The following is a 42,998-nucleotide window of genomic DNA, read 5'->3' as shown; positions in this document are numbered from 1 at the left end:
TGAGAGGCTAGGATTTTTGTCCCAGCCTCTGGAATATAGATAAAGTTATCTTAAAAACTTTCCTTAGGTGAGCACGGACGTCAGCGAACTTCTATGAAGTTCCATGACTAATTATTGAGCCTAAGGTCTCAATAATTCCGAGTGCTAGAAACAATAGTGTTTCTAGCACTTTTCTCACGGCGGAAAGTTTCAATATATTCTTGATTCATTTTAAAAATGAAATCTCAGTTTTATATCTTTGCAGAATCATTTAACTCATTCTTCTAAAAATTATTTTATCTATTTATGTCGCCTCGCCGATTGAAGTGAAAGACCTCAAAATACTGAATGGCGCGATAGATTAAAAAGATAGTCAAGATGATGGACACCAGCCAAATGGTCTCTAACCCATAAAACTGGATCAAATAGGTCGAAAAAATGGCCCCAAAGACGAAACTCCCGATCAAGCAGGTCATAAAGATGGCTTCCCAGAGGAATTTCTTCTCCTTTTCTCTGACAAAATTCCCATAAGCCACCATGGTTTTCTTGAGATTTCCCGTCATGAAGGAATGATTATAGGCGTAGCCATCCACTTCTCCAAAAGAAGTCGCAACGATTCCTAAACTCAAGCCAAAAAAAGGCACGATGAAGACATTTTTTACCGATGCTGGCAAAAATCCTGTCACCAAGGTTGTGAGGATAAAGGGTACCAAGGTACTGAGACGCCAGACTGAATTGTCAATCAAGCGACGCAAAACCGTCATCAAAAAGATTCCCAGCATAAAGGCCAACATGGTCGCTAACTTTACTTCTACATCTGAGATCTGCTGGCCAATCAAACCAACCGATAGAAAGACCACATTTCCCGTCTGGCCTGCCGCCAAGGTCCCACCCCGACAAATAAAAGTATAAGCATCTGAAAAACCAGCACACATGGTCAATAAACAAGCGAACGCCTTGGTCCGCGAATGAAACTCCCTTTTCATTTCCACTCTCCCTAGGAAAAAGAGGGAGTGGTACAGAATGTTAAAAACCATTTCTCGTACCACCCCCGCAACATTGATGGAGAACTCTTTCGAGCTTTTAGACGAATGACGAGTCTCACCAACTACTGCGACATTCCGTAATTCCAACTATTGTTATTGGATTGGAGATCGATTTCCCTCTTTCTCCCTATTTTTATTTTCCCTCACGCGCTTCGTTGAGGATTTTTTCAATCTTGGTTGTGATCAAGTCAATCGCAACTGTGTTGGTCACGCCCTCAGGAATGATCACGTCCGCATAACGCTTGGTTGGCTCGATGAACTGGTGATACATCGGTTTTACTACACCAAGGTATTGCTCAATGACACTATCCAGACTCCGGCCACGCTCCTCCATATCGCGCTTGATCCGGCGAATAATCCGCACATCATCATCCGTATCAACGAAAATCTTGATGTCCATCAAGTCCCGAAGACGCTTGTCTTCAAGAACTAAGATTCCTTCCACGATGAAAACATCTTGTGGTTCCTGACGATAGGTCTTGCTGCTGCGCGTATGTTCCGCATAGTCATAAGTTGGGATATCCACCGGACGACCCTCCAAGAGTTCATTGATCTGCGCAATCATCAAGTCCGTATCAAAGGCAAAAGGATGGTCATAGTTGGTCTTGATCCGCTCCTCAAAGGTCAAATGACTCTGGTCCTTGTAATAAGAATCATGCTCAATCATGGCAATCTTTTCATTCGGGAAATTAGCCAAAATGGCACGAGACACACTGGTCTTTCCACCACCAGAACCACCAGTAACACCAATAATAATAGGTCTATTTTGCATTTTCTACTCCATTACCTGTAGTCGCCTGAGATATAATAGACATCTCAGACACATCTTATCCATTTTACCATATTTTTGCCTAGACATGAATAGTTTTTCAGTCAGAAATTTGGAAACAAAAACTTTAAGCAAGATCAGCCTGCTAACTCATGACAGAAAAAGAAAGTTCAGCTTAAAATGAAGGTGAACAATAGAATTCCGCGGTCATTAATAGGGCTTTGCCCTAGTTCATATGAAAGTGCCGGAATTTTTAAAAAAAACTCGTACATCCACCAAAAATACGACAAAGAAAAAGCGCTAGGACTGAGGCAACAGTTCTAACACCAAAAATTTTTAAAAATTACAATTACAGTATAGCACAAGATGAGTTTTTTGTTGCACTATATTTTACAATTTTTCAAATAAAAAGTCACCGAATTTAGTGACTTCATTAGGAGATTATGATGAAAAAAGTTTTAGGATTTCATTAAATGAAGGTTACTCAATGAAAATCGAAATCAAACTAGGCAGAGCGACGCAAACATAACTAAAGTTAGGTAAGTCGAATTTAACGAAGTATGGTGAGATTTTCGAAGAGTAATAAGAGATCTTCATTTAATGATGACAAGATACATGAACAGACTTAAAGTTAGCTAAGATTTTAAATCCACTACTAACAATTTTCTTTAACAGCTGTTTGACCTGCAATCCGTCCAAAAGTAAAGATATCCGTAAGCGAATTTCCTCCTAGGCGGTTACCTGCGTGAAGTCCTCCTGCAACTTCTCCGGCAGCATACAAACCAGGAATAATCTGACCTTTTTCATTCAAAACATGTGTTGAAGTATCAATCTTGAGACCACCCATTGTATGGTGAACAGCTGGTTTTCTTGGTGTTGCGTAGAACGGTGCGACCTCACACTTGAGATCAAAACTACCCTTGTTAAATTCAGGGTCAAATCCCGCATCCACATAAGAATTGTACTTTTTGATTGTATCTGCTAAAACCTGTGGATCCATGCCAATCTGAACAGCCAACTCTTCTATCGTATCTGCACGGTATAGAGTGCCTGCTTTGACTTGGGCATCGATTTTTTCTTGGCTAGTATTATAGGCTGTTGCCTTGATGCGATCATCTGCAATCAAGTAGAACAAGCCTCCATTATCAATCGCTGCTTGAGATAGCTTGTCTCGGCTACCGTACTCATCTACAAATCGCTTCCCTTCAGTATTTACCATGATGAAATTAGCTGGAGGAACTTGAAGTCCTGAGAAGAGAGCACCTGTCACTGGATCAGATACCGGCATCATTTGACTAAAGCCCATCCCCACTAGATCTGCACCTACACTTTGACCTAAGAGGATTCCATCCCCTGTTACAGCTGGTGTATTAGAGGTAGCAATATCATCCGCAATTTCGGTCCAGTAGGTATTGTATTTTTGTAGCATCTTAGTATTGGCACCAAATCCTCCAGAAGCTAAAACAACAGCATCTGCATGAACGAGGATGGTTTGACCGTTTCGGCCTTCTGCTCTAACACCCTTGACAGTCCCTTCTTCTACAAGCAATTCTTTAACTGGAGAGTCCGTCAAGATCTTGCCTCCATTTTCTAGAACATATTTTTGTAGAACCGAGATAAAGGCATAACCCATGGGTTGAACCGGCTTATGACCACGACGCCAAAGAGCTCCAACTGGCATTGTGACTTCACTACGAACAAATTCAACACCGATGTCTTCCAACCAGCGAACAGACTCAAGGGCTCGTTCGGTCAATACAGAAACTAAATCATATTGACCATGAATTTCATGTCCTTGTAAATCTTTTCGTTTTCCACCGATATAGGTTTGGATACGGTAAAGTAAGGTAGAATCAAACAAATAGCTTGGATCCTGCAAATACTGCTCAACCTCAACTTTCAAGGCTCTAAAGTCTTCTAAATATTCTGGGTCAATCGTTGATTCATCTATCGCAATCAATTCTTGAAGAGTGTTTGCCTCACCTGGATGAGCTTCGAAGGTCCCTTGCCATGCTGGATCTGGTGCATTCATTGGACCACCCGCACGAACAGTATTTCCTCCAATTGCTGGGAATTTCTCTACAACAATTGGCTTCTTACCAGCTTGTAGGACTGTAGCAGCTGCAGCTAAACCGGCTCCTCCACCTCCGACAATGACAACGTCGGCCTGATAAGTTTTATCTTCTTTATCTAGGGCAGATGGTGCTTTGGAACGTTTCCGTAAAACATCTGGATTTGCACCGGCTTGTTTGACCGCACGTGCAACTCCGTCCAAGACACCATTTGAAGTTACAGAAGCACCTGACACCGCATCAACATTTAAAGTTTGTCCCTCAATGATTTCTGCTGGAATACGAGTGAAAACAACATCTGCGATTCCTGAAGATTCTCCAGAAGAATCAATTTCAATTTTTTCAATACGGTCCTCAGAAACTGTGACGTCCATTGGCAATTTACCATTATGTCCTTCAGTTGTAACGTGATAAGTTCCTGGCTCAAATCGAATTTCTTCAGGAAGATTTAGTTGGTTTGCAACAGATACAAAGCGAAGGAAATGATAGAAACAACTATCTAAGAAATCGACGGTTCGTTCATCAACCAAATCCCCATTTGCATCAAATGCTCGATGAGCTCGGCCAAGTAAGAATTCACTTCCTGGCATAACTGTTGCATTTACACCAGGTGCATCCAAAATCTGACGAAGATGAAGTTGGGCACGTGAAGAACCTTGAACATCATAAGAAGCCCCTACAATCATGGTTGGTTTTCCATCTAGTGGATGGATGTTAAAAGACAACCACTCGATCAAGCTATTCAAACTTGATGGAATCGTATGATTGTGTTCAGGTGTCGAAATAATCACACCGTCTGCTTCCGAAATCGCTTGGTTAAACTTCTGAATAACAGGTGTATCTGTTTGATCATCGGTTTCATTGAACATCGGTACATCGGTAATTTCTAAAATCTCAATATCCGCTTTGGTTGCAAAATGTCTTTGCATAAATTGCAACAAACTACGGTTATAAGATTGTTTGGCATTGGTACCAACAATAGCTACTAATTTCATGGATTGTACTCCTTTCTTGAGACGCTTATGCTTTCAACCATTCTTCCCAGATGAATGATTTCTTACGGTTTGTATCTTCTGGTTTGACCAATGCTTTTGTTAGTTCAACAAAATTTTGGAACTCTGAAAAATGTTCTTCCAACTCTGCAACTTTTTCAGGATTGTTCAAATGATTGTCATCATCCAATACTTGTTCAGAATGACCTAGGAGAAATTCTGTCCCTGGCATCACTCTTGCTTTCAGTTCAGGTGCATCAAGAATCTGACGCAAGTGCGCTTGGGCTCTAGATGTTCCAAGCAATCCAAGAGAAGCTCCGACAATCATCGTTGGTTTGTTAATCAAAGCGCGACTAGTGTAAGCAATCCATTCCAAGGCTGAAGACAGGGGTGCCGGTATGGTGTGGTCATACTCAGGTGTTGAGATAATCACACCATCTGCAGCAAGGATTTTTTCTGAAAAAGCTTGAACTTCGGCAGGTGCTAGCTTGTCCTCAGGTTCGTTAAATGCTGGCAATTGTTTGATTTCCAATACCTCAATGTCAGCTTTATCTGAAAAATGTTTTTGCATAAATTTTAAGAGTTTCCGATTGGTTGAGCGGTCAGAATTTGTTCCAACGATAGCAACTAGTTTCATCTTGCTACCCCCTTTATTTGTTTGATTTCATATCTTTAATATCATTATACAACTTTGACCTATCTTGTAAATCAACAGCCCTAAAAGATTGTGTTATTCTATCAGTTTATCTTAGTTTAGTATAGATTAGTGAAAAAATTAACAATATTTTTTGAGAAAGTATTGACCCTCATTTTTAACTATGTTATAGTCTTTGTGAAAATATGTATTAAGTTAATGGAGTTTTTTCTTATGAAAGAGACATTCAAACGTTGGCAAGTTTTAGCTGCATCAACTGCTATTCTCCTCTGTACAGGAGCTGTCTATTCTTTTTCCGTTTTCGCTGGGCCTCTAAGTTCTTCAACAGGCTGGTCAATGTCCGAAATCATGCTCGCATTTGCAATTAACTCAGCAATCGGACCGATCCCCATGATTCTCGGAGGTTATTTGGTAGACAAGGGATATGTAAAATGGACAATTGCCCTTGGGGCCCTTCTCTTTGCTAGCGGTTTTTACCTAACTGGATATGCTAGTTCACCAGCCATGCTTTATCTGACCTATGGGTTGATGGCAGGTCTCGGTCAAGGATTTGCCTATTCAGGAGCCCTCTCAAATTCACTTCGTCTCTTCCCTGATAAACGTGGCTTAGCTTCTGGGATTCTAACAGGAGGTATGGGGTTTGCTGCAGTTATCGCGTCACCAGTTGCAAGTAGTCTCATTCAAAAACAAGATGCCTTCTTTGCTTTTCGAACAATTGGGCTGGTCTATATTGTTGTTATTATCTGTGCAATTTTCTTCATCAAAGCAGCCCCAAGTGGTTACCAACCTACAGGTTGGAAAGCTCCAGCACAAACTAAACAAGGACCTGCTAATAAAAACTGGAAAGAAATGCTACAAAGTCCGCTATTTTACATTATTATCAGCATGTTCTTTGTCGGTGCTTTCTCTGGTTTAATGATTGCCTCTCAGGCATCCCCAATTGGTCAATCAATGTTTGGCCTTTCAGCTGGAACAGCAGCTCTCTATGTTTCTCTGTATTCAATCGCGAACTCTAGTGGTCGCTTTATCTGGGGATCACTCTCTGATAAAATTGGTCGTTCTCAGACTTTATTGATTATCTATTCAGTCATCGTATTGGCACTCTTCTCTTTAACAATTATCCCTGGACAACTGGGTTTCACTCTAGGAATCCTCGGACTTGGTATCTGCTTCGGTGGTGTTATGGGAGTCTTCCCTTCCATTGTCATGGAGAACTACGGACCTACAAATCAGGGGGTCAACTACGGCATCGTCTTTACAGGATATTCTTTAGCTGCATTTTTTGCACCTAAAGTTGCGGTTCAAATGGCAGCAGCCAACAATGGAAATTACAGTGCTGCATTCTACGTCGCTATCGCTTTAGCAGTTGTTGGGCTCCTTCTCAACCTTCTATATATGAAGAAGAAAGGCTAAAAAATAGAACTTCCTATATAAGGAAGTTTTTTTGATATAATAAAACTAGAAATAGTTTATCGGGAGGATTTATCATGGCTCAATATTCACGACATTTACGAGATAACCCATCTGATTTCCCCTACGATTTTGAAAAACAAATCTTATCTAAGCAATCAGCTGATACCATTTATCATTGGCATCCTGAACTTGAGATAATCTATGTCAAAAAAGGAACTGCTACCTTGTATATCAATTCTGAGCGCTTTGAAAGTCATGAAGGCGATATTTTTCTGATTCAGCCAACATCTCCTCATGCTATCTACGCTATTGAAAATCAAGAACAAATTTCTACAGTTTTTCGCATCCATCTAGATTTCCTAGGTAGGAATCAAATAGACAGTTTTAGCCAACGCTATATTCAACCAATATACTCTGGACATTTTTATCTCACTCCTCGGATTTCGCCAGACGATCATGCTTATGAACCAATTCGCGATTGTCTTTTTTCTCTCTTTTCTATCCTTGAAGAACAGAGTATTTACTACGACCTCCTATTAAAGTCTAAACTCTATGAATTTTTCTATCTTCTCTTTAAGTACAGGTATGTCAATCGACACTATACAGATGATACGTATCAAAAATATCAGAAATTAAAAGAAATGATTGGTTATCTTGAGCAACACTATGCAGAGCCCATTCAAATTGATCATCTTGCTACAACATTTGGATATAGCAAAAATCACTTTATGAATATATTCAAACAACACACTGGGACAAGCTGTATGGATTATCTCATACGAATGCGTTTAGAGAAGGCTTGTGAAAAGCTCGTTCAAACCAATCAAAGTGTTCAAGAAATAGCAAGCCAGGTCGGCTTTACTAACCTCTCAAACTTCAATCGACAATTCAAACAGCATTTTCACTTGACTCCTAGACAATATCGAAACCAACAACTCAAAAAAGAATCCTAACCATATCTCTCCTTAGAATCTTACTTGGGAAACTTTTCTTTCTCAAATAAAAAGGACCTTGCAGTCCTTTCAGACTGAATAAAAAGTCCATTTTGGACAATTTTCTTCAGTCTTTTTTAAAAATAGAGAAAGTAAAAACTCTTAAGAATAGCGCGATATCAGCATTCCTAAGAGTTTTCACTATATGGTACCCAACCTACAAAATGGCAATGTTTCTATTGCTGGTAGGATTTGTCTACGTTCTAAAAGGACCTTGCAGTCCTTTGATTAGTTCACTTTTTCTAATTTTGCGGCAAATTCATTACCACCACGTAAGACGAGTATGTTTTTTCCACCGTTGACAGGTACGAAACAATAATTTGAATTAGCTTGTATATAGACTTCCTTAGCGCTCTTCACTTGATAGCCTTCTGATTTCACCGCTTCTTGAATTACTTCAAATGTGTGTTCAATCTCTTCTTTAGAAGTCGTGTCTCCATCATACTTTTCTGAATCAGCTAGAGAATAGAATGCGTAAGCCTTGCTATCGTAATACTTATCACTAATAATTCCGTGATCTGAAATCTGAACAGTTGTATTATCTCCTTCTGTCACATTCTTCCACTTTCCAACCATGGCCTTTGGTGTTTCAACCTTGTGATAGACCAAATTTTCTTCAAAGTTTCCTTTGTATGACTTATAAGTTTTCAAGTCAAATAAATCATTTCTTAAAATAATATTGCTTCCGTCTTTTTGGAGCAAGTTATAGCGTGTGTTCCCGCCAGACTTAATAACAACTATTTCTGTCGTCTTCAGGTTAAATTTCTTATCGACATCCGCAAGTGAATGCAAGTCCGTCACATTTAACAAAGAAAGTGCTGTATTAAATTCTTTTTTCGCTTCATTGCCCTTGAGAACCTTTTTGATGGTCTCATCACCATTGACTCTTTGTTTCTTTCCACTTAGTTCATAAGTGACCGGACTTGAATCCGTATTTCTCAACCAAACGCCATCTACACTTGGTCCACCTGAAAAGAAAAAGAACCAAGCAAAAGCAATCACTGCGACAAGACCTACGACTGCTACCCCAATTTTTGTTTGTTTATTGAAAGAAAATGTCAATTTTTTCGGTCTTGGCACAGGTTGCAAGGTTTTCGCAGATGGTTGTGGTTGGACAAAAGCTGTCTGCTCTTGTGAAAGAGGCGCACTAGGTGCAACAGGTGCTTCCTGAGAAGGAGCCTGCGCTTCAGTTGCTGGAGCTGGTGCCTCAGTTGTTGGAGTCGGCGCTTCTTTTCGCTCTACGATAAACTCCCCTTTTTCACGCGCTTCTTGAAATTCTTGCATACTTGGCTTGCGACCATTGACCGCTTCAAAGTATTCAACCCAATCTTTTTGATTCATCATATCCCCCTTATTGATTCATTAAAAAAACTAATCATATTATACCACAAATCCATGGTTAATTTTGTGATTTTCAGAAAATAAAAGAAAAAATCCAAGTAGTTTTCCACTTGGACTTTCTTCCTTATTTCAAAACTTTTTGTGTTTTCGCGTAATTGGCTTCGACAGCTTCTTTTTCAGCCTTCCACCAGTCTTGGTGGTCTGTGTACCACTTGATGGTATCTTCCAAACCTGCTTCGAAGTTTGTGAATTGTGGTTCCCAACCCAATTCTTCACGCAATTTGGTTGAATCGATGGCGTAACGCAAATCGTGACCAGCACGGTCTGTTACACGGTCGTAGGCGTCTTTTGGTTGACCCATTTTTTCAAGGATGAGCTCAAGCACTTCCTTGTTGTTCTTTTCACCGTCAGCACCGATCAGGTAAGTTTCACCGATACGGCCTTTAGTGAGGATAGCCCAAACACCAGTTGAGTGGTCGTTGGTATGGATCCAGTCACGAACGTTCTTCCCTTCACCGTAAAGTTTTGGCTTGATGCCAGACAAGATATTGGTGATTTGACGTGGGATGAATTTTTCGATGTGTTGGTATGGCCCGTAGTTGTTTGAACAGTTTGAAATCGTTGCTTTGACACCAAATGAACGTACCCAAGCTTTCACAATCAAGTCTGAAGCAGCCTTGGTTGATGAATAAGGTGATGATGGGTTGTATTTGGTTTCAGCAGTGAATTTTTCACCAGGACCTTCCCCATGTCCAGGAAGATCTTGGCGTAATGGAAGGTCTCCATACACTTCGTCTGTTGACACGTGGTGGAAACGAATATCGTATTTACGAGCCGCTTCCAAAAGTGTATAAGTTCCAACAAAGTTTGTGTAGATAAATGGAGATGGATCTTTGAGGGAATTGTCATTGTGGCTTTCAGCCGCATAGTGAACAATAGCATCAGCCTTGGCGGCCAATTTGTCAACTAATTCAGCATCAGCGATGTCTCCCACCACCAACTCAACACGATCTCCAAGGATTTCTTCGATATTGGCACGGTTTCCAGCATAAGTAAGTTTATCAAAGACAGTCACATGCACGTCTGGATGGTTGTTGTAGACATAGTGTACGAAGTTTGAACCGATGAAACCAGCGCCACCGGTTACGATGATGTTTTTGTATTCAGTCATTTTTTCTCCAAATAATTTTTAGTTTTGATTGTTCCTTTAGCTAGTGAGGGACGCCAGCAACCTTTCGGTTTCATGGCTAAATCCGAAGCCAAAGTCTCCGGATTTCCTTACAAGATTCCCTGAGGGAATCTTGTTTTCACTAGGACAGGAACAATCTTATAACGCTCCTTGCAGTCGCGATACTGCTATGCAAGGTTCATTCTTACAAATCTTCTGCTTTTAGGGGTTTAACATCTTTGAGCAATGGGTGATTTTTGTCTGCTTCTGAGACTTCTGCTTCTTCCAAGTTTTCCCATTGGATGTCTAGGCTTGGGTCTGCGTAGTTGACAAAAGCATATTTTGGTTTGAGTTCCAGTGCCCAGTAATCATTGACTAAGTATGTATAAGCAACTTTGTCTGTCAAAACTTGGAACCCATTGGCTACACCACGAGGGACGAAGATGCCTTTTGAAGCATCGATCACGGTTTGGTAGGTGTTCCCAAAGGTCTCACCTTCACGAAGGTCTACCCAAGTTCCAAGAACCTTTCCTTCATCTGCTACAGAGATGTACTTGTCCCAAGGCTCTGCATGCAAGCCACGCAAAACATTCTTACGAGAGAATGAAATATTGTTTTGCAACTTGCCTTCTGCAAAGAAGCTTTCAGGGAATCCAAGGGGAAGCATTTTCTCTTTTTGGAAGTTTTCTTTAAACCAACCACGGTTATCCCCGCGCACTGGAATATCAAACTCCATCAAGCCTGGGATGGCTTCAATTTTGCGGGCTGCTAATTCTTTATCAAAAAATTGTTCCGTCATTATGCTTCTCCAATCAAACGGAGCAAGTATTGTCCGTATTCGTTTTTCTTCAATGATTGCGCTAATTCATGGACTTGTTCTTTGTTGATATAACCCATGCGATAGGCAATTTCCTCAAGGTTAGCCACTTGGACATTTTGCAAGCGTTGAACAGTTTCGATATATTGAGATGCTTGCAAGAGACTTTCGTGAGTTCCAGTATCCAACCAGGCAAAGCCACGGCCCATGAGCTCAACAGAGAGATCTCCACGCTCCAAATAAGCCCTGTTAACATCGGTGATTTCAAGCTCTCCACGAGGGCTTGGTTTGATGTTTTTGGCAATTTCTACCACATCATTGTCATAGAAGTAAAGCCCGGTCACTGCAAAGTTCGATTTTGGATGTTCTGGTTTTTCCTCGATAGAGATAGCATTCATATCCGCGTCAAACTCTACCACCCCAAAGCGTTCTGGATCTTTGACTTGGTAACCAAAGACAGTCGCTCCTTTTTCTTTCGCTTCTGCCCGTTGCAACATCTTGGTTAAGCCATTTCCATGGAAGATATTGTCCCCAAGGATGAGGGCAACATGATCGTCACCGATAAAGTCTTCTCCAATGATAAAGGCTTGCGCCAAGCCATCTGGACTTGGTTGCTCTGCATAAGAGAGAGAAATTCCTAGCTCAGAGCCATCTCCAAGAAGCTCTTCAAAACGAGGAAGGTCTTGAGGAGTCGAGATGATCAGGATTTCTTTGATCCCTGCCAACATAAGGGTTGACAGCGGATAGTAGATCATTGGTTTGTCATAAATGGGCATCAACTGTTTAGAAGCCGCACGTGTCAATGGATACAAGCGAGTTCCTGAGCCCCCTGCTAAAATAATACCTTTCATAATGTTAGGCCTTTCTACGTAGTCATTACTCTTATTTTATCATGTTTATATAAAAAAGTCACCTTGCATCTATGATACAAGGTGATGTTCCTTATCCCAAAGCGACGTCTAGGATCATCATAATGACAAAGCCAACCATGAGGCCCAGGGTCGCTACGTCTGTATTGCCATTGGTCTGTGAATCTGGAATCAACTCTTCGACCACCACGAAGATCATCGCACCTGCCGCAAAAGAAAGGGCGTAAGGCAAGATGGCCGTCATGGATAAGACCGCTACTGCCCCTAGCAGAGCTCCGATGGGCTCAACGATGGCCGACATGGATCCCAAATAAAAGGCATTGAGTCGGGATTTGCCATCCGTCCGGATTGGAATCGAAAGGGCCGCACCTTCTGGGATATTTTGCAAACCAATCCCGATAGCTAAGCCAACCGCCCCGATAAAGGCTTCTGGACTTGGATTGCTCGCCAGAGCCCCAAAAGCCACTCCGACTGCTAAGCCTTCTGGGAAATTATGGATAGTGATGGCGAGAAAGAGTAGGGTTGTTTTAGACAACTTCTTCTCCCGCGGCGTATGGATACTCTCAGCCTCTTAAATCTCCTTCGTCATATGAAGGTGAGGGACGATGGCGTCAATCAAGCGAAGGAAAAAACCTCCAGCTAAAAAACCGATCGCCGCTGGCAACCAAGCCAGGCTCCCATAAGAGGTTTCCGCATACTCAATCGAGGGTTGTAAGAGCGACCAAAAAGAAGCCGCGATCATAACCCCCGCCGCAAATCCCATCATGATGTCCAGTAATTTGCGACTAATATGCTTGAAGAAAAAGACGATGGCTGACCCGACAATGGTACAGCCCCATGTAAACAATCCTGCGAGAAAGGCCTGCAAGACCACGGATTGCGATTGAAACCAATTCATAATAACTCCCATTTTCTTGATGATTCAATTGTTCTATTCTACTATTTTTAGCCCAATTAAGGAAGATCTTTCGCAAAAAGAGAGTGAGACAGAAATCGGTCATTCGTTAGAATTCGATTTCGTCGTCCCACCTCCGCACAGTTGAGCAGGGCTGTAAAAGCTGATGAAATCAGCGTAGTAGAGCCTACTCAACCACTGCGTCTTGCTCGACAATCCAAAGAAAATTGAGAGGCTAGGACTTTTGTCCCAGCCTACTTCTTCATATATTGTTCAACTGGATAATCTGCCGGATCTAAGCGCAGGTTTCCTCCTACCACGAGTTGGGCTAGGTGCCACCCAATGAGGGGACCTGTTGTGAGGCCAGACGAACCAAGTCCACTAGCGACATAGAGGCCTGCTTGATCAGGAACAGCTCCCCAAAATGGTGAAAAGTCACTGGTGTAGGCACGGGTTCCCACGCGCTCCCCGATAACTTCGGCTTGAGCGAGTTCTGGATAGTAAGACAGGGCTTCTGTTTCCATCTGATTGAGCAGAACTTGATCCACTGTCAGGTCAAAGCCCATCTCATTTTCATGGGTAGCTCCCATACTGATTTTGCCCTGCTGAAAGGGAATGATATCCAGCTCTCCTTCAGGCATGACCACCGGATAATCATCAGTATCTACATCTAGCTGATAATCCCGCAGTTGCCCCTTTTGCGGACGGACATCAACTTGGTAGCCAAGCGACTCGAGGATTTGCCCCAACCAGGCTCCTGTTGCCAGGATGACTTGGTCATAGCATTCTCCTGCAATCTGATAGCCATCATCTGTGACTGAGAGAGTAACCTCTTCCTTGATCACTCTTGCCTCACTTGCCTGAAGAAGGGTTTCTGTCAGAAGAGCTCCTTCTACATGGGCTCCACCTGAGGCATAAAGGAGCTTCTCAAAGCCTTGTAGATCAGGAAATTGCCGGGCTACTTCTTCCTTGGTTAAGATTGCCAAATCTCCAATCAAGGGAGATTCTTCCCGACGACTCAGCGCCAACTGATAGAGTTCGTCTAATTTATCCTCCTTTTTCTTGAGGAGATAGACACCGGTCTGCTGGTAAAAATCTGTTTTAATTCCGTCCTTGGCCAGGTCTTCTACCAATTCTTGGTAAAAATCAGCTCCCAGACGAGCCAGGCGATACCAGTCCTTGTTTCGCCGTTTGGAAAACCAAGGGCTAATAATGCCTGCTGCCGCCGTAGTCGCTTGGCCGACTCCATGGTCATAGACGGTCACATCCACTTGTGCTTCTTTGGATAAATAATAGGCTGCAGTGGATCCCACGATCCCTGCACCAATAATGGCAACTTTCATCATGACCCCTTAGATATGGCAAAAAGGATTGGTGCTGGCTTGACTGCCAATCACTTCAATCTCCCACGCTTCTTCAGCTTTCCACTGATTGAGCTTTTCTACTAATTTTGACACAAAGAGAACCTCGATATGGTGTCCTGGATCCAAGGCCAAGAGCCCATCGCTCAGCATGTCCTGAGCCGTGTGGTAGTAGATATCTCCTGTGATATAAACATCTGCTCCCTTGGCGAGAGCATCCTTGTAAAAGGACTGACCACTTCCTCCACAGATGGCGACGCGCTCAATGACCCGTTCCAAATCCGCCTGATCATAACTGACTAGGCGCAAAGCATCTAAGCCAAAGGTTTCTTTGACCTTGTCAGCCAACTGACCAAAGGTTTGAGTAGCTACCCGACCGATGCGACCAATTCCCAGCCCTTCCCCTGTCATACTGAGGGGCTCTGTATCTTCAATTTCCAAGAGCTGGCAAAACCAATCGTTGAGCCCATCTGGGACAATGTCAATATTAGTATGGCTGACGTAGACAGCGATATCATGCTTGATCAAATCGATATAGATCTGATTTTGAGCCCGATCGGCTACCAAATCCTTGATGGGACGGAAAATCGGTGCGTGCTTGACGATGATCAAGTCTACCCCATGGGCGATAGCTTCTGCCACTGTCTGCTCGCGGATATCTAAGGCCACCATGACCTTGTGGATGTCTTTTTGTAGCGTGCCGACCTGTAGCCCACGGACATCTCCCTCCATGGAAAGTTCCTGAGGACAGTAGGCTTCATAGTGTTTGATGACTTCACTAGCTAACATGTAGAACCTCCTTGATATGAGCGATGCGCTCTTCTAACGATGCTCTGGCAGATTGATTCTCAACTGGGACCTGCTCCAAGGCAAAGGCTAATTTCTCCACTTCCTTGGACCACTTTTGGACAAAGGCTGGAGCTTGTTCCCGCATCAAATGGGGACCAAAGCGTAGTTCCTTGGCTGTCAACTCTTGAGAACCCTGTTCCACCACAAGGATCTCATAGAACTTCTCATTTTCTTCCAAGATCGCTTCATCGACAATGCAGAAATCATGGTCGACTAACCAAGCCCGCAGTTCATCCTCTCGATTATTGGGTTGCAGGACCAAGCGAGAGACACCAGCTAATTTCTCAAGACCTGCTGCTAGGATATCCCCAATCAAGCGTCCTCCCATTCCAGCAATGGTAATACAGGAAATGCCATCCGAGGGTTCAAAGGCAGCCAATCCATTGGCTAGGCGGACTTCAATCTTGTCCTCTAAGCCATTATCCGCAACATTTTGAAGGGCAGACTGATAAGGCCCCTCAACCACTTCACCAGCGATAGCAACCTCAATCTTGCCTTCTTGTAAGAGGGCGATTGGGAGATAAGCATGGTCACTCCCCACGTCCAACAGACGCGCTCCAGCTGGGACGAAGCTAGCCACCAAGTCCAAGCGATTTGATAATTTTGTAAATTCCATGTGCTACTTTCTAAACTTTTATTCCACCCTTTAGTATACCATGTTTGCACCATTAAAAAAAGGCGCGACGGCGCCTTATCAAATTGTTGCTAAATTGTTCTAGCTAGCTATATAAGTCGAGAAATCTCTTATTTTTGGAGCCAAAAAAATACGTATTGAGTTTTCTGCAGTGAGAAAAGTGCATGAAACTTTTTGTTTCATGCACTCGGGAGTTTTGAAACTTTAGGTTCAAAACTAAGTCATGGAACTTCTACGAAGTTCGCTGACATCCGGACTCACCTAAAGAAAATCTCAATACAATTGAATTATCTATGCTTAGACTTTAGTAAATTTCCTTATATTCCACTTCCAAGCCACGTTTCACTGCTGGGCGATTGGCAATTTTCTCTGTCCAAGCCTGCAAATGCTTGTATTCCTTCACATTTAGGAAAATCCCTGCACGGTCCCAAACCTTGTCTTGGGCTAGACGACCATACCAAGACCAGATGGCAATATCTGCAATGCTATAATCATCCCCTGCGATATAAGGTTTAGTAGCCAGTTCCTTGTCCAGTAGGTCCAATTGACGTTTGGCTTCCATGGCAAAGCGGTTGATGGCATACTCGATTTTCTCCGGCGCATAGTGGAAGAAATGACCAAAACCTCCCCCTAAGAATGGTGCTGCACCCGTCTGCCAGAAGAGCCAGTTGAGCACTTCTGTCCGTTTAGCCAGATCAGTCGGGATTAATTGGCCAAATTTCTCTGCTAGATACAGGAGGATATTCGCCGATTCAAAGACACGAATGGCTTTATCGCCTGATTGATCCAACATGGCTGGAATTTTCGAGTTTGGATTGATGGCTACAAAGTCACTACCAAACTGATCTCCCTCACCAATCTTGATCCGATAAGCGTCATAGCCTGCATCCACTCCCAGCTCTTTGAGTTCTTCAAGCATAATGGTAGCCTTGATCCCATTGGGTGTTGGAAGGGTATAGAGTTGGAAAGGTTGATCCCCTTTTGGAAGAGTTTGTTCAAAGCGGGCACCTGCTGTTGGTTGGTTCAAGCCACCCCAGGCTCCTCCCATTTGACTTGGTGCTTCCCATACTTCTGGTAATTGATAGTCTGACATCTTTCTTCTCCTTTATTTCGCTACTCCTAGCATATCAAATATTGGGCTCCCTTTCAAAGATCTGCTACGTGAACGCTACTTGACTTTTTTTGTCAAAATGATAGTATAGAAAAAATACAATTTTAAGGAGAAAACCATGTCCACGATCGATTTTCATAGTTTGGCAAAGATAGAACTTCACTGTCACTTAGACGGTTCCTTGTCGCTTCCGATCATTCGCCAGCTGGCAGCCATGGCCAATATTGACCTACCTGCTAGTGATGAGGAGCTCAAGCACCATGTCACTGCGCCTGCCCACTGTGAGAATCTTTTGGACTATTTGGAAGCCTTTGACTACATTCGACCCCTTCTTCAAACCAAGAAAGCCTTGACGCTTGCTGCTTACGATGTGGCCAAGCAAGCTGCTCTAGAAAACGTCGTCTACATCGAAGTCCGCTTCGCACCAGAATTGTCCATGGACCAAGGACTCACCGTCCCAGAAACCATCGATGCTGTCTGCGATGGTCTGCGCCAAGCCCAGAATGAATTTGGCATTGTTGCAAAAGCCTTGGTCTGTGGCATGCGCCAGTCAGATCAAGAAGTCACATCTCGCATTCTTGCAGAAGCCAACCAAGTTAGTGATCAGGATTTTGTTGGTTTTGACTTTGCCGGGGATGAGCACAACTACTCTCCAGAAGATATTCGACCTCTAATTGAGCAAGTCAAGAGTTACCATCGGCCCATGACGCTTCATGCAGGTGAGTGTCATTGCCCACACTTTGTTGCCCAATCGATTGCATTTGGTATCAAACGCAATGGCCACGTAACAGCTCTGTCTCATGAACCTACCTTACTCCAATCCTTTATTGAAAATGGGGTTACTGGTGAACTTTGCTTGACAAGTAACCTCCAAACCAAGGCTGCTGCCACTATGGAAGACTTTCCTTACCTCAAGATGAAAGAAGCTCAAGCCCATATCAGTATCAACACAGATAACCGAACCGTTTCTGATACAGATTTGACCAAGGAATATGAACTCTACCATCGCCACTTCCATACAACGCCAGCTGACTTTTACCAGCATAATATCGATGCCATCCAGGCTTCCTTTGCCAGTAAGGAAGAAAAGCAAGAACTCCTTAGCAAACTAGAAAAAGCCTACGCGGACTATCTATAAATGAAAAAACTAGCGCCTGATGAAAGGGCTAGTTTTCTGTTTTATTTCGATACGGATTCATACACGGCCATATCCTGTGGAGTCAATAAGCCAGTGTAAAAGCCATCAACATTGATCGCAGCATACTTAGTTAGGCTCTCATAGGTTTGAATGGTATGAACATAGACCCGTTTTCCAAGTTTATGTACCTGTTCGATAAACTTAGGAGTTAAGCGAGAATCGTCGATAGGGACGGTCACCGCCTCGATTTCCTTGTGCTTGGCGATAAAATCCAGCACTTCTTCTCCACTATCTGGTGAGGCGTAGAGCGTATAGATCACGTGCTTGAAAGGATAAATAGATTCGATTTCTCCGAACATCTCTTGATGATAAATTTGTGGAATCACACGATCCAATAGTTCTTTGTCTCGCTTGTTTGCTTCTGAAACAAGTTCTTTAAATTGTGTAATCCTATCTTCCTTAGAGATTTCCATCGATTTGATATCTGTCACCAACACCATATCTCGATTAATTATCATTTGATCAAACACATCCCCTATTAACATGGTCGTAAAGCGACTTGGTGTTTCTGGGGAACCATAACCCTGAAATTTCTTCCATTCCTTAGAAGAAGGTGCGACATCATCTTTGTTTCCAAAATGGTACCAATCATGAACTGCAGCTAATTTCTTGTCACTAGTCAAATTAAAATCCATTTCAAACAAGCGATGGCCGAGATTGTAATTTTGCCGTAAAGCCTCTAAGGAATTGGTATACTTCGTATTGTACTCCTTCTCCCGGACCGTCCCTCCAGCGTGGGCTATTAGTCTTGGAGAACCCCTTAGCCAATCTTTCTTATTAACCTTGGTGTACTGCACGAAACCATATTGGTTAGACAGCTGGCCATTGGTCAAACGTTCAAGTGTTTCCTTATCCACATAGGTTTTCTTCCAGAAAGTTGTCTCTTGATGGGCTTTAAAGCGATAATGATTTTTATCAAATACCTTTGTTTTTGCGTTCCACTGGATGTCAATGATTACATTGGCATCTTTTTTACGAAATCCTGTCTTCGTTTTGGTATAGCCAGCCTCTAGTAGAGTCTCTTCTACTGGGTACAGGCCCGATGTTAATAGGTTGGTCCGTACGTAGTAAAAGCTGATCATGCCAAACAATAAAAACAATCCGACCACTAACATAGTCGGATAGAGCCATCTAAATCGTCTGCGTCTGTTTTTATCTCCCCATTTCAATTGATCAATCGTCTCCTTTTAATCCTTCCACAAATCCATGGCCTTCAAGAAATCGTCTGAAACCGTTACATTGCGTGGGTTGGCTTGCTCGCGTTCTTGTAGTTTCGCCTCTACTTGGGCCAGGCTGTTGATGCCTTCACTGCGCCAGTTTCGCAAAATGGCTTGTATATATTTCCAGTGAGGCTTGCCGTTAAAGACAGCTTCTCGTAGGGCTGCCTTGATCACATCTGGATCTGTCTGATCCTCTCGCACGGTCTTGGTCAGGTCTTCAATCTCAAAAGGCGTCAAGAGTCGTCCCAGTTCTTGTTGGAAAGTTTCCACCAAGTCCTTGATGACATTTCCCTTAGCAGGCGCGCTTTGTGCCTTCCCTTGGGATTGGGCTTCTAAAATCTCATCCAAGCGCTCCAGGGCAATGGTCGCATCAAAGATGGCTTCAATCTCGCCATTGAGCTCAATGGTCCGGTACTGAAGGAGTCCCTTGGTGGTCAAATTGGACATAATCCGATTGACTTCTGTCACAGTTTTTCCTAGATGACTAGCAATCTGATTGGGAGTTAAGGCCTCGTGGCCGGTCGTATTTTGAAGGAAGAAAAACTGCCAAACCAAGTAATCATCTGCTTGGTCAAACAATTCATGATAATGAAAAAGCAAGGCACTTGGAAGAACCAAGTTGCCATACTTAAATGCTTGTGAATATGTCATAATTCCCCTTTATAGGTAACCATAAAATGAAATATCTTTTTCCAATTCTTCCAAGCGGTAAGGTGTTTCTTGATAAACCGCATAGTTGATCCAATTACTAAAGAAGGTCGTCGCAGCTAGATTCCAACGAATGCGAGGCTCTGTATTAGCGTCATCCCCATCAAAATAATTCTTAGGGACGTCTGGATCCAAGCCTGCCTTGACATCTCGGTGGTATTCTTTTGCCAGCGTGTCGCGATCATACTCCAGATGGCCAAAGCTATAGACCTCACGCATATCTGGACTGGCAATGATGGAAAGCCCAACTTCATTTCCTTGAGCGATCACTTGAAGATTGCTCTTTTCAAGGACTTCCTTCAAAGGAATATCTGTATAACGAGAATGAGGGGCAAGGAAGCGATCGTCAAAGCCTCTCATGAGCAGACTATCGGGACGCACCACTGCTTGATCATAGATACCCGATAGCTTGTCACAGAGCTCTACTTTTTGAATCCCGTAACGGTGGTACAGTCCAGCCTGCGCTCCCCAACAAAGGTGCAAGGTCGAAAAGACATGCCGTTTAGACCATTCAAAAACCTGGGTCAATTCTTCCCAGTAGTCTACTTCCTCAAAGTCCATCTTTTCGACAGGTGCTCCTGTCACAATCAAGCCGTCATAGTAATTATCCTTGATATCCTCAAAGGTCTTGTAGAAGCTCTCCAAATGCTCAGCCGCTGTATTCTTGGATTCATGGCTCGCCATGTAGAGGAAATCTACATTGATCTGCAAGGGCGTATTGGCAAGGAGCCGTAAGAGCTGGGTTTCTGTCGCAACCTTGGTCGGCATCAGATTAAGAATGAGAACATTCATCGGCCGAATATCCTGGTGAGTCGCCCGAACATCATCCATGACAAAAATATTTTCTGAACGAAGGATATCGACTGCTGGTAATTTTTTATCTAGAGTAATTGGCATAAAAAGCTCCCATCTTACAAGTTCTTAACTAACATTATATGATAGGAGCTTATAGTTTTCAATTATGGTTTTTCTGTAGCCAGTTATAGTATTAGACTATATTAGTAATGCATCAAGACTTTGTAGTCGTAATCGCCGATCGCTTCGCGACCTTTCAATTCATCCAACTCGATCAAGAAGGCACATCCTGCAACAACTCCACCGAGTTTTTCGATCATTTCGATGGTTGCTTTCACCGTACCACCAGTCGCCAAGAGGTCATCAACGATAAGGACGCGTTGACCTGGTTTGATGGCATCTGCGTGCATGCAGAGGGTATCGACACCATATTCTTTTTCGTAGTCAGCTGAGATGACTTCACGTGGCAATTTACCAGGCTTACGAACCGGCGCAAATCCAATTCCCAACTCAAAAGCGACCGGACATCCAACGATGAACCCACGCGCTTCAGGACCAACGATCATGTCAATTTTCTTATCCGTTGCGTATTGAACGATTTCACGAATCGCATAACTATAAGCATTGCCATCTGCCATCAAAGGGCTGATATCACGGAAGGTAATTCCTTCTTGCGGATAATTTTCAATGCTTGCAATGTAATCTTTTAAATTCATGGTTAACTTTCTTTCATAAAAAATTTTTTACATTTCATTATATCATGAATTCTACTAACTTGCATCATTTTTTGCCAAATCATTTTCCCAAATTCCCGCGTTAAAACCAAAAATCCCACATCCGAAAAATGATGTGGGATTGGAATTTGAAACATGCTTACTATTCTTCTACCAATTTATCGTACTCGATTTTCATATTTCCCAAGTTTTTCAGGGAATAACGGGAACTTCCATTCTTGAACCAGGTACCAAGGATGTATTGCTCGGCCACTTTCTTACTTTGCTTTTTCAACCACGCACGGTCTTTGCCGTAGTTGGCAAGTTTTTGTATAAAATCACTCCCTTCTACTTCTTTATCATCCGCATAAAGATAGACTTCTTCTTGAATCAATGCTCTTTTTTTAGAATTGTATTTGAACATCATACGAACCGATACATTTTCTCTTAACTGATATTTATACCTATAAACCCATTTCGAACTGTCTCGAAACATCATGACGGACAGGTCTTCCTGACCACCAACGATTTTATCTGAATAGGGTAGATTTGAAATCCCTCATCTTCTTTCTAGATACCATCATTTCCTATCGTTTCTGTAAAGGGCTTAAACATTACATAGCGTATCCATCCACCATTTTCAGAGTAAACAATCTCCTCCATGGGATTTTTTAGGCTCAGGTAGATTCCCAAACAATAAAGGCAAAAAAGTAGGATAGGAGTGAGCCATAGAAAATATTTTAGATGTCTTTTCATGAGGCCTGACCTGTCAGGTAGTCGTAGATTTCACGAACCGTTCCAAGGGCCATCAACTCCTGTTCTTTAACGGTTTGTTTGAGGTTTTGGTAGATGCTACTTTCTGCGATTTCGCGTTTTTCTGCTTCTTTATTAACCTTCATGATGCCATTTTCAATGGTCACGAAGCCCAGCTCTTGGAAGATCTGAATCATTTTGACCAAGAGGATCTGCTGGATATTGAGATAGGCCGCTAGGTCTTTGAGTTTGTAGCGGACATCGAATTCCGGGTACTGGTAGATGGTCTTATAGAGCTTGGCATACTGATCCCTGCTACCGTATCCTGTCAGATAGTAGGCTTTGGCGATCTCATTTTTAAAATAAACGGCCTGAAAATCATGCTCTTGGAAGATTTGTCGTAGTTGCTCTAAATCCTCAGGGATATTTCCAACTACAACAGAGGATGCCCCTGTCAGATCTGGCAGTTCTTTAGTAAAATCAAGAATGGGAACACCTGCGGGGAGGCTGGCATTTTTAGAGCGGATATTAAAGAGCTGCACACCATCCACACGCGCATCAACCAGCATGAGCTGGAGGGTCGTTTGACCATTCCATTGGTTGACCGACAACTGCACAGCTAGCTCTAGGTCTTGCGCCTGTGCAAACTCTGCCTCTAAGCTTCCCAAGCCAAAGGCAACCACCTCAAAGGTCGCATCTTCTTGAGAAATTTTGAGTTTCAAGTGGGTATTGCCGGCTCCCATCGAGCGCGCCCCTTCTACCTTGAAATTACGGACCAGAAAGACCGGCTTTTTATTGTCCATGCCAAAAGGACTCAAGCGATCAAAGCTTTTCAAGGTCTCAAGCGTTAGTTCTGTTAGATGCAGTTCCTCGTCGATGGCTAAGCTAGACTTGCTGCTGAGATCAATCTCTTGCTCTCTAATGTAACCCGTAAGAGCCTGAGACAAGGCAGGAAGTTGGTCTGCCTCGAGCGTCATTCCTGCTGCACCAGCATGTCCGCCAAAGGCGACAAAGAGCGACCGGTGAGGATCGAGGGCCTCAAAAATATTGACCGACTCAGGACTGCGAGCGCTCCCTTTAGCTCGTCCATCTTCGATGCTTAAAACAACAACTGGCTGATGAAGCTCTTCTAATAGACGGCCGGCGACAATGCCAAGCACACCTGGATTCCAGCCTTCTTTGGCCAAGACCTGAGCGGACAAGCTTGGATCGACCATAGTTTTTGCTTCATCGTAGATGCTTTGGACGATCTCTTTTCGTTCTTCATTCTTTTGATGAATCATGAGGGCAATCTCGTGCGCCTCTTCATCGTCAAATCCTGTCAGGAGTTCAATGGCCGGATTGGGATCATCGAGGCGGCCAAGGGCATTGAGACGAGGAGCAATCTGAAAACCAACCGTTTCTTCATTGACATCCTCCGGACGAATCCCTGCGATCTCTAAGAGTTCCTGCAAGCCCATGCGCTGGGTATGTTGGAGAACACCCAGACCGAATTTGACCAGGATCCGATTCTCATCTGTCAGGCTCACCATGTCAGCAATGGTCCCAATTGCTACCAGGTCTAAGAGATCGACTGGTACTTCCTCTAAGAGGGCACAGGCCAACTTAAAGGCCACACCACATCCTGCTAGATAATGGAAGGGATAATCCGCATCTGGATGCTCGGGATGAATGATCGCATATGCATCCGGTAAAACCTCCGGCATAGAGTGGTGGTCGGTCACGATGACATCGACTCCCATTGCTTGGGCCATGGCAATGGCTTGATTACCCGCCACACCATTGTCCACCGTAACAATCAGGGAAATGCCTTGCTGCTCGATAAAGTATTTATAGACACTCTCATTGGGACCGTAGCCGTCTGTGAAGCGGTTGGGTAGGTAGACTTGCACCTCTGCTCCCATCTGCTCCAAGGTTTCCTTCATAATGGAGGCTGAGGTCATCCCGTCCGCATCATAGTCTCCGTAGATGAGGATCTGCTCATAATCTTCGATGGCCCGTCGGATGCGCTCCACTGCCTTGTCCATATCATGGAGCAAATAAGGGTCGTGAAGTTTCTCTAACTTGGGCTCTAAAAAGTCTTCTAAATCCTCTTTGGTCTGAATGCCACGCTCATACAGCAAGGTTGCTACGGACGCTTCCAGGCCTGCTTTTTTGGCAAGGGCTAAAAAGGCGTCATCTGCACTTGGCGAAGCTAACTGCCAATCGTATTTTGAAGTGATCATCTAGCTTTTGGTCTCCTCTTTTTCTTATCTGAATATTATATCATGAAAGGCTAAAATGGCGGGAAATAAAAGGTCAGGTAATAGTTGGAATATTTGAAAATACAAAATATTTAAAAATAGTTGCTATCGTATTACTTAGCTCTATCCCTATTCCCCCTTTTGTCAGTCAAATAGATAAGGCTGGGGACAAAAGTCCTAGCCTCTCAATTATTTTTGGATTGTTGAGCAAGACGCAGTGGTTGAGTGGGCTCTACTATGCTGATTTCATCAGCTTTTACAGCCCTACTCAACTGTGCGGAGGTGGGACGACGAAATCGAATTCTAACGAATTACCGATTTCTGTCCCACTCTCTTATTTCATATAAATCATCCCTGTACAGGCTTGCTCTGAAAGTTCGACAAAGCCTAAGGATTGGTAAAAGGCTAAATTTTTCTCGCTACGTTCTGTGACGAGGAGCCGTTGATAGACAGTGGGGAAGGTCGCTAAAGCCTCTTCTAAGAGTTTCTTTCCGATGCCTTGACGCTGGTGATCTGGTTGCACCAAGAGGTCCTGCACCAAAAGAACCGAGTGGCCATCTCCTACCAAGCGAATGTAGGCAACGAGCTCTTTCTCATCATAGACGGCCAACTGCCAGAGACTGGCTTTGACAGCTTCTTCCAGCATAGCTGGGTTGTTGGTATAATTGGTCCAGCCGACTGAGCTATAGAGTGCGAGTAAGTCTGCTAACGCTGGAATTTCTTGTTTGTAATGTACCATCTTAACTCCTTTTTAAGGTATAGTGCTGGAAGAAGGCGATATCCCGGTAAGGCGGCTCTTGGCAAACGGCCAGCTCCATCTTAAGCATAGACTCTCGCCAGCCTTCTTGGCCCTTGAAGCGATTGTCCTGCAAGGCATAAAAGACTCGAATTCCCTGATAGTCCTGAACTTTGAGGGCTAGATCTTCTACTACTCTATCTAGATCATAGGCCTGTGCCAAACCCATGGAGTGAGTTTCCAAGTCCTGACCTGCTAAGAGATCAAGCGCCTTCTGAGGATCATTTTCAAAAACGACGGTCTGTAGGACGCGGCCAACCTCATTGTGCTTGACGATAGAGAGCAGGCCTCCTGGTTTCAAGAGACGAGTGAATGCCTTTAGAATCACCTTGCGATCCTCTACATACTCCAAGACATTGTGGCAGAGAATGACATCAAAGCTAGCATCCTCAAGACTTGCTAACTGATCCAGACTTCCGACCAGTTGCTGGTAGGGATGGTCCTGGGCCCGCAAGGCGACCATTTCTTCATTTGGTTCTACAGCAAGGACCTCATTGTCTTGCGCTAGGTGATTGGCTACAAGGCCAAAACCACTGCCAAAATCAAGGACTCGCTTGCCTTTGATGTCTTTTAATTGTGCAAAAAGGATATCATAATAGATCTGTCCCCAAGGTTGCCGGAGGTTTTCTAAATAGGCTTGAATATTCGCTGCCATCTATCTCCTCCTATTTGTAATTGAACATCTTGCAGGCTAGCTTGTCCGAGATGCGAGGGAAAAGGGTATAGAGCTTGTGGGTCAGGTTCAAAAGCCAAGGCAGATTGAGCTCACGTTTTGCTTTTCCAAAGTTTTTGACAATTTTCTTGGCTACAAAGTCCGGTTCCAAAATGTAGCGATCCACAGCTTTGACATAGCTTCCGTCTGGGTCTGCCTGATCAAAGAAAGTGGTCCGAATGGGGCCTGGATTGACCGTCGTCACATGGACACCAAAGGGCATGAGTTCTAACCGCAGGGCATTCGAGAAGCCAATGGCCGCAAACTTGGTGGCCGAATAAAGGCTGGATTTGGCAGTTGCGACGAGTCCCGCCATGCTGACGATGTTGACGATGTGCCCCTTGCCTGCTTCCTTCATGTGCGCACTCATCAAGCGTGAAAGCTGCATGAGGGCAAAGGTATTGACTTCAAACATAGCATGAATTTGCTCATTGGTAATCTGGTCAAACTCTTCAAAGATCCCATAGCCTGCATTGTTGACCAAGATATCGATCTGCCCGTAGCGCTGATAGAGCTCTTCTACCAAATCTTGGACAGCTGAGGAATCAGTGATATCGATCCCGATGCATTCAGCTTGAGGATGACTGGCATAGAGTTGTTCCAGTTTTTCTTGATTTCTACCTAGGAGAATCAGCCGGTCTTCAGGGAGGAGCTTGACCATTTCTTGGGCCAAGCCTCCACTTGCTCCTGTTATGAGAATGGTTCGCATCTTAGATCTCCACTTCTTCCAAATCTTTGACGACATAGACATTTTCAAAAATGCTGGACGCATCCTTGCGCAATTGGCTGATGTCTTTTGATAAGAAGCGGGCACTGATATGGTTGAGAAGAAGGCGCTTGGCTCCAGCTTCACGCGCTACTTCTGCCGCCTGCATATTTGTCGAGTGACCGTGTTTCTTAGCAATCTTCTCATCACCCTTGCCATAGGTAGACTCATGGACGAGGACATCCGCATTGACTCCAAGGCGGACGCTGGCATCAGTCTTTCTGGTATCTCCAAGGATCGTGATAATCTTACCAGGCCGAGGGGCTGAAATATAATCCGCTGCAATGATCTTAGTCCCATCTTCCAGGGTGACATCTTGTCCATTTTTGACCTGGCCAAAGAGCGGTCCAAATGGGACGCCCGCTGCCTTGAGCTTGTCTGCGTCGAGTGTCCCTTCCAAGTCCTTCTGCATGATCCGGTAACCCACACAGAAAATGGTGTGGTCCAAAGCTTCCGCATAAACCGTGAATTTATCGGTTTCTAAAATCTTACCCAGAGAATGTTCATCGAATTCATGAAAATGGATGCGGTAAGGCAGACGAGAGCCTGATACGCGAAGACTGGTCATGACAAAGGATTTGATGCCTGCTGGACCATAAATATCCAGATCTGTCTGCTCTTCATTGGCCTGGAAGGCCCGGCTAGAAAGGAAACCTGGCAAACCAAAAATATGGTCTCCGTGTAAGTGAGTGATAAAGATCTTGCTAACCTTTCGCGGACGAATGGTCGTTTCTAAAATTTGATTCTGTGTCGCTTCGCCACAATCAAAGAGCCAGACTTCATTGATCTCGTCCAGCAATTTGAGCGCCAAGCTCGATACATTACGGGCTTTTGAGGGTTGCCCAGCTCCCGTTCCTAAAAATTGAATGTCCATTGTCTACTTTCTATCTATATAAATCATGGCCGTCCTGTTTTCTGAACGGAAAGAAAGGTTGCCTGGGTAGGCTTGCGCTAGCTCGAGGAGTTCCTCTTGGTTATATCCTGACAGTTTCAAGCGTCCATCTTCCAAGGTCATCAAGTCAGTCAGGGCTGAGAGGACTTCTGTTTTGGTGACCACTTCTGGGCTAGCATCTTGCAAGCAGATCTTGCCATCTTTTTCAAAGACCAAGCAATGCGGAAAGATCTCTGCGATTTCAAATAAAATGGCGGGAGTGATAGCCTCTGCTGGATGTTCAGCAAAGACACAGGCTAGCTCTTCATTTACGTAAGCCAAGCCATAAGACTTCCCAGATAAGTTGAGGCGGATAAAAGGCTTCCGTTCGTCAAAGCTTTGCTGAACTGTGAATAAGTCAAATGCCCGGCTCAGGTCCAAGAAATAATCCATGGCCTCCTTGGGGCTCTTCTTTTGATAGAGCTCAGCAAAATAGGCGTTGATCACACTTGGGGGAGGCGTAATCACACGGAGACGCAATTCCTCAGGGATCGTGCTTAAAAGATTGGTCAGATAGACCCGATCGAGGCTGGTATAGCCTCCATATTTTATTGCTAAATCAACGTAATCCGTCATAAAATTCTTCCAACTTCCACTTATTTTTCTCTGCGATATAGCCCTGAATGACCTCGACGTCCTCTTCAAATTCGCGCTGGTCAATGATCGCAACTGTTTCTAGATCATGTGTCCGATAAGATTTTGAAAAGGGAACGCGAATGGTAAAGGGAACAAAGAGTTCTCTCAGTTTTTCTAGGAGCAAAGCCTGGAGATCTTCACGGGCTGTCTCAGAGCGCGCTGAAATCAAGCTAAAAGGTGTCTGGGTTGGTGTAAAGTCTGCTACTTTATCTGCTTTGTTGTAAAGCGTCAAGCGAGGGATCTCCAGCATATCCAGGTCCTTCATGATCGAAAGCACCGTCTTTTCATGCTCTTCATGATTGGGATCAGACGCATCGATGACATGGACCAGGAGGTCTACATTCTTACTTTCTTCCAGGGTCGACTTAAAGCTTGATACCAACTCTGTTGGTAGATCTTGGATAAAGCCAACCGTATCGGTCAGCGTCACTTGCAGATTGCCTGTTAGGTGGATGCTCTTGGTTGTGGCGTCCAAGGTCGCAAAGAGTTCATCGGCTTCATACTGACTCTTACTGGTCAACTGATTCATAATGGTCGACTTTCCTGCATTGGTATAGCCGATCAAACCAATCTTGAAAACAGGTGATTCCAAGCGTTTTTCACGAAGGGTTTCCCGGTTCTTTTCAACTGCCTTGAGCTGACGCTCGATATCTGTGATTTGATTGCGAACGCTCCGGCGATTCAACTCCAACTGACTTTCCCCTGGTCCACGAGAACCAATTCCCCCAGCCTGACGGCTGAGCATGATCCCTTGACCGACAAGGCGTGGCAAGAGGTATTTGAGCTGGGCCAAGTGCACCTGCAACTTGCCTTCATGACTCCTAGCCCGCATGGCAAAGATATCTAAAATCAACTGCATCCGGTCAATGACCTTGACCCCAAGGATTTCTTCTAAGTTGACATTTTGACGGGGGGTCAGGCGGTTATTGACCACTACCGTTGTAATCTCATCTGCTTCGACCATTTGTGCGATTTCTTCTAGTTTTCCTGAGCCGACAAAGGTCTTGGTGTCGTATTTCTCCCGTTTTTGTGTATAGGAGCCCCGGACATCTCCACCGGCTGTTTTAGCCAGACTTGCCAACTCCTCCATTGACATATCAAAATTGTCCATGCCTTGAAGTTCCACACCGACCAGAAGGATGCGTTCTTGTTTTTTTTCTGTTTCAATCATGCTGTAAAAACTCCTTTACATCTGCAAGAACCTGCTCCTTGAAGTGGGGGGCAGAAATGGCGTAGAAGGTCACTTCCATTCGATTTCGAAACCAGGTCAACTGCCGTTTGGCAAAGCGACGCGTATTGCGCTTGAGGATCTCACTGGCTTCCTCAAGGCTCTGCTCTCCCTTAAAGTAAGGAAAAAGTTCCTTGTAGCCAATGCCTTTAGCTGCCTGAACTTCCGGATGGTCATCATAGAGCCACCGAGCTTCATCCAGCAAGCCCTCCTCTAGCATGCGATCTACTCGGCGATTGATGCGATCATAGATCAAGGACCGTTCATCATCTAGACAGATGAGATAGGGTTCATAATCGGTCTCTTCGTTTGCTAAGTCCTGCCCAAAATGCGCAATTTCAAGAGCCCGCATGGCCCGACGGCGATTGAGCTGAGGAATCACAAGTCCTTGCTCCGCCACTCTTTGGTACAAGTCTTCATCCGACAGCAAGTCCAATTGAGCACGATAGACCAGAATCTCTTCATGAGGAACTTCACCACCTAGATGATAACCTTCGAGCAAACTTTGGATATAAAGACCCGTCCCACCTGCAATGATAGGAAGCTTGCCTCGAGCTGTGATATCCTCAATCGCAGTCTTAGCTTCTCTTACAAAATCAAAAGCCGAGTAAGACTCGGTCACCTCCCGCACATCGATCAAATGATGGGGAGCTGCGGCTTGCTCTTCTAGTGTCGCCTTGGCTGTTCCAATATCCAGCTTGCGATAGACTTGTTGACTATCGCCACTGATAATCTCACCATTGAGAGCTTGTGCTAAATCGATCGCAAGAGCTGTCTTTCCAACAGCAGTCGGTCCCACAATCACAATTATCTTGGTTTTCATCGTTTTTCCTTGCAAAATTCACGTTTTTTCGTTACCATATATTATAACATAAATATTTAAAGTTCAGAAAAGGAGAAATTCTCATGGCTAAAGGATTTGGTAAAGGTTTTGTTACTGGTGTTGCTGGTACAGTTGCTGCTGTCGCAGGTGCAGTTTACACATTCAAGAAGAAAGTAATCGAACCAGAAGAACAAAAAGCAGCTTTCATCGAAGAAAACCGCAAAAAAGCAGCACGTCGCCGTGTCTCACACTAATCATTCAAAAAGCTCCGGGAAACCGGAGCTTTTTTTGTATCTGTTAGTTGCTTTTACATTTTAATAAGTCAGTCGAAATATCCAATGAATTAGTCAAGTAATCCCACAATTCTCTATGTCATCATTTACATATTTTTCTTTCCGCAGTGACAAAAGTACCTGAAACAGGAGCTGTTTCAGGTACTCGGAATTATTGAGACCCTAGGCTCAATAATTAGCTATGGAACTTCGTAGAAGTTCGCTAGCGTCCGCCGTCACCTAAGGAAAGATAAAATATAAAGAATGAATTCACCGTTCTTTGATCATCTTCGTTGCGATCTCCAAGAGTTCGACTCCCATCTGAAAATGCTCGTCTAATAAATCATAGACGGCATCTTCGGACAAGACACCACATGGTAGATCTGCTGGAAAGTCAGCTTGATTGGACAAGTCCAAATCATCAAAATAGGCCTGACTACTATAATAATCGCGCAGTTGGATATAGCTTTCTTGATGCTCTCTTAGCTGATCCACTGCTTTTTTGGTTTCTTCCAAAGTTTTGGCATAGTCATTCAAATAACCTTCCATTCTTTGGATCCGTTCGATGTTTTCCTGTGCAATTGCCATGATTTACTCCACTTTCACCACTTCTAGATGGGGGCCACCTAGAAGCACGAGATATTTTTCTACTTGCTCTTTGCCATAAGAACGACGAAGAGCTTCTGCATAGAGATCGAGCTGATCCCGGTAGCGTTCGACCAATTGGCTAGGAACCTTGTAGTGATCCGTCTTATAATCAAAGAGCAGGATCCGGTCTTCTAGCACCACGTAACCATCCAAGATCCCCCGCACGACGAAGTCCTCACCACTGGCTGGATCTTTCTTCAGCATGGCAAAGGGAGCTTCGCGACGGACTCGAGAGGCTTCTTTTTGAAGCAAGGTCCCCAAAGGGGTCTCATAGAAAGCCAGGATGGCCTCTAGCTTGATGCGGGCTTTGACCGCTGGCTCTGCTTTAACTTGCTCCAAGGCTTGACGCAGCGTATCCAGCGTGATTTCTTCTTCAAGAGGCACGCGCTGCATGAGTTCATGGACAGCACTACCGACCTGGGCTCCTGTCACGGCTTTTTCTTGACCAAAAGTTGGAAGCTCAAAGTCAGGTGTCACAGTCTTTGCATCCATGATCTGGACGCCATTGGCATCCATGACCGGCTCGTAGAATTTCTTGATCTGACTAGGTGTACGGACACTTGGCAAATGAATGGCCGGAGCATAGAGCTGATTGAGCCGATCAACATTTTCCAAGATATCCAAGGCCCGACGAATATCCTCTGACTGACGGACATCCTTGAGCTGATCCAGGCGGGAATCCTTCTCCTTCTCTAGTGGTTCCAACTGGTCTGGTGTCAGGTCTTCATCTGTCACAAAACGCGTGTCATAGGCCAGGGTATTCTTGGTAAACACATCTTGAATCGCAAAGAGCCAGTCCTGATAAGAGGTCCATGCTTTTCGTTTTTCCGGATCCAATTTGCCATTGCGACTGGTCCCCCAATCGGTATCACGCATTTTTTCTTCACTGCCTTTTCCGACCAGATAGAGCTTGAGCTCAGCCCGTGTCATCGCAACATATAGAAGACGCATCTGCTCAGAAATTGTGGCCAACTTTGTTTCTTCCACGTTCCGTTGGTAGCAAGGCGTTTCGATCTGCAGACGAATAGTCTCTGGAGCAGCTGGATTCTCTGTCTCAACCGGCAGGTTCGCAACATATTTAAAGCCAATCCCTTTTTGACGACTGAGGATAATCGGTCCCGATTGATCCTTACGGTTAAAGGCCTTGTCCATATTGAGAATAAAGACATACTTGAATTCCAGCCCCTTACTCTTATGGACGGTCATGAGCTGGACGGCATCTTTTGGAGCCGCAAGAGGGACGCTAGCCAAATCGTGTTCATTTTCGATCACCTTGTCAATCATGGCAATGAAGCGCGACAAGCCCTTAAAGCTGGCCTTCTCATAATCATTGGCCCGAAGCGTCAAGGCATAGAGATTGGCCTGGCGCTGGGCCCCATTTGGAAGGGCGCCGACATAGTCATAGTAATAGCGATCCTCATAGATTTTCCACAGCAAATCATAGAGCGAATGGGTCTTGGCAACAGCCCGCCAAGTAGATAAAACTTTGAGGAAGTTCTCGATTTTAGCTGAGAGCTTGGCATCGATCAACCGTGCCTGCTCTGCAGTCTTTTCAAGGGCTAACTGGACCTTGTGGTAGAAGGCCACTTGCTTTTGCTCTGGAAGCATCTGCAAGGAAATCCGTGCCAATTCATCCTCATCAAAGTCAAACATGGGGGATTTCATGAGAGCAACCAAGGGATAATCATGCAAGGGATTGTTGATGGTCCGCAAGGTATCCAACATGACCATCACTTCCAGTGACTCAAGATAATGCGCCTGTCCGCTATCTGCCACAATCGGAATATGGTACTGGTCAAAGGATTCCAGAATCGCATCATTTCGCGTTCGAGTCGCCGTTAAGAGGGTGATCTCTTTAAAGGGCACTTTTTCTACCCGATGGAGACGTAAAATTTCTTTGATGACCAGGAGAATTTCTCCCTTGGAAATCGTCTCGACACCAAGGGTAGCTTCCTCGTCTTCAGTCTTTTCTTCCTGGTCTTGGCTGCCATCATAGAGCAAAAATTCTGCCCGATGTTGTGGCAAGGCCATCCGCTGCTTGTCGCTTCCTGCAACCAGATAGTGGGTTTGATTGTAGTCAATCTCGCCCACCTCTTCATCCATCAAATGGCGAAAGACATCATTGGTCGCGTCCAATACCTCCACATGACTACGGAAATTTTCCTTGAGGAGGATCAACCGCCCTTTCGCCCCTTCTTCTTGGTAGGCCTTAAATTTATCATTAAAAATCTGTGGATCTGCCTGACGGAAGCGGTAAATGGATTGCTTGATATCTCCCACCATGAAGCGATTGTGGCCATTTGACAGCAAGTCCAACATCCGCTCTTGGGTGTGGTTGGTATCCTGGTACTCATCGACCATGACCTCATGATAGCGCTCTTGATAGGCTTGTCTCACTTCTGGGAATTGCTCTAAAATTTGAATGGCAAAATGACTGATATCCCCAAATTCATAAGCTTTTTCTTGGATTTTTCGCTCCAAGTAAGCGCGAGCAAAGTCTCTGATAAAGTCCCGCAGCAAGGAGAGCATGGGGCCTTCTTCTTGGTGGAAGGTTTGTTGAAATTCCAGCTGATAGAGCTGATTTTCCAAGTCTCTGAGGCGATTGATATGTATGGTTTTATCCTGGTTATAGGCTGTGACTAACTCTTTCAACTCTTCCTTACGGGCTCTGTTGGTCAAAGCTCCCCCATTTGAAGCCCGACTAATCGCGACGACAGCTTTTAGGACAGAGGTCAGTTGCTTTTTATTGGTGCGACCTGTCAGGCTTCCAATCTGATCGAGCACCTCTTCTACAGCTTCCAAATATTTGGCCTTACCAAATGCTTGGCCCTCATTGGACAAATGAAAGGCAAAAAAGCTTTCTGCCTCATAGAGGGCCTGCTGGATGCTCTCCATCAGAGTAGCTTCCACCTGGTCAAAATCGGTCTCTTCATAACCTTTTAGGAAATGCTCTTCCAGCCATTTCTCCGGATCACTGGTCGACTGAAGAAAGTCATAGATCTGGTAGATCTGTTCTTTAAACAAGGTCAAATTTTTGCGCTGCCCCGTGAAATTCTTGACCATCTGCACAAAGGCTTCTTGGTTTTCCCCCTGGTAATAGCGGTCAAAAACAGCTTGAAAGACTTCATTTTGTAAGAGGCGTTGCTCACTGGCGTTTTGTAAAATGCGAAACTGGGGTGCCAACCCAAGCAAATAGCCATAGCGCGTTAGGACCTTTTGGGTAAAGGAGTCCATGGTTCCGATATCGCTGGTGGCGACATCTGCGATTTGACGGGCCAGGTGTTGCTTGAGCTCTGGATCATCGCTCGCTTGCAGGGCTTTTCCAAGTTCACTTTCCAAACGATCCTTGAGCTCTCCTGCTGCCTTGACCGTAAAGGTCGAGATAAAGAGTTCCTTAATCGAGATGCCTCGCTGGATCTGATCCAAAATCCTTTGCACCATGACAAAGGTCTTTCCTGATCCAGCAGAGGCTGACACCAGGATATTGGTCCCCGAACTATAGATGGCATCGATCTGTTCTGGTGTTCGCTTTTGCTCTTTGGTAGAAGCTGCCTCTTGGGCCTGAAGGGCCTTGATTTCTTCTCTTGTCAAAAATGCTTGTTTGATCATTTGTTCAAGACCTCCTTCATCTTCTCGATCCAAGCGGCTTTCACCTTTTCACCGCGTATTCCTTTTTGGTCTAGTTTGGTCAAGAATCGTGCCTGACCTAGGTGACGATCGGCTTCAAATCCTGTGATGGATTTAAACTGCTCCACATATGGTGCGATATTGCGCCCATTTTCACTATAGGGATTGATGGCAAATTGCCCCTTGAGGATCCCTTCTGCTGCTGTTTTATAGAGATAAGCGTTGTACAAGAGGAGCAGGTCCAGTTCTTCCTTACTCAGCATCATGGCCTTGTTCTTATCATAAGCCTCGCCTAGATAAGGCGCCTGATCTGCCATAAAGAGCCCCTTGTACTGTTGACTTTTCATGGTTTGATTGATGGCATCCTCTACTGTCTTGGTCTTTTTCAGATCCACTACAGGATCTCCCATTTCCAAATACATGGCTCCGAAAATCCCCTGCTCCTCTTGGTATTCCTTCAAATCCTGAATCGCAGAAAGATAGGTCGGCAATTGAGAATTCAGTCCATTAAAGAACTTGTCATAGTGAAATTGTGTCAGACTGGACTTGTAGTCCACGACTCCGAGGGCTCCCCGATCCCTCAATTGATCAATGCGATCCACCTTGCCTCGTAGCTGCAGGAGACGGCCATCAGACAATGGATAAGAGGTGTGGGCACTTCCACCAAAGAGGGTCTCCTCACCGATGGTCTCGATACCATTTTGCTGGGCGAGGACACGCCCCGTTGTTTTCGCGGTATCAAGAAGCAAGTTGCGAATAAACTCGGTCTCTCCATTTTCTCCATACAATTGCTGAAACTCTGCTTCTTGGCTGGTTTCTCGAATCGCCTCGTTTAAACGCCGATCAAAAGCTTGATCGGAGCTGTCTTTTAAGACTTTTTCAAAGATTCGGTGCAGGAAATTCCCATGACTGCGGGCATCTGGCCGGATGGTTTCATCCTCTTGTAAGCCCAAGACATAGCGCAGATAAAAGGCATACTGGTGCTTGTAGTATTCATTCAAGGCAGAAGCGGATAAGGTCAAGGCTTTGCCCTCTGGATAGAGCGCTTGAAGCGTATCCGACTGAAGCTGACGGCTCTTTAATTCCGTTGAAATCTGAGGAATCTGGATGCCTTCAGCGGCTAATTTCTTGCGCAAGACCCGTACCGCAACACCCCAAAAGCTGGCTTCTTCAGGAGACAACTCACTCGTAATCTCTTCTTGATGGAGTTCGATCACGCGCGCTAAGAGGGCTCGGTAGGTCCCGATATCATCACTCGAGGCTTGGGCTTGTTTGGTCGTCCACTCGATGGCAATGGGCTCCTTGGCCAATTCTACAAGGTAAGGAGAGACACTATCTTCCATTTCATTGACCAAGCTAGGGGCCGATAGAACCAGTTGGTTGGTCGCCGCATTGAGGAGCGAAACTGCCACAAAGCGATTTTTCTTGAGATTTTCGCTGGTCACCACCTGGAGCTCTGCTCCTTCTTGAGTGGCCTCATTCAGCTGCTGGCGCTCTTCTTCACTGAGTAGAGAGGTGTTCTGAGCAATCTTTGGAAAACGCTCCTGGGTCAGCCCGATCGCGTAGACATAAGGCGCTGTCAAGGGTTCAATCAAGTCATAGGACTGAACCGTCACCACATCGACCGTAGCAGGAACTGTCCGGTATTGAGACAATTGCATCCCCGATAAAAGGAGGGCCAAAAAGTCATCCACTGTCAGCTCTTGGTCCTCAAAGACCACGTTCAACTCCTCTAAGACATGGAGAAAGGCCTTCCAGACCTGGTCATAGCGCTCCTGCTCTTCCAAGGCTAGATCCTTGATCAAAGCTTGTAGATTCAGAGAAAGCTGGGCCTCTTGCAGAAACTCTGTAAAGGCGGTTAAGAGATGGGTCACCTTTTGTTTGCGCTGTGAAAAGAAGGGAGCTAGAGGTTCTACGACGCGTTCCCGGAGGGCATTGAGCTCCTCTAGATTGAACTTACCCTGACGATTGCTAGTAAAAGGCTTGTGAAATTTTGTAGCACCTTTTACTTCCGCAAAACGAAGATATTGCTCAAAAGCATCGACTTCTGCTTGCGTCAGATCACTATAGAGACTCGTTTTTAACAAGTTGATGACATCTTCTGTCTGGTAATTGAACTGCTTGATCCGACCTAATGATTCAATGACCTGAATCAAGGGATGGTGGACCATAGCTTCACTTCGTCCCAAGTAAAAGGGAATCTGATACTGATCAAAAATGGTCTTGAGCTGCAGTTGATAAGCTTCTACATCGCCTAACAAGACCCGAATATCCCGATAGCGTGCCCCATCATGAAGACGCTGACGGATGGATTTAGCGACATATTCCAACTCTTCTTTTTGCGTGTTGGTTTGCCAGAGTTGAATCGCTGTTCGATCTTGGTCCCCTATCTCATCTTCCACTTGTGAAAAATCGTAGCGCGCTTCTAGCATGCGGGTAATGCGACTAAAGGAGTCTTCGATCGCTTGCCCACAATACTGTGGCTGAACCTGAAAAGTCTTAGCCAGCTGGAGGAGAAAGTCAACACTGGCCTGATAGAGATTGCCCTCTCTGAAGCTTGCTCGATAGGCTTTTTCACTGGCATAGACCCCGATGACAATCTCCACTCCTTTTTGGTGAAGGAGACTAATCAAGGCCTCTTCTTCTGCAGAAAAACGCGTGAAGCCATCGACGACGATCGCCACATCCTTTAATTGCTCTTCCAGCTGCCCTTCTTCAACCTGGTTGAAGAAAAAGGCCATCTTGGACTGGGATTCATACTGATGCTTGACCAGCATCTCAGAGACTGCTTCAAAAATCGCCAAGAGGTCCTCTCTTTTTTCAGCTTCCTCGAGCAACTCCAAATCGGTAAAATCCATCTGTGCTGTCTGCAATTCATGATAGAGCTGGACCAGTTGCTGGATAAACTGAGGATCCTTGCGCAGGGCCCCGTAAACTTTGAGATCCTGCTCCTTCATCTGGGAAAGAGCTTTAAAAAATAGCATGCCGAGACCGATATCATCCAAGGGTTGCTCCTCAAAAACCTGATTCAGGATGAAATAACGAGCCATTTGGGCAAAGCGCGTGACGGTAATAGCAAAAGAAGCCTGACCTTCTAAATAGGACAAGACCTTGGCTTCTTTTTCAAAGGAAAGAGAGTTGGGTGCAATGTAAAACACACGCTTGCCCTGTTCTACTAACCCTACGGCTTCTTGTGTCAGGACCTGGGTCAAGGGGGTCCGAACATCCGTATAGAGTAATTTCATCCGATCCGTTCTCCTTTTGGCATTTTCTTGAGAGCTTGTTATCTTTTTATTATATCATTTTCACAGGAGGGACTAAAGCAAGAAGTCATGCTCCTCTTGGCCCAATTTTAGGACATTTGTGCTACAATAAAAGCTGAAGAGACAGAAAGGATACCACCTATGACCAGCATTTATGATTTTTCTTTAGAAAACCAACAAGGAGAGGAAATTCCCCTTTCTCACTACCAAGGTAAGGTTCTTATCGTGGTCAATACGGCGACAGGTTGTGGCCTAACCCCGCAATACCAAGGACTGCAAGATCTCTACCTAAGCTACCAGGAAAAGGGGCTTGAAATCCTAGACATTCCCTGTAACCAATTCATGGGGCAGGCACCAGGAACGGCAGAAGAAATCAATAGCTTCTGCAGCCTCAACTACCAGACCACCTTCCCACGATTCGCCAAAGCCAAGGTCAATGGCAAAGAAGCCCTTCCTCTCTATGACTGGCTTAAAAGCCAAGCAGCCGGACCACTTGGCAAACGCATCGAATGGAACTTCGCAAAATTTGTCATCGACCAACAAGGCCAAGTCACCCAACGTTTCTCCTCCAAAACAGAGCCAGCTGCCATGGAAGAATTGATCCAAGAATTGCTTGAAAAATAAGCAAAAAGCCTGAAAGTGAAGTCAGGCTTTTTGATGAATGACTATTTATTTTCGAAACTTTCCGCTGTGAGAAAAGTGCCTGAAACAATAACGTTTCAGGCACTCGGAATTATTGAGACCTTAGGCTCAATAATTAGTCATGGAACTTCGTAGAAGTTCGCTGACGTCCGTACTCACCTAAGGAAAGTTTCTAAGAAGTCATTATCCATAAGCCAAAAAAGCCTGAGCCAATGCTCAAGCTTTTTTTCTTTAATCAATTTCAAGTCCACCGGTGTAGAGGCGGTAATAGGTGCCACGTTCTGCCATCAAGGAAGCATGGTTGCCTCGTTCGATGATACGTCCGTGGTCCATCACCATGATCACATCGGAATTGACAATTGTCGATAGACGGTGGGCAATGACAAAGACTGTCCGGCCTTCCATCAAGCGGTCCATCCCTTCTTGCACCATCTTCTCTGTCCGTGAGTCAATAGAAGACGTCGCTTCGTCCAGAATCAAAACAGGCGCATTGGCTAGGGCTGCACGGGCAATGGCGATCAATTGTCGTTGACCATTAGATAGGCCAGCCCCATCATCTGTCAAGACTGTCTCATAGCCCTGATCCAAGTGCTTGACAAAGGAATCCACATTAGCAATCCGAGCTGCTTCAAGGATTTCTTCCCGTGTTGCATCAGCACGGCCATAAGCGATGTTTTCCGCAATCGTACCAGTGAATAAGTGGGTATCTTGAAGAACGATTCCGAGGGAACGACGAAGAGAATCTTTCTCGATCAATTTAATATCGATCCCATCATAGGTGATCATTCCAGACTGAATATCATAGAAGCGGTTGATCAAGTTGGTGATGGTTGTTTTTCCTGCACCAGTCGCTCCGACAAAGGCCACTTTTTGCCCCTTATCCGCGTACAAGTTGATGCCATGAAGGATTTGTTTCTTCCCATCATAAGAGAAATCAACATCATCAAAGACCACATTTCCGACCATCTTCACAAGCTGGTAATCTCCATTTGGACGAGGGTGTTTCCAAGCCCATTTGTTGGTTTTCTGATCGGTTTCGACCATTTCTCCATCGACTAGTTCATAATTGACCAGCGTCACTTTTCCTTGGTCGACTTCTTCTTCTTCGTCCAAGAGATCAAAAACACGATCTCCACCAGCCAAGGCCATGAGGACAAAGTTCAATTGTTGAGAAACTTGGGCAATGGGACCTGTGAAGGAACGGTTCAATTGCAGAAAGGCCATGAGACCACCAATGGTTAAACCACCGACGCCGTTTAGCGCAAAGAGGCCCCCGATCAAGGCTGTCAGAACAAAGGAAACATTTCCCAAGTTCCCAAGAATTGGCATGAGGACATTGGCATAGCGGTTGGCCTGGTACGAAGACTCAAAGAGTTGGTCATTGATCCGATCAAAATCCTCAATGCTTTCTCTTTCATGCACAAAGGCCTTGACCACTTTTTGACCAGACATCATTTCTTCAATAAAGCCGTTCTCAATCCCCAAGTTCTTTTGTTGGGCGCCAAAGTAACGACCTGATTTACCAGAAACATCCTTGATGATAAAGACCATGACGATAACCATGAAAAGAACAATCAAGAACAGGAGTGGACTAACCGTCAGCATGGTAATCGTTACCCCAAGGATGGTAATCGCTGAGGATAAGAGTTGAGGAATGGATTGTTCAATCGCTTGGCGAAGGGCATCAATATCATTGGTATAGATAGACATGATGTCCCCATGTTGGTGGGTGTCAAAGTAACGTACCGGCAGTTTTTGCATGCGAGCAAACAACTGATTTCGAAGACTTCTAAGTGAATCTTGTGAAACGGTCGCCATAATCAAGGTAAAGCCATAGTTAGCAAGTACCCCGATCAAACAGATCAAACCAACCCGTGTCAAGAAGGACAAGAGCGGTCCAAAATCATGGCTGTTGCTTGTCAGCATGGGCTCCACATAGACATCGACCAAGGACTGAATCGAAGCTGTCACATTGACCGTCGCAAGAGACGATAGAATGATTAAGATAAAGGAAACAATCAAGGATAGCTTGTAGTTTTTCCAAAGGAAGTCGAGCAGGCGAAGGATAGAGCCTAGATTTGCTTTTTTCTTAGTTTTCATCTGCTTCTCCTTTCCCTTGTGTTTGCATTTCATATACTTCTTGGTAGATGGCATTGGTCGCAAGCAATTCCTCGTGACGACCGATCGCATCGATTTGGCCATCATTCATCACGATGATGCGATCTGCATCTTGAATAGAGGAAATCCGTTGACCAATGATGATTTTGGTCGTCTCTTTCAAGCTGGTTGCCAATCCTTGACGGATCAAACTATCTGTCTTGGTATCGACTGCCGAAGTCGAATCATCCAAGATCAAGATCTTCGGATTCATAAGAAGGGCACGCGCGATACAAAGACGCTGGCGTTGACCACCAGAGACATTGGATCCCCCACGCTCAATCATGGTGTCATAACCCTCTTTGAAATCTTGAATAAATTCATCGGCTTGGGCAATCTTACAAGCTGCGATGATCTCTTCATCTGTCGCATCCTTATTTCCCCAGCGCATATTTTCTTTAATCGTACCAGAGAAAAGGACATTGGTCTGAAGAACCATGGCCACTTGCTTACGAAGGGAATCAAGATCGTATTCTTTGACATCGTGGCCTGCTACTGTCACCCGACCAGACTCGACATCATAGAGACGAGGAATCAACTGCACCAAGCTTGATTTTCCTGATCCTGTTCCTCCCAAGATACCAATCACTTCCCCTGAACGAATAGAAAGATTAATCCCTTGTAAGACATGGGTCTTGTCGCCATTTTCATCGGTATAAGCAAAAGTCACATCTTCAAAGTTGATCGAACCATCAGCGACTTCTTTGATCCCATTTTCTGGGGAGTCAATCGTCGTTTTGGTCGTTAAGACTTCATTGATCCGCTCGACAGAAGCCATGGAAATCGACAACATGACAAAGATCATCATGAACATCATGAGCGACATGAGAATGGTCATGGTGTAGCTAAACATAGAAGTCAAATTCCCAGTAGAGAGTTGACCACCAACGATCAGATGAGCCCCGATCCAAGAGATCAAAAGGAAAGAAGCATACATGGAAAGCATCATAGCTGGGCTACTCAAGACAACGACACGGATAGCCTTCATAAACATGTTATAAATCAAACGTGAAGCCTTCTTGAATTTAACGGTTTCATCTGCTTCCTTAACGTAAGACTTCACCACTCGCATATTGGTGATGTTTTCCTGAATGCTGTTGTTGAGATTGTCATATGCTTCAAATACTTCTGTGAAGAGCGGATACACAATCTTCATGATGATGCTTAAGACAGCTGCCAAAAAGATGGTCACATAGACAAAGATCATGGCCATTTCCGCATTGATCATGAAACAAGCTACAATGGCAAAGATCAAATTGAGCGGTGCCCGTACACAGATCCGGATCACCATTTGATAGGCATTTTGCACATTGGTCACATCCGTCATCATCCGAGTGACTAACCCACCTGATGAGAACTGATCAATATTCTCAAATGAGAAGGTTTGAACCTTTTTGAAAATAGCCCGACGAAGGTTTTTGGCAAAACCAGCCGATGCATAGGCGCCATAACGGGCAGACTGCATCCCACAAAAGAGGGAGAGAAAGGCACAGACCAGCATGAGCCCACCGTAAAGCAAAATATTGTTCATGTTTCTTTGTTGAACACCCTGGTCCAAAAGACTCGCCATGACAAAGGGAATCGAAATCTCAAACATGACTTCAAAGACCATGAACAAGGAAGCCAAAAACGAGGGCTTCTTGAATTCTTTGATCTCGGAAATTAAGGATCGAATCATTATTACCTCCAATGTTATTCATACTTTTTCCTGCGGTAGAAGCAAAGCTTCTTTCCATCGAAAATAGGTCAAAACACACAAAATTCCCTGAGGGAAAGACCCTAGGGATTACGCGTTTTTTATAGTCTTCATTGTAACCTAAATTGCAAAAAAATGCAAGATTTTTAGACAGCATCCGTTTTTCTGTTGATCTAGTACAAAAGAGGCTGGGACAAAAGTCCTAGCC

General features: G+C 44.6%; 36 protein-coding genes and 1 pseudogene. 5 read left to right on the top strand and 32 right to left on the bottom strand.

The window, feature by feature from the left end:
- Positions 1–275: 275 nt before the first annotated feature.
- From HMPREF2926_RS07830 to HMPREF2926_RS07815, 4 genes are all read right to left on the bottom strand, one after another.
- The gene (locus HMPREF2926_RS07830; RefSeq protein ID WP_049488809.1) at positions 276–965 is read right to left on the bottom strand and encodes a YoaK family protein; all 690 of its coding nucleotides are present in this window, start codon (positions 963–965) and stop codon (positions 276–278) included.
- 193 nt (positions 966–1,158) lie between these two features.
- Entirely contained in the window at positions 1,159–1,797 is a 639-nt protein-coding gene (udk, locus tag HMPREF2926_RS07825) for a uridine kinase (RefSeq protein WP_003002524.1), read from the bottom strand.
- Positions 1,798–2,449: 652 nt separating this feature from the next.
- A complete protein-coding gene (locus tag HMPREF2926_RS07820; protein WP_070587211.1) occupies positions 2,450–4,861 on the bottom strand; it encodes a flavocytochrome c in 2,412 nt (803 codons plus the stop codon).
- Between the two features lie 25 nt (positions 4,862–4,886).
- Complete coding sequence (locus tag HMPREF2926_RS07815; RefSeq protein ID WP_049498663.1) at positions 4,887–5,495, bottom strand: NADPH-dependent FMN reductase; 609 nt, start codon at positions 5,493–5,495, stop codon at positions 4,887–4,889.
- Positions 5,496–5,726: 231 nt separating this feature from the next.
- Here HMPREF2926_RS07815 and HMPREF2926_RS07810 point away from each other — a divergent pair, with 231 nt between their 5' ends.
- Positions 5,727–6,926: an L-lactate MFS transporter gene (locus HMPREF2926_RS07810; RefSeq protein ID WP_070587209.1), complete on the top strand. Its 1,200-nt coding sequence runs from the start codon at positions 5,727–5,729 to the stop codon at positions 6,924–6,926.
- 74 nt (positions 6,927–7,000) lie between these two features.
- Positions 7,001–7,879 carry an AraC family transcriptional regulator gene (locus HMPREF2926_RS07805; RefSeq protein WP_013903797.1) on the top strand — a complete coding sequence of 293 codons (879 nt, stop codon included), beginning with the start codon at positions 7,001–7,003 and terminating at the stop codon, positions 7,877–7,879.
- A gap of 267 nt (positions 7,880–8,146) precedes the next feature.
- Here HMPREF2926_RS07805 and HMPREF2926_RS07800 read toward each other — a convergent pair whose 3' ends face one another.
- From HMPREF2926_RS07800 to yghU, 9 genes and pseudogenes are all read right to left on the bottom strand, one after another.
- Complete coding sequence (locus HMPREF2926_RS07800; RefSeq protein ID WP_070587207.1) at positions 8,147–9,259, bottom strand: hypothetical protein; 1,113 nt, start codon at positions 9,257–9,259, stop codon at positions 8,147–8,149.
- A gap of 124 nt (positions 9,260–9,383) precedes the next feature.
- Positions 9,384–10,430, bottom strand: coding sequence for a dTDP-glucose 4,6-dehydratase (gene rfbB / locus HMPREF2926_RS07795; protein WP_070587205.1), 1,047 nt, complete (start codon positions 10,428–10,430; stop codon positions 9,384–9,386).
- Positions 10,431–10,632: 202 nt separating this feature from the next.
- Positions 10,633–11,226 (bottom strand): dTDP-4-dehydrorhamnose 3,5-epimerase family protein, encoded by a 594-nt coding sequence (locus HMPREF2926_RS07790; RefSeq protein WP_070587203.1) that lies wholly within the window; start codon positions 11,224–11,226, stop codon positions 10,633–10,635.
- Entirely contained in the window at positions 11,226–12,095 is an 870-nt protein-coding gene (gene rfbA / locus HMPREF2926_RS07785) for a glucose-1-phosphate thymidylyltransferase RfbA (RefSeq protein WP_070587201.1), read from the bottom strand. The genes HMPREF2926_RS07790 and rfbA overlap by 1 nt, the downstream gene beginning before the upstream one ends.
- A gap of 91 nt (positions 12,096–12,186) precedes the next feature.
- A pseudogene (locus HMPREF2926_RS07780) lies at positions 12,187–13,011 on the bottom strand (ZIP family metal transporter).
- 251 nt (positions 13,012–13,262) lie between these two features.
- Positions 13,263–14,354: an NAD(P)/FAD-dependent oxidoreductase gene (locus HMPREF2926_RS07775; protein ID WP_070587199.1), complete on the bottom strand. Its 1,092-nt coding sequence runs from the start codon at positions 14,352–14,354 to the stop codon at positions 13,263–13,265.
- A 6-nt stretch (positions 14,355–14,360) separates the two neighbouring features.
- Positions 14,361–15,158, bottom strand: a complete 798-nt coding sequence (locus HMPREF2926_RS07770; protein WP_070587198.1) for a Nif3-like dinuclear metal center hexameric protein — start codon at positions 15,156–15,158, stop codon at positions 14,361–14,363.
- Positions 15,148–15,834, bottom strand: coding sequence for a tRNA (adenine(22)-N(1))-methyltransferase (locus HMPREF2926_RS07765; protein ID WP_070587196.1), 687 nt, complete (start codon positions 15,832–15,834; stop codon positions 15,148–15,150). The genes HMPREF2926_RS07770 and HMPREF2926_RS07765 overlap by 11 nt, the downstream gene beginning before the upstream one ends.
- A gap of 322 nt (positions 15,835–16,156) precedes the next feature.
- Positions 16,157–16,945: a glutathione-dependent disulfide-bond oxidoreductase gene (yghU, locus tag HMPREF2926_RS07760; protein WP_070587195.1), complete on the bottom strand. Its 789-nt coding sequence runs from the start codon at positions 16,943–16,945 to the stop codon at positions 16,157–16,159.
- A 136-nt stretch (positions 16,946–17,081) separates the two neighbouring features.
- Between yghU and add the strand changes: the two genes are divergently transcribed.
- Entirely contained in the window at positions 17,082–18,101 is a 1,020-nt protein-coding gene (gene add / locus HMPREF2926_RS07755; protein ID WP_070587193.1) for an adenosine deaminase, read from the top strand.
- Between the two features lie 41 nt (positions 18,102–18,142).
- Here the strand turns inward: add and HMPREF2926_RS07750 are convergent, their stop codons facing one another.
- From HMPREF2926_RS07750 to miaA, 14 genes are all read right to left on the bottom strand, one after another.
- On the bottom strand, positions 18,143–19,330 hold the full coding sequence (locus HMPREF2926_RS07750) for a glycerophosphodiester phosphodiesterase family protein (protein WP_049498566.1): 1,188 nt from the start codon (positions 19,328–19,330) through the stop codon (positions 18,143–18,145).
- Positions 19,331–19,348: 18 nt separating this feature from the next.
- Positions 19,349–20,032, bottom strand: coding sequence for a DnaD domain-containing protein (locus tag HMPREF2926_RS07745; RefSeq protein ID WP_049488828.1), 684 nt, complete (start codon positions 20,030–20,032; stop codon positions 19,349–19,351).
- A 9-nt stretch (positions 20,033–20,041) separates the two neighbouring features.
- Positions 20,042–20,986 carry a homoserine O-acetyltransferase MetA gene (gene metA, locus HMPREF2926_RS07740; RefSeq protein ID WP_003011482.1) on the bottom strand — a complete coding sequence of 315 codons (945 nt, stop codon included), beginning with the start codon at positions 20,984–20,986 and terminating at the stop codon, positions 20,042–20,044.
- A 101-nt stretch (positions 20,987–21,087) separates the two neighbouring features.
- Positions 21,088–21,600 carry an adenine phosphoribosyltransferase gene (locus HMPREF2926_RS07735; protein WP_003007878.1) on the bottom strand — a complete coding sequence of 171 codons (513 nt, stop codon included), beginning with the start codon at positions 21,598–21,600 and terminating at the stop codon, positions 21,088–21,090.
- Positions 21,601–21,760: 160 nt separating this feature from the next.
- The gene (locus HMPREF2926_RS11340; protein ID WP_256263025.1) at positions 21,761–22,096 is read right to left on the bottom strand and encodes a TipC family immunity protein; all 336 of its coding nucleotides are present in this window, start codon (positions 22,094–22,096) and stop codon (positions 21,761–21,763) included.
- Positions 22,097–22,167: 71 nt separating this feature from the next.
- Positions 22,168–22,353, bottom strand: coding sequence for a TipC family immunity protein (locus HMPREF2926_RS11335; protein WP_256263024.1), 186 nt, complete (start codon positions 22,351–22,353; stop codon positions 22,168–22,170).
- Complete coding sequence (gene recJ, locus HMPREF2926_RS07725) at positions 22,350–24,575, bottom strand: single-stranded-DNA-specific exonuclease RecJ (RefSeq protein ID WP_070587189.1); 2,226 nt, start codon at positions 24,573–24,575, stop codon at positions 22,350–22,352. Before recJ ends, HMPREF2926_RS11335 begins: the two co-directional genes overlap by 4 nt.
- Positions 24,576–24,927: 352 nt before the next feature.
- Positions 24,928–25,332, bottom strand: coding sequence for a GNAT family N-acetyltransferase (locus HMPREF2926_RS07720; protein ID WP_070587188.1), 405 nt, complete (start codon positions 25,330–25,332; stop codon positions 24,928–24,930).
- Between the two features lies 1 nt (position 25,333).
- Positions 25,334–26,044, bottom strand: coding sequence for a class I SAM-dependent methyltransferase (locus HMPREF2926_RS07715; protein ID WP_070587186.1), 711 nt, complete (start codon positions 26,042–26,044; stop codon positions 25,334–25,336).
- 10 nt (positions 26,045–26,054) lie between these two features.
- Positions 26,055–26,810, bottom strand: a complete 756-nt coding sequence (locus tag HMPREF2926_RS07710; RefSeq protein ID WP_070587184.1) for an SDR family NAD(P)-dependent oxidoreductase — start codon at positions 26,808–26,810, stop codon at positions 26,055–26,057.
- Between the two features lies 1 nt (position 26,811).
- Entirely contained in the window at positions 26,812–27,741 is a 930-nt protein-coding gene (gene rnz / locus HMPREF2926_RS07705) for a ribonuclease Z (protein ID WP_014713571.1), read from the bottom strand.
- 3 nt (positions 27,742–27,744) lie between these two features.
- Positions 27,745–28,374: a cystathionine beta-lyase gene (locus HMPREF2926_RS07700; RefSeq protein WP_070587182.1), complete on the bottom strand. Its 630-nt coding sequence runs from the start codon at positions 28,372–28,374 to the stop codon at positions 27,745–27,747.
- Complete coding sequence (hflX, locus tag HMPREF2926_RS07695; protein WP_031576943.1) at positions 28,358–29,605, bottom strand: GTPase HflX; 1,248 nt, start codon at positions 29,603–29,605, stop codon at positions 28,358–28,360. The genes HMPREF2926_RS07700 and hflX overlap by 17 nt, the downstream gene beginning before the upstream one ends.
- On the bottom strand, positions 29,598–30,485 hold the full coding sequence (gene miaA, locus HMPREF2926_RS07690; protein ID WP_070587180.1) for a tRNA (adenosine(37)-N6)-dimethylallyltransferase MiaA: 888 nt from the start codon (positions 30,483–30,485) through the stop codon (positions 29,598–29,600). Before miaA ends, hflX begins: the two co-directional genes overlap by 8 nt.
- A gap of 83 nt (positions 30,486–30,568) precedes the next feature.
- On the opposite strand from miaA, the gene HMPREF2926_RS07685 reads away from it, so the two are divergent.
- Positions 30,569–30,739: a DUF3042 family protein gene (locus HMPREF2926_RS07685; protein WP_003002781.1), complete on the top strand. Its 171-nt coding sequence runs from the start codon at positions 30,569–30,571 to the stop codon at positions 30,737–30,739.
- A 288-nt stretch (positions 30,740–31,027) separates the two neighbouring features.
- On the opposite strand, the gene HMPREF2926_RS07680 is transcribed toward HMPREF2926_RS07685, so the two are convergent.
- Genes HMPREF2926_RS07680 through rexB form a run of 3 tightly spaced genes read right to left on the bottom strand, consistent with a single transcriptional unit; the run spans position 31,028 to position 38,277 of the window.
- On the bottom strand, positions 31,028–31,345 hold the full coding sequence (locus HMPREF2926_RS07680; RefSeq protein WP_049522948.1) for a DUF4298 domain-containing protein: 318 nt from the start codon (positions 31,343–31,345) through the stop codon (positions 31,028–31,030).
- A gap of 3 nt (positions 31,346–31,348) precedes the next feature.
- Positions 31,349–35,014 carry a helicase-exonuclease AddAB subunit AddA gene (gene addA, locus HMPREF2926_RS07675; protein ID WP_070587179.1) on the bottom strand — a complete coding sequence of 1,222 codons (3,666 nt, stop codon included), beginning with the start codon at positions 35,012–35,014 and terminating at the stop codon, positions 31,349–31,351.
- Positions 35,011–38,277 carry an ATP-dependent nuclease subunit B gene (rexB, locus tag HMPREF2926_RS07670; protein ID WP_070587178.1) on the bottom strand — a complete coding sequence of 1,089 codons (3,267 nt, stop codon included), beginning with the start codon at positions 38,275–38,277 and terminating at the stop codon, positions 35,011–35,013. The genes addA and rexB overlap by 4 nt, the downstream gene beginning before the upstream one ends.
- A 159-nt stretch (positions 38,278–38,436) precedes the next feature.
- Between rexB and HMPREF2926_RS07665 the strand changes: the two genes are divergently transcribed.
- Positions 38,437–38,919 carry a glutathione peroxidase gene (locus HMPREF2926_RS07665; protein ID WP_070587176.1) on the top strand — a complete coding sequence of 161 codons (483 nt, stop codon included), beginning with the start codon at positions 38,437–38,439 and terminating at the stop codon, positions 38,917–38,919.
- Positions 38,920–39,168: 249 nt separating this feature from the next.
- Here the strand turns inward: HMPREF2926_RS07665 and HMPREF2926_RS07660 are convergent, their stop codons facing one another.
- Positions 39,169–41,037, bottom strand: a complete 1,869-nt coding sequence (locus HMPREF2926_RS07660; RefSeq protein WP_024054982.1) for an ABC transporter ATP-binding protein — start codon at positions 41,035–41,037, stop codon at positions 39,169–39,171.
- Positions 41,027–42,772 carry an ABC transporter ATP-binding protein gene (locus HMPREF2926_RS07655; protein ID WP_070587175.1) on the bottom strand — a complete coding sequence of 582 codons (1,746 nt, stop codon included), beginning with the start codon at positions 42,770–42,772 and terminating at the stop codon, positions 41,027–41,029. The genes HMPREF2926_RS07660 and HMPREF2926_RS07655 overlap by 11 nt, the downstream gene beginning before the upstream one ends.
- Positions 42,773–42,998 lie beyond the last annotated feature (226 nt).

The organism is Streptococcus sp. HMSC078D09 (assembly GCF_001813675.1).
GTDB lineage: Bacteria > Bacillota > Bacilli > Lactobacillales > Streptococcaceae > Streptococcus.
Note: the sequence above shows the minus strand (reverse complement) of the source record. Positions and strands in the feature narration are given on the sequence as shown.

Excerpts from the sequence above, each read along its gene's own strand:
- HMPREF2926_RS07830 (WP_049488809.1), bottom strand. The coding sequence starts at position 965 with ATGAAAAGGGAGTTTCATTCGCGGACCAAGGCGTTCGCTTGTTTATTG.
- udk (WP_003002524.1), bottom strand. The coding sequence starts at position 1,797 with ATGCAAAATAGACCTATTATTATTGGTGTTACTGGTGGTTCTGGTGGT.
- HMPREF2926_RS07820 (WP_070587211.1), bottom strand. The coding sequence starts at position 4,861 with ATGAAATTAGTAGCTATTGTTGGTACCAATGCCAAACAATCTTATAAC.
- HMPREF2926_RS07815 (WP_049498663.1), bottom strand. The coding sequence starts at position 5,495 with ATGAAACTAGTTGCTATCGTTGGAACAAATTCTGACCGCTCAACCAAT.
- HMPREF2926_RS07810 (WP_070587209.1), top strand. The coding sequence starts at position 5,727 with ATGAAAGAGACATTCAAACGTTGGCAAGTTTTAGCTGCATCAACTGCT.
- HMPREF2926_RS07805 (WP_013903797.1), top strand. The coding sequence starts at position 7,001 with ATGGCTCAATATTCACGACATTTACGAGATAACCCATCTGATTTCCCC.
- HMPREF2926_RS07800 (WP_070587207.1), bottom strand. The coding sequence starts at position 9,259 with ATGAATCAAAAAGATTGGGTTGAATACTTTGAAGCGGTCAATGGTCGC.
- rfbB (WP_070587205.1), bottom strand. The coding sequence starts at position 10,430 with ATGACTGAATACAAAAACATCATCGTAACCGGTGGCGCTGGTTTCATC.
- HMPREF2926_RS07790 (WP_070587203.1), bottom strand. The coding sequence starts at position 11,226 with ATGACGGAACAATTTTTTGATAAAGAATTAGCAGCCCGCAAAATTGAA.
- rfbA (WP_070587201.1), bottom strand. The coding sequence starts at position 12,095 with ATGAAAGGTATTATTTTAGCAGGGGGCTCAGGAACTCGCTTGTATCCA.
- HMPREF2926_RS07775 (WP_070587199.1), bottom strand. The coding sequence starts at position 14,354 with ATGATGAAAGTTGCCATTATTGGTGCAGGGATCGTGGGATCCACTGCA.
- HMPREF2926_RS07770 (WP_070587198.1), bottom strand. The coding sequence starts at position 15,158 with ATGTTAGCTAGTGAAGTCATCAAACACTATGAAGCCTACTGTCCTCAG.
- HMPREF2926_RS07765 (WP_070587196.1), bottom strand. The coding sequence starts at position 15,834 with ATGGAATTTACAAAATTATCAAATCGCTTGGACTTGGTGGCTAGCTTC.
- yghU (WP_070587195.1), bottom strand. The coding sequence starts at position 16,945 with ATGTCAGACTATCAATTACCAGAAGTATGGGAAGCACCAAGTCAAATG.
- add (WP_070587193.1), top strand. The coding sequence starts at position 17,082 with ATGTCCACGATCGATTTTCATAGTTTGGCAAAGATAGAACTTCACTGT.
- HMPREF2926_RS07745 (WP_049488828.1), bottom strand. The coding sequence starts at position 20,032 with ATGACATATTCACAAGCATTTAAGTATGGCAACTTGGTTCTTCCAAGT.
- metA (WP_003011482.1), bottom strand. The coding sequence starts at position 20,986 with ATGCCAATTACTCTAGATAAAAAATTACCAGCAGTCGATATCCTTCGT.
- HMPREF2926_RS07735 (WP_003007878.1), bottom strand. The coding sequence starts at position 21,600 with ATGAATTTAAAAGATTACATTGCAAGCATTGAAAATTATCCGCAAGAA.
- HMPREF2926_RS11340 (WP_256263025.1), bottom strand. The coding sequence starts at position 22,096 with ATGATGTTTCGAGACAGTTCGAAATGGGTTTATAGGTATAAATATCAG.
- HMPREF2926_RS11335 (WP_256263024.1), bottom strand. The coding sequence starts at position 22,353 with ATGAAAAGACATCTAAAATATTTTCTATGGCTCACTCCTATCCTACTT.
- recJ (WP_070587189.1), bottom strand. The coding sequence starts at position 24,575 with ATGATCACTTCAAAATACGATTGGCAGTTAGCTTCGCCAAGTGCAGAT.
- HMPREF2926_RS07720 (WP_070587188.1), bottom strand. The coding sequence starts at position 25,332 with ATGGTACATTACAAACAAGAAATTCCAGCGTTAGCAGACTTACTCGCA.
- HMPREF2926_RS07715 (WP_070587186.1), bottom strand. The coding sequence starts at position 26,044 with ATGGCAGCGAATATTCAAGCCTATTTAGAAAACCTCCGGCAACCTTGG.
- HMPREF2926_RS07710 (WP_070587184.1), bottom strand. The coding sequence starts at position 26,810 with ATGCGAACCATTCTCATAACAGGAGCAAGTGGAGGCTTGGCCCAAGAA.
- rnz (WP_014713571.1), bottom strand. The coding sequence starts at position 27,741 with ATGGACATTCAATTTTTAGGAACGGGAGCTGGGCAACCCTCAAAAGCC.
- HMPREF2926_RS07700 (WP_070587182.1), bottom strand. The coding sequence starts at position 28,374 with ATGACGGATTACGTTGATTTAGCAATAAAATATGGAGGCTATACCAGC.
- hflX (WP_031576943.1), bottom strand. The coding sequence starts at position 29,605 with ATGATTGAAACAGAAAAAAAACAAGAACGCATCCTTCTGGTCGGTGTG.
- miaA (WP_070587180.1), bottom strand. The coding sequence starts at position 30,485 with ATGAAAACCAAGATAATTGTGATTGTGGGACCGACTGCTGTTGGAAAG.
- HMPREF2926_RS07685 (WP_003002781.1), top strand. The coding sequence starts at position 30,569 with ATGGCTAAAGGATTTGGTAAAGGTTTTGTTACTGGTGTTGCTGGTACA.
- HMPREF2926_RS07680 (WP_049522948.1), bottom strand. The coding sequence starts at position 31,345 with ATGGCAATTGCACAGGAAAACATCGAACGGATCCAAAGAATGGAAGGT.
- addA (WP_070587179.1), bottom strand. The coding sequence starts at position 35,014 with ATGATCAAACAAGCATTTTTGACAAGAGAAGAAATCAAGGCCCTTCAG.
- rexB (WP_070587178.1), bottom strand. The coding sequence starts at position 38,277 with ATGAAATTACTCTATACGGATGTTCGGACCCCCTTGACCCAGGTCCTG.
- HMPREF2926_RS07665 (WP_070587176.1), top strand. The coding sequence starts at position 38,437 with ATGACCAGCATTTATGATTTTTCTTTAGAAAACCAACAAGGAGAGGAA.
- HMPREF2926_RS07660 (WP_024054982.1), bottom strand. The coding sequence starts at position 41,037 with ATGAAAACTAAGAAAAAAGCAAATCTAGGCTCTATCCTTCGCCTGCTC.
- HMPREF2926_RS07655 (WP_070587175.1), bottom strand. The coding sequence starts at position 42,772 with ATGATTCGATCCTTAATTTCCGAGATCAAAGAATTCAAGAAGCCCTCG.